Annotated in this window: 54 protein-coding genes, 1 rRNA gene, 1 pseudogene and 1 other annotated feature (1 of these 57 running past the window's edge); of the genes and pseudogenes, 6 read left to right on the plus strand and 50 right to left on the minus strand. The window is 39.7% G+C overall.

Features of this window, described 5'->3' with window-relative positions; translation table 11 throughout:
- The 33 genes and pseudogenes from J2Z32_RS07630 to J2Z32_RS07790 all read right to left on the minus strand — a co-directional run.
- A 16S ribosomal RNA gene (locus J2Z32_RS07630) occupies nt 1-311 on the minus strand; the annotation flags it as partial.
- Nucleotides 312-846: 535 nt separating this feature from the next.
- On the minus strand, nt 847-2,091 hold the full coding sequence (locus J2Z32_RS22520; RefSeq protein WP_342453934.1) for a LysM peptidoglycan-binding domain-containing protein: 1,245 nt from the start codon (nt 2,089-2,091) through the stop codon (nt 847-849).
- A 207-nt stretch (nt 2,092-2,298) separates the two neighbouring features.
- The gene (locus J2Z32_RS07640; protein ID WP_210088596.1) at nt 2,299-2,964 is read right to left on the minus strand and encodes a hypothetical protein; all 666 of its coding nucleotides are present in this window, start codon (nt 2,962-2,964) and stop codon (nt 2,299-2,301) included.
- A gap of 198 nt (nt 2,965-3,162) precedes the next feature.
- A complete protein-coding gene (gene ilvE, locus J2Z32_RS07645) occupies nt 3,163-4,041 on the minus strand; it encodes a branched-chain-amino-acid transaminase (RefSeq protein ID WP_210088597.1) in 879 nt (292 codons plus the stop codon).
- 27 nt (nt 4,042-4,068) lie between these two features.
- The gene (gene pheA / locus J2Z32_RS07650) at nt 4,069-4,965 is read right to left on the minus strand and encodes a prephenate dehydratase (protein WP_210088598.1); all 897 of its coding nucleotides are present in this window, start codon (nt 4,963-4,965) and stop codon (nt 4,069-4,071) included.
- Nucleotides 4,962-5,924 carry a homoserine kinase gene (gene thrB, locus J2Z32_RS07655; RefSeq protein ID WP_210088599.1) on the minus strand — a complete coding sequence of 321 codons (963 nt, stop codon included), beginning with the start codon at nt 5,922-5,924 and terminating at the stop codon, nt 4,962-4,964. Before thrB ends, pheA begins: the two co-directional genes overlap by 4 nt.
- A 94-nt stretch (nt 5,925-6,018) precedes the next feature.
- Nucleotides 6,019-7,305: a homoserine dehydrogenase gene (locus J2Z32_RS07660; protein ID WP_210088600.1), complete on the minus strand. Its 1,287-nt coding sequence runs from the start codon at nt 7,303-7,305 to the stop codon at nt 6,019-6,021.
- A 51-nt stretch (nt 7,306-7,356) separates the two neighbouring features.
- Complete coding sequence (locus J2Z32_RS07665; RefSeq protein ID WP_210088601.1) at nt 7,357-7,794, minus strand: ACT domain-containing protein; 438 nt, start codon at nt 7,792-7,794, stop codon at nt 7,357-7,359.
- A 258-nt stretch (nt 7,795-8,052) separates the two neighbouring features.
- Nucleotides 8,053-9,363, minus strand: coding sequence for a GTPase ObgE (obgE, locus tag J2Z32_RS07670; RefSeq protein ID WP_210088602.1), 1,311 nt, complete (start codon nt 9,361-9,363; stop codon nt 8,053-8,055).
- The gene (locus J2Z32_RS07675; protein ID WP_210088603.1) at nt 9,354-10,124 is read right to left on the minus strand and encodes a Spo0B domain-containing protein; all 771 of its coding nucleotides are present in this window, start codon (nt 10,122-10,124) and stop codon (nt 9,354-9,356) included. The genes obgE and J2Z32_RS07675 overlap by 10 nt, the downstream gene beginning before the upstream one ends.
- A 197-nt stretch (nt 10,125-10,321) precedes the next feature.
- The gene (gene rpmA / locus J2Z32_RS07680; protein WP_210088604.1) at nt 10,322-10,633 is read right to left on the minus strand and encodes a 50S ribosomal protein L27; all 312 of its coding nucleotides are present in this window, start codon (nt 10,631-10,633) and stop codon (nt 10,322-10,324) included.
- Between the two features lie 17 nt (nt 10,634-10,650).
- Entirely contained in the window at nt 10,651-10,983 is a 333-nt protein-coding gene (locus J2Z32_RS07685; protein ID WP_210088605.1) for a ribosomal-processing cysteine protease Prp, read from the minus strand.
- 14 nt (nt 10,984-10,997) lie between these two features.
- Complete coding sequence (rplU, locus tag J2Z32_RS07690) at nt 10,998-11,309, minus strand: 50S ribosomal protein L21 (RefSeq protein ID WP_210088606.1); 312 nt, start codon at nt 11,307-11,309, stop codon at nt 10,998-11,000.
- Between the two features lie 13 nt (nt 11,310-11,322).
- Nucleotides 11,323-11,407 (minus strand) — a sequence feature (ribosomal protein L21 leader region).
- Between the two features lie 74 nt (nt 11,408-11,481).
- A complete protein-coding gene (locus tag J2Z32_RS07695) occupies nt 11,482-12,663 on the minus strand; it encodes an Rne/Rng family ribonuclease (RefSeq protein ID WP_210088607.1) in 1,182 nt (393 codons plus the stop codon).
- Nucleotides 12,664-12,723: 60 nt separating this feature from the next.
- A complete protein-coding gene (locus J2Z32_RS07700; RefSeq protein WP_210088608.1) occupies nt 12,724-13,581 on the minus strand; it encodes a M50 family metallopeptidase in 858 nt (285 codons plus the stop codon).
- A complete protein-coding gene (locus tag J2Z32_RS22635) occupies nt 13,574-14,473 on the minus strand; it encodes a peptidoglycan DD-metalloendopeptidase family protein (RefSeq protein ID WP_210088609.1) in 900 nt (299 codons plus the stop codon). The genes J2Z32_RS07700 and J2Z32_RS22635 overlap by 8 nt, the downstream gene beginning before the upstream one ends.
- 462 nt (nt 14,474-14,935) lie before the next feature.
- Nucleotides 14,936-16,069, minus strand: coding sequence for an FtsW/RodA/SpoVE family cell cycle protein (locus J2Z32_RS07710; RefSeq protein ID WP_210088610.1), 1,134 nt, complete (start codon nt 16,067-16,069; stop codon nt 14,936-14,938).
- 6 nt (nt 16,070-16,075) lie between these two features.
- Complete coding sequence (minD, locus tag J2Z32_RS07715) at nt 16,076-16,870, minus strand: septum site-determining protein MinD (RefSeq protein WP_210088739.1); 795 nt, start codon at nt 16,868-16,870, stop codon at nt 16,076-16,078.
- Nucleotides 16,871-16,873: 3 nt separating this feature from the next.
- Nucleotides 16,874-17,533, minus strand: a complete 660-nt coding sequence (gene minC, locus J2Z32_RS07720; RefSeq protein WP_210088611.1) for a septum site-determining protein MinC — start codon at nt 17,531-17,533, stop codon at nt 16,874-16,876.
- Nucleotides 17,534-17,604: 71 nt separating this feature from the next.
- Complete coding sequence (gene mreD, locus J2Z32_RS07725) at nt 17,605-18,153, minus strand: rod shape-determining protein MreD (RefSeq protein ID WP_210088612.1); 549 nt, start codon at nt 18,151-18,153, stop codon at nt 17,605-17,607.
- Nucleotides 18,153-19,028 carry a rod shape-determining protein MreC gene (gene mreC / locus J2Z32_RS07730; RefSeq protein WP_210088613.1) on the minus strand — a complete coding sequence of 292 codons (876 nt, stop codon included), beginning with the start codon at nt 19,026-19,028 and terminating at the stop codon, nt 18,153-18,155. The genes mreD and mreC overlap by 1 nt, the downstream gene beginning before the upstream one ends.
- Before the next feature lie 149 nt (nt 19,029-19,177).
- Entirely contained in the window at nt 19,178-20,212 is a 1,035-nt protein-coding gene (locus tag J2Z32_RS07735) for a rod shape-determining protein (RefSeq protein ID WP_210088614.1), read from the minus strand.
- Between the two features lie 39 nt (nt 20,213-20,251).
- Nucleotides 20,252-20,941: a RadC family protein gene (gene radC, locus J2Z32_RS07740; protein WP_210088740.1), complete on the minus strand. Its 690-nt coding sequence runs from the start codon at nt 20,939-20,941 to the stop codon at nt 20,252-20,254.
- 83 nt (nt 20,942-21,024) lie between these two features.
- Nucleotides 21,025-21,165 (minus strand): annotated as a pseudogene (locus tag J2Z32_RS07745) (Maf family protein); the annotation flags it as partial.
- Nucleotides 21,135-22,958 carry a recombinase family protein gene (locus tag J2Z32_RS07750; RefSeq protein WP_210088615.1) on the minus strand — a complete coding sequence of 608 codons (1,824 nt, stop codon included), beginning with the start codon at nt 22,956-22,958 and terminating at the stop codon, nt 21,135-21,137. The pseudogene J2Z32_RS07745 and the gene J2Z32_RS07750, both read right to left, overlap by 31 nt.
- A gap of 39 nt (nt 22,959-22,997) precedes the next feature.
- Nucleotides 22,998-23,240 carry a hypothetical protein gene (locus J2Z32_RS07755; RefSeq protein ID WP_210088616.1) on the minus strand — a complete coding sequence of 81 codons (243 nt, stop codon included), beginning with the start codon at nt 23,238-23,240 and terminating at the stop codon, nt 22,998-23,000.
- A 343-nt stretch (nt 23,241-23,583) separates the two neighbouring features.
- Nucleotides 23,584-25,014: a DNA primase family protein gene (locus tag J2Z32_RS07760; protein ID WP_210088617.1), complete on the minus strand. Its 1,431-nt coding sequence runs from the start codon at nt 25,012-25,014 to the stop codon at nt 23,584-23,586.
- Between the two features lie 164 nt (nt 25,015-25,178).
- The gene (locus J2Z32_RS07765) at nt 25,179-25,892 is read right to left on the minus strand and encodes a hypothetical protein (protein ID WP_120463182.1); all 714 of its coding nucleotides are present in this window, start codon (nt 25,890-25,892) and stop codon (nt 25,179-25,181) included.
- A gap of 1 nt (nt 25,893) precedes the next feature.
- Nucleotides 25,894-27,225, minus strand: coding sequence for a hypothetical protein (locus tag J2Z32_RS07770; protein ID WP_210088618.1), 1,332 nt, complete (start codon nt 27,223-27,225; stop codon nt 25,894-25,896).
- A 130-nt stretch (nt 27,226-27,355) separates the two neighbouring features.
- Nucleotides 27,356-27,958, minus strand: coding sequence for a hypothetical protein (locus tag J2Z32_RS07775; RefSeq protein ID WP_210088619.1), 603 nt, complete (start codon nt 27,956-27,958; stop codon nt 27,356-27,358).
- A gap of 187 nt (nt 27,959-28,145) precedes the next feature.
- On the minus strand, nt 28,146-29,534 hold the full coding sequence (locus J2Z32_RS07780; protein WP_210088620.1) for a stalk domain-containing protein: 1,389 nt from the start codon (nt 29,532-29,534) through the stop codon (nt 28,146-28,148).
- A gap of 61 nt (nt 29,535-29,595) precedes the next feature.
- Nucleotides 29,596-30,126, minus strand: a complete 531-nt coding sequence (locus tag J2Z32_RS07785; protein WP_120463185.1) for a hypothetical protein — start codon at nt 30,124-30,126, stop codon at nt 29,596-29,598.
- Complete coding sequence (locus J2Z32_RS07790; RefSeq protein WP_120463186.1) at nt 30,123-30,977, minus strand: SHOCT domain-containing protein; 855 nt, start codon at nt 30,975-30,977, stop codon at nt 30,123-30,125. Before J2Z32_RS07790 ends, J2Z32_RS07785 begins: the two co-directional genes overlap by 4 nt.
- A 207-nt stretch (nt 30,978-31,184) precedes the next feature.
- On the opposite strand from J2Z32_RS07790, the gene J2Z32_RS07795 reads away from it, so the two are divergent.
- The 4 genes from J2Z32_RS07795 (at nt 31,185) to J2Z32_RS07810 (ending at nt 33,375) form a co-directional block, all read left to right on the plus strand.
- A complete protein-coding gene (locus J2Z32_RS07795) occupies nt 31,185-31,388 on the plus strand; it encodes a helix-turn-helix domain-containing protein (protein ID WP_120463187.1) in 204 nt (67 codons plus the stop codon).
- A gap of 167 nt (nt 31,389-31,555) precedes the next feature.
- On the plus strand, nt 31,556-32,239 hold the full coding sequence (locus J2Z32_RS07800) for a helix-turn-helix domain-containing protein (protein WP_237100270.1): 684 nt from the start codon (nt 31,556-31,558) through the stop codon (nt 32,237-32,239).
- A gap of 15 nt (nt 32,240-32,254) precedes the next feature.
- Complete coding sequence (locus tag J2Z32_RS07805; RefSeq protein ID WP_210088622.1) at nt 32,255-32,947, plus strand: helix-turn-helix domain-containing protein; 693 nt, start codon at nt 32,255-32,257, stop codon at nt 32,945-32,947.
- 77 nt (nt 32,948-33,024) lie between these two features.
- Nucleotides 33,025-33,375: a hypothetical protein gene (locus tag J2Z32_RS07810; protein WP_210088623.1), complete on the plus strand. Its 351-nt coding sequence runs from the start codon at nt 33,025-33,027 to the stop codon at nt 33,373-33,375.
- 32 nt (nt 33,376-33,407) lie between these two features.
- Here J2Z32_RS07810 and J2Z32_RS07815 read toward each other — a convergent pair whose 3' ends face one another.
- The 4 genes from J2Z32_RS07815 to J2Z32_RS07830 form a co-directional block, all read right to left on the minus strand.
- A complete protein-coding gene (locus tag J2Z32_RS07815) occupies nt 33,408-34,661 on the minus strand; it encodes a restriction endonuclease subunit S (protein WP_210088624.1) in 1,254 nt (417 codons plus the stop codon).
- Nucleotide 34,662: 1 nt separating this feature from the next.
- Nucleotides 34,663-36,228, minus strand: coding sequence for a type I restriction-modification system subunit M (locus tag J2Z32_RS07820; protein ID WP_210088741.1), 1,566 nt, complete (start codon nt 36,226-36,228; stop codon nt 34,663-34,665).
- Nucleotides 36,225-36,827: a restriction endonuclease subunit S domain-containing protein gene (locus tag J2Z32_RS07825; protein WP_210088625.1), complete on the minus strand. Its 603-nt coding sequence runs from the start codon at nt 36,825-36,827 to the stop codon at nt 36,225-36,227. Before J2Z32_RS07825 ends, J2Z32_RS07820 begins: the two co-directional genes overlap by 4 nt.
- Nucleotides 36,828-36,937: 110 nt before the next feature.
- Entirely contained in the window at nt 36,938-39,691 is a 2,754-nt protein-coding gene (locus J2Z32_RS07830) for a type I restriction endonuclease subunit R (RefSeq protein ID WP_210088626.1), read from the minus strand.
- Nucleotides 39,692-39,948: 257 nt separating this feature from the next.
- Between J2Z32_RS07830 and J2Z32_RS07835 the strand changes: the two genes are divergently transcribed.
- Nucleotides 39,949-42,114 (plus strand): hypothetical protein, encoded by a 2,166-nt coding sequence (locus tag J2Z32_RS07835; RefSeq protein WP_144878124.1) that lies wholly within the window; start codon nt 39,949-39,951, stop codon nt 42,112-42,114.
- A gap of 275 nt (nt 42,115-42,389) precedes the next feature.
- Here the strand turns inward: J2Z32_RS07835 and J2Z32_RS07840 are convergent, their stop codons facing one another.
- Nucleotides 42,390-43,199, minus strand: coding sequence for a virulence-related protein (locus J2Z32_RS07840; protein ID WP_144878125.1), 810 nt, complete (start codon nt 43,197-43,199; stop codon nt 42,390-42,392).
- Between the two features lie 234 nt (nt 43,200-43,433).
- Here J2Z32_RS07840 and J2Z32_RS07845 point away from each other — a divergent pair, with 234 nt between their 5' ends.
- Entirely contained in the window at nt 43,434-43,685 is a 252-nt protein-coding gene (locus J2Z32_RS07845) for a single-stranded DNA-binding protein (protein ID WP_205571027.1), read from the plus strand.
- Nucleotides 43,686-43,849: 164 nt separating this feature from the next.
- On the opposite strand, the gene J2Z32_RS07850 is transcribed toward J2Z32_RS07845, so the two are convergent.
- The 12 genes from J2Z32_RS07850 to J2Z32_RS07905 all read right to left on the minus strand — a co-directional run.
- Nucleotides 43,850-45,106, minus strand: coding sequence for a hypothetical protein (locus J2Z32_RS07850; RefSeq protein WP_144878126.1), 1,257 nt, complete (start codon nt 45,104-45,106; stop codon nt 43,850-43,852).
- A 70-nt stretch (nt 45,107-45,176) separates the two neighbouring features.
- Nucleotides 45,177-46,535: an AbiJ-related protein gene (locus J2Z32_RS07855; RefSeq protein WP_144878127.1), complete on the minus strand. Its 1,359-nt coding sequence runs from the start codon at nt 46,533-46,535 to the stop codon at nt 45,177-45,179.
- A 26-nt stretch (nt 46,536-46,561) separates the two neighbouring features.
- Nucleotides 46,562-47,239: a hypothetical protein gene (locus J2Z32_RS07860; protein ID WP_144878128.1), complete on the minus strand. Its 678-nt coding sequence runs from the start codon at nt 47,237-47,239 to the stop codon at nt 46,562-46,564.
- Between the two features lie 241 nt (nt 47,240-47,480).
- Nucleotides 47,481-47,885 (minus strand): recombinase family protein, encoded by a 405-nt coding sequence (locus tag J2Z32_RS07865; RefSeq protein ID WP_144878129.1) that lies wholly within the window; start codon nt 47,883-47,885, stop codon nt 47,481-47,483.
- 90 nt (nt 47,886-47,975) lie between these two features.
- Nucleotides 47,976-48,692, minus strand: a complete 717-nt coding sequence (locus tag J2Z32_RS07870; RefSeq protein ID WP_144878130.1) for a hypothetical protein — start codon at nt 48,690-48,692, stop codon at nt 47,976-47,978.
- Between the two features lie 259 nt (nt 48,693-48,951).
- Entirely contained in the window at nt 48,952-50,481 is a 1,530-nt protein-coding gene (locus J2Z32_RS07875; RefSeq protein WP_210088627.1) for a PIN domain-containing protein, read from the minus strand.
- Between the two features lie 114 nt (nt 50,482-50,595).
- A complete protein-coding gene (locus tag J2Z32_RS07880) occupies nt 50,596-53,148 on the minus strand; it encodes a UvrD-helicase domain-containing protein (protein ID WP_210088628.1) in 2,553 nt (850 codons plus the stop codon).
- Nucleotides 53,149-53,383: 235 nt separating this feature from the next.
- Entirely contained in the window at nt 53,384-54,196 is an 813-nt protein-coding gene (locus tag J2Z32_RS07885; protein WP_210088629.1) for a WG repeat-containing protein, read from the minus strand.
- 545 nt (nt 54,197-54,741) lie between these two features.
- Entirely contained in the window at nt 54,742-55,233 is a 492-nt protein-coding gene (locus J2Z32_RS07890; protein ID WP_120463206.1) for a hypothetical protein, read from the minus strand.
- Between the two features lie 16 nt (nt 55,234-55,249).
- Nucleotides 55,250-55,570, minus strand: coding sequence for a hypothetical protein (locus J2Z32_RS07895; RefSeq protein ID WP_120463207.1), 321 nt, complete (start codon nt 55,568-55,570; stop codon nt 55,250-55,252).
- 326 nt (nt 55,571-55,896) lie between these two features.
- Nucleotides 55,897-57,327, minus strand: coding sequence for a hypothetical protein (locus J2Z32_RS07900; RefSeq protein WP_210088630.1), 1,431 nt, complete (start codon nt 57,325-57,327; stop codon nt 55,897-55,899).
- 21 nt (nt 57,328-57,348) lie between these two features.
- On the minus strand, nt 57,349-57,671 hold the final stretch of the coding sequence (locus J2Z32_RS07905; protein ID WP_210088631.1) for a tyrosine-type recombinase/integrase. Its footprint extends 586 nt past the window's final position; the window shows 323 of its 909 coding nt (coding positions 587-909); its start codon lies beyond the right edge, outside the window; the stop codon is at nt 57,349-57,351.

A 57,671-nucleotide genomic window follows, 5' to 3' on the forward strand; every position in this document is an offset into this window, starting at 1 on the left:
CTCTCAGGTCGGCTACGCATCGTCGCCTTGGTGAGCCATTACCTCACCAACTAGCTAATGCGCCGCAGGCCCATCCGTAAGTGACAGATTGCTCCGTCTTTCTTGACTTTCTCATGCGAGAAAATCACCTATCCGGTATTAGCTACCGTTTCCGGTAGTTATCCCAGTCTTACAGGCAGGTTGCCTACGTGTTACTCACCCGTCCGCCGCTAACTCTCAGAGAAGCAAGCTTCTCATCAAGTCCGCTCGACTTGCATGTATTAGGCACGCCGCCAGCGTTCGTCCTGAGCCAGGATCAAACTCTCCAATAAAGTTATTGAAAAGAGCGATAAGCTCATTTTGAATCTGACGAGATTAATTCGTTGAAATTAATCTACTTATTTTTGAATTCCACTTTCGTAAAATTCACTCGTTGTTTAGTTTTCAAAGATCAACTTTGTTACTTTTTGTTGATTTGTTTTATGTTTCGGTGTGTTTCTCATCGTCGCATCTCTCAGCGGCGACTTAAATAATATAACACGTACAAACGCCTTTGACAAGTGTTTTTTCAAAAAAATTTTTAATAGTTTATAAAAGCTATTTTTTTAAGATTATACTCCCATGCTACAATGCAACTATCTGTGATCACCTTATTTGCTCATTCTATTTGTTTTTGACTATTTATTTTGTGTTATTTATTGTATTTAACCAACTTAATCTAAGTTTAAACTACACATTCTATGATTTCTATAATCCCTACACTTTTTATACTTCTTTTCATCAATATTATGTTTAAGGAGGATTATCATCTTGTTTTCATGACATACAAAAAGAAAGAGGGAACAACTAAGCTCCCTCTCCTTTCATTTAGTTAGACCAAGGATTTTGACGTCCTTTTGATTTGCTAGCTGTTTTCTTTTTTTGCACTGTATTGTTTCCTGTTGAAGATTTTCTCTTTGTACCTGTTCTTGTTTTTGTCTCTTGGTTAGAAATAGTTACTTCCTTATCCACCTCTGACTGGGATGTAACCTCTTGTGCGGGCTGGACTTCTTCATCACGAAGCATAGGTCCCCATGGTGTCATGCCAATTGTTGGCCCACTCATATTAGCTGGCATAAATACACACGGTTGAACAGGCATTACATATGCAAATGGATGACAATGACTAGAATGGGTATGATGCGGACTTGGACATTCATTCCCCCACATATTCGCAGGACCTTGCATATTATTGCAATGCTGTGCTGGACTCATTCCCCATTGGTTGTTTTCATGTTCAGGACCACAGTGAGGGTAGTGAGCATTTGGTGTCGTTTGAATTGGATAAGTTGGAATATTCGAGATGCCTGGATATTGTCCATGCCCTTGTTCTACTGAGTATGGTGAGATTGGTGGTAGATCATAATAGGATGAAACTTCTTTAACAGGTGTCTGGCACTGTTGATATGGATGAACTGCCTTTGGTTTTTCATTGCAGCCACAATCTGGCTTCTTGGGCGGTTGCTCAGGCTCACATTTCGCCTTTTCTACTTTTGTATAAGTATTTTCCTCAATAATTTGAATTTGTTGTATAAATTGTGGCGCTGGCGGTGGTGTGATTGGTTGAACGGGTTTCTTTTCCTCTGCTTTTGGCGGAAGGTTTTCAATTGGCTTTGGAGCTGTATTCTTTTTCCCTGTCTGACTTGGTGACGTAGACGGATTTGCTGGCAGTGGTGTTGGTGTTGGTTTTGGTTTTGGGTTTGGATTTGGATTTGGATTTGGCGCCGGAGCTGGAGTGGTGGATACTTTTGGGATATTAATAACCTCTCCAATTTTTAATACATTTGGATCGCTGAGCTGTGGGTTAGCATCAATTAAGGTTTGTAAAGGCACACCCCATGCTTTGGATAGCTTATACAACGTGTCTCCTTGCTTCACAACATGCTTATATAGCACGTCATCAGTTCCTTGCCCTGGCGTCGAAGTTGTAGGGATTTTGATTTTATCCCCAATGTTTAACTTATTCGGATCGCTGAGCTGTGGATTAGCGTCAATGATAGCTTGGAGGGGCACATTATACTTCTTGGATAATTCAAACAATGTATCCCCTTGCTTCACAATATGAATTTTCACCGATGAAAGACCTCCTAGACATCTTCTTAAAGGACCATGGTATTCGCCCGGGCCCAATTAATACATCCTATGCAGAAGTCTCCTTTTTGACATCTATATACAGATATTTTTTTATTGTAATCTGAAATTACGGCTCAAAACAAAAATTAGTGGTTGCTAACTTCAAGGAAAGCAGCAACGTTAACACTTCATATTCCCGAACTTCCATTACACATGCAGAACGGCATATTCCTCCGACACTACTATAAAATCGCCAATGACACCTTCCTCGAAGGCAGGCTTACGCGGCTCGCCATTTCCTTGTGGCGGAAGATCTGGGTGATACTTGTGGAATACAAATCGGCTTCGCAAGCTCTCCTGCGTCAATTCCAATTCAAGCTCATCATCAGTCAGACGGACAGCAGTCACTAGGCTTCCCATTATATTATTGGTCAACTCGTCCCACTGCTCTTCCTCAGACTCTCCTACCCAGTTCGATAACCATGGCCGATGACTCTGGTTATAACTCAGATGACATTCAATTACCCTACCGTCCAGCAGGATATACTGACCTGATGCCCAGACGGCATAGACAATATACTGTCTAATAGCTCCCTTCTCCAACAGCAATCCAAAAAAGCCAGGGCCGCCCATGCCATAGGTTCCCAGATGGGTGCTAAACCCAGCAACTCGGCTACCTAACAAATAATCTTCACCAATCTCCTTCACGGTCTGAGGGATCATGGTCATCATCGCTTCGCCTTCTTCCGCCTCATAATTGAAATCACGGAATGTATTCTCTTCAGCCCACCCTTTGGACTCCCACACTTCTCGTTCAGCGATCGGAATAATCATAGAGTATTTTTCAATTAACCCCTTCTTCATCTCACTCATTTTTAATTCCTCCTCCTCACCTACATATCCAGTCTTTTTTCCATCCTTCGACTAATATGCTATTTACAGTTATATACCCAAAAAAGAGCTTCGCTTCCCTCAAAACATATTAATTATTATCAAAAAAGCCTGATGCTCTCCAAAAGGAAAACACCAAGCTTATTTTAGTTCAAAATAAACACTCCGAACGTTCAGGGCCTATTCAAACACCTTTACGCCATCTTTATCAACAACGTTGCGGAATTCATCAAGAAGCTGTAACGTAATTGGACCTGCATGTCCTTCACCAATGATACGTCCATCAACTTCACGCACTGCAATTACTTCCGCTGCAGTTCCTGTTAAGAAAACCTCATCTGCTACATACACATCATGTAGTGTGAAAGGCTCTTCTTTTAAGACATAACCTTTCTTATCACAAATTTCCATGATTGCTCTGCGAGTAATTCCGTCTAGTGCCCCTAAGTAGCAAGGTGGAGTTGTGATCACACCATTTTTAATAATAAAAATGTTATCGCCTGATCCTTCAGTTACGTACCCTTGGGCATTCAGCATAATCGCTTCTCCTGCACCAGAAAGGTTGGATTGAATTTTCACCAAAATATTATTTAAATAGTTTAAGGATTTAATTTTAGGGTTAAGTGCATCTGGAATGTTCCGACGCGTAGACACAGAAACTGTTTTTAACCCTGTTTTGTATGCTTCTTCTGAATAAATCGCAAGCTGCTCAACGATAATGATCACAGAAGCCTGTGGACAGCGGTTAGGATCTAAACCTAAATTACCTGTACCACGTGAAACGATAAGACGAATATATCCATCTCTCATTTCATTAAGACGGATCGTCTCTACTAATGCATCTTCCATCTCTTGGTAGCTTAAAGGAATGTTTAACATGATAGATTTAGCTGAATCATATAAACGCTCTAAATGCTCTTTGCATTTAAAAATGTTTCCATTATAGATCCGAATCCCTTCAAAAATACCATCACCATATAAGAAACCATGATCGTATACAGAGACAACGGCATCTTCCTTATTTACAAACTGACCATTTAAATAAATTTTTTGTGTCATTTCAAACACCCCTCCACTAATTTATGCTTAATGATTGTAACCACAAGTAGGATAGCTGCCAAGTATACGTACTTGACAATTTAAGGCCTGAATTTCTTCAATGGCTGATTGTAGCAATACTGAGTCAATGGAGGCTAATACATCCATATAGAAATAGTAACTGCCCAGTCTTTTTTTGGTTGGACGCGACTCAATACGAGACAAGTTTAGCCTACGCCAAGCCAAAGCCGATAATACCTGATGAAGCGCACCCGCAAAGTCCTCTGGCAATGTTACCAGCATACTTGTTTTGGTTTGTATGTTAATTTTAGAGCTAACAAATGGCTTCGCTCCAATAAGAACAAACTTCGTATAATTGTTATTATGATCCGTAATTTCCTTAGCTAACACGTCTAGTCCATGAATTTTAGCTGCTAAAGCAGTACCAATGCCTGCCAGTCCCTCGCCGGGATGCCGTTTCACAATTTCAACAGATTCAGCTGTACTGCCAACATGCTCAATTTCAGCTTGCGGCATATGCGAACGAATAAACTGCATACATTGGGCAACCGCCACAGGATGGGATAATACTTTTTTCACAGTGTCATAGCTAATCGCTTCTGTTTGACCTTCAACAGATTTGTTAGTTTCAGACACCAGTTCTGACTTGCGCCCAATTAAATTTTGTATCGAAGGATACAACCATTCTACTTGCATAGGTACATCGACCTCATGGACAAGCCAATCCAAATGCAAGCTAACAGAACCTTCTATCGTATTCTCAATCGGGATAACACTATAATCCACCAGACCATTAGCTACCTGCAAAAACACATCAGAAATGTGCTTAAAATGATGTAATTCAACAGGCTCATCTTCTCCAATTAAATGGAGTAATGCTTCATGCGAAACTGAGCCTTGAGGTAAAAGAGCTATTTTTTTCATGACTGCACACCTCTAACGATCGCTTCAAAGAAGTCTTCTTTCTCTATAGTAAGCCTGTTCGCCCCTGTTGCGCAAGGTTTAAGCCATAAAGTGGTAGCTGTAATGCCCTCTGCTGAAAATGTATTTTGCATAAATTGCTCTAAGTCTTGCTTATCACTACTGTTTTTATCCACTAATGCAAGTACAGTTGGGCCCGCACCACTTAATGCTGCACCAAGCGCACCGTGTGTACATGCCTCCTCAAGCACATGTGTTAAACCAGGTACAAGTGAGGCACGATAAGGCTGATGAAGAACGTCCTGCATTGCAAATGAAATCAGATCAAGTCGTCCTGTCGCTAATGCTGCGGTTAACAAGGAAGTGCGACTTGTATTAAAGACGGCATCCTTTAGGCTAACCTCAGTTGGCAATACACCTCTAGCAGCGGAAGTCGATAATTGAAAATCAGGAATCGCAACCAAAACCTCTAAATTGTCAGGTGCGTCAAATTGAATATATTTCGTGTGAGTTCCATCCCATGCCGCAGTTACAATTCCCCCTAACAAGGAAGCCCCCACGTTGTCAGGATGTTTCTCAAGATTGGTTGCCATATCCATTAGTTTATTTTGAGAAAGAGGCGCCCCGATCAGTTCATTAGCAGCCACAAGTGCACCAACGATAGCAGAGGCACTGCTACCAAGCCCACGTGTCAAAGGAATTTCACTATACATTGAAATTTCAAGCTCAGGCAACTGAACGCCTGCTTCACGAAAAACAGCTTGAGCGACTTTATAGATTAGGTTGGTTTTATCTTGTGGAATTCCGCTAAGCTGGTCCCCATATAAGTGAAAGGTGGTCTGTTCCGCTGGTTTCATTTCAATCCAAGCATACAACGATAAAGCCATCCCTAATGTATCAAAGCCAGGACCTAAATTAGCGGTACTTGCCGGTATTTTAATGCGTACTGCCTCGTATCCCATAGTTACTCTCCCTTAATTACGAACCTGCCTTATACATGCTGATCCTTTTTTTCTATACGTTTAAACTTATTATGCTCATAAAATAATCTAAGCTTTAGCTTTCGACGCGATACACACTTTTTATGCGACGAACCGCACTCAATGTTTCAAAGTGACTTAACACTTGATTCATGCTCGCTTTACTAGCGTTATGAGTAATAATAATAATTTCGACATCCTTGGAATGCTTATCAGGCGTTTGAAGTACCGACTCTAAGCTGACCTGATATTCGGCAAAAATTTGTGTGATTTGTGCCAATACACCTGCTTTATCTTCAACCTGAAGCAATAGGAAATTTTTACAAAAGACATTTTCGTCTTGCTTTACTTTACTATCTGTATAGGATACTAGCTCCCTCAACCCGTTGATGCCTAATTTAATGTTTTTAATTACGGTAACTAAGTCCGCCACAATGGAGGTGGCTGTTGGCATTTCTCCAGCACCTGCACCATAAAACATCGTTTCTCCAACCGCTTCTCCATACACATAAACTGCATTATATACACCGTTAACAGATGCGATCGGATGATCTTCCTTAACCATCGTTGGTTCAACACTAATATTAAATTCATTATCCTGATATTCAGCTATACCAAGCAGCTTCATTTCATAACCTAGCCTTTTGGCATACATGATATCCTCCTTAGATACAGAGGAAATACCTCGCACTGAAACATCATCAAGACCAACATTGGTACGGAAGCCAATTGTACCAAGGATCGCCATTTTACGAGCTGCGTCGAGTCCCTCCACGTCAGCAGTAGGGTCACTTTCTGCATATCCTAAAGCTTGCGCTTCCTGCAAGACATCATCATACGAAGCGCCTTCCTGGCTCATTTTAGATAAAATATAATTAGTTGTGCCATTCACAATGCCCATAATTTTCATAATCCGATCGGAGGAGAACCCCTCGACTAGTGTACGGATAATTGGAATCCCACCAGCAACACTAGCTTCATAAAATACGTCACAACGTTTATATTTTGCTTTGGCTAAAATTTCTGAACCATAAAGTGCCATTAGATCTTTATTTGCCGTAACAATGTGCTTACCTCGTTCCAACGCTTCTAATATATATGTTTTAGTAGGCTCAATTCCACCCATAACCTCAACAATAACGTCGATCTCAGGATCATCTATTACATCCCAAGGATCTTCTGTCAGCTTAGACGATGCAATATCAATATTTCTTTGTTTATCTAGAGTTCGCACTGCAATGCGTTCAATCACAACTGGTGAACCAACTTGACTTATTAAATCCTCTTGGTGCCCTTCCACAATACGGACAACCCCTGTTCCCACTGTTCCTAGTCCAAGTAAACCTACTTTAATTGGCTTCATGCCGATTCCCCTCCATTTTGCGCAGCTATACTTATACACAGCATTTTTTTGTTATCCCTGACCAACGATGTGTATTCTTTTAACCCCAGTCAGCTTATGAAGAGTTTGCAGCAGTTCATCCAATTCCTCTATTAAATTAGATATTTCAACTGAAATTACAACATTAGCTCTTCCTTGCAGCGGGATACTTTGGTTGATCGTTAAAACATTGCCACCAAAGCTTGCGATTTTCGTCAGTACCTCAGATAATATCCCTGAGCGATGCTCCAAATCAAAAGAGATCGTTACGATACGCTCTCGTTCTAATTGATTTAATAAATGTATACCATCCTTATATTTATAAAACGCACTTCGACTTAATCCAATCTGCATCGTTGCATCGTATACCGTCTTCACTTCTCCACTTGCTAACAACTGCTTCACCTGTATTGTTTTTAATACGGCTTCTGGTAAAATATCTTCACGTACTAAATAATAACGTTCCTTCAAAACGTCCTCTCCTTAGAGACCTTTGTTTTCGTATAGTGGACATTATATCCTAAACCATCAAGTCCGGCAACCTAAATTGTTGACAAAACTTTGGCTAAAAAAAAGACGACCTCTGTAAACTACAGAAATCATCTCTTTTATATACCTATATATACATCAAATTATTAATATATTTAGGTTAATAATTAAATTAATGGTTGACAAACAACTCAAACCAAGCGGAGAAACAAGGGATTCTGGAGAAGTGGAACGTTCGTATTAGTAATAACTACTTCCCTCAACAAACTCAAATTCAAAATCAGCAATACGCACAATGGAGCCATCCTTTGCGCCACGCTCACGTAATGCATCATCAATTCCCATGTGACGTAACGTTCTTGCTAATTTTAAGATCGCATCATGTGTATTAAGCTGCATCCGTTTCATCATACGCTCAACCTTAGGACATTCCACAACGAAATCTTCGTTATCCCGTTTTATCGTAAAGCTGTTATCGTCTTTAGATTCAAGCTTATATACTTTACGTTCATTGATTTCAGTAACTTCTTCAATCGCCGGTGCTTGTGGAATTTGATCCAACAAATCAGCCGCACGATATAAAAGCTCCTGAACCCCTTTACGCGTTAATGAAGAAATCGGCATAATAATGAGGTCAGGGCGCACCTCTGATATTTGCTGTTTAAACAATTCTAAATTTTCCTCAGCATCAGGCATATCCATTTTGTTCGCAGCTACTATTTGAGGACGATCCTCTAGGTGGGCATTGTATTGCTTTAGTTCATTATTAATTTTTTGCCAGTCATCAAACGGATCACGACCTTCGGAGCCTGCCATATCAACGACATGGATAATAACACGAGTACGCTCGATATGACGAAGAAACTCATGACCTAAGCCTACACCTTCGCTTGCGCCTTCGATTAATCCTGGCAAGTCTGCCATAACAAAACTTCTACCTTCACTTACATCTACAACACCTAAATTAGGAGTAATCGTTGTAAAGTGATACGCTCCGATTTTAGGCTGTGCCGCAGAGACAACAGACAATAGAGTTGACTTGCCTACGCTTGGGAATCCAACCAAACCAACGTCTGCCATTACTTTAAGTTCTAACGTAACGTAACGTTCTTGCCCTTCTTCGCCATGCTCTGCAAGCTCTGGAGCAGGATTTTTAGGAGTCGCGAATCTTGTATTTCCTCTCCCTCCACGACCTCCACGGGCAACAACAATCTGTTGACCATGACGCGTAAGGTCTGCTAATACTTCACCAGAATCGTCATCAATAACGATCGTACCCGGTGGTATCCGCACAATCATATTTTCTGCATTTGCACCATGCTGACTTTTGTTACGCCCTTTAATACCACGATCAGCCTTAAAATGTCGTTGATACCTGAAGTCCATAAGTGTACGTAATCCTTCATCTACACGAAAGATAACATCTCCACCCTTACCTCCATCACCACCGGCTGGTCCACCATCAGGTACATATTTTTCACGTCGAAAAGCGACGATGCCGTCTCCGCCATCTCCACCTTTTACGTAAATCTTAGCTTTATCTACGAACATGCATTCACCTCATTTGATTTGCTGCAAGGTACAGACAGTAGAAGTTTTGAGTTCTCTGATTCTGATTCATTACAAGAAACTACCACTTCAGTTCCCGATAATAAATGCTCCAAGTGCAGCTTGATTGTATCTATGTTGTTAGTTGGACTTTCTTGATCAAAAGAAACATAAACATGACCCTGATCAAGGTAAAATGAGACTGTTAATTGTAACAACTCTCCCCAAGATTTCCGATCCTTAAATTGAAAAGCACGAATAGTTTCTACAATTGCAGATGTTAGGTGCTGATTCCCCTGCTCTGAGCATAATGAATCAAGCTGAAGATCACCTTCAATCAACACGGTAAGCTGAACATTGCTGTTTAGTTCACGAAATGACTGTAAATAAAAAGTTAAGGATGGGATGCCTAATCTAGATATTTTGCTCTCAATTAACAACCGTTCCTTTATTCTTTCCACACAGCCTGCAAGTTTATCATATTTGCGTAATTGAATATAACCGTACAAAATCTGCAAATCATTCATCCAATCATGACGATGATGACTAAGTGTTGCGGCTGCTGTCCTTTGTACTGACTCAAGTAAACTTCTGCGCTCGTTTGCTGCTTGCTTTTTGACATAAAATACATATCCCCAAAGAACAGCAAACATACACATACTCAGAATAAGGCTCATGATCGGTGAATGAAGAAAGTAAATGAGTACCATACAGAGTGCTGAAAATACCGCAATACCAACTGGTACTAAAATCGACTGCTTCATATGTTACTTTCCTCGTTCCTTTACCAAATTAATGAACTCCTTACCCTATTTCATTACATTAGTATATCACAATCCTTGTCCCATTAAAGCTATATCAAGGAATTGATTTTTTTCTAAATATTGAAATGTGCTATAAACATCAAGAAGCCCCAGACATTACTGATGTCTGAGGCTTCTAAAAACCTAATGCATTAAGCTTAAGCTTCAACAGCTGCTGCTACTGCAGCAACCTCTACAGGGTACACGCTCACTTTTTTGCGATCGCGGCCCCAACGTTCAAACTTAACAACGCCATCGATTTTAGCAAATAATGTATCATCTTTACCAATACCAACGTTATTGCCTGGGTGTACTTTCGTACCACGTTGACGATAAAGAATACTTCCGCCTGTTACAGTTTGTCCGTCTGCACGTTTTGCGCCAAGACGTTTGGAAATACTGTCACGACCGTTTTTTGTGGAACCTACACCCTTTTTAGATGCGAATAACTGGAGATCCAACTTCAACATAATGGTTTCCTCCTTCTTTAATTAATTATATCCCGAATCTTAATATATTTGTTGTAAGAATCCTCGATCCCTTGCAACATAACTATCATGGCTGAGAGTAAAAACTGTGACTTTTCTTTAGCTTCAGAGGATAGTCCAAGCGGAAGACGTGCATTTAGAAAACCATCTTGCATAACGGAATCCATATGAACTCCAATTAATGACTCGATCGAATTCACAGTACCTACGGTAATCGCAGAAACACCAGCACAGACAATATCTTGGCCCTTTTTCGCAAAATTAGCATGTCCCTTAATCTCAAAACCATAAACACCGTCAGATTCATCTCTTAATATAGAAACAATAATCATATTGTCACCGATAATTAAGCTTGAATCTTCTCGATAGTTACTTTAGTGTAAGGTTGACGATGACCTTGTTTTTTGTGGTAGTTCTTTTTAGGTTTGTATTTATAAACAACAACTTTTTTACCTTTGCCGTGTTTTTCAACTTTCGCTGTTACACTTGCACCGGATACCAATGGAGTTCCTGCTACCAAACCTTCACCGTTAGATACAGCCAATACACGATCAAATGTTACACTTGATCCGTCTTCTGCGTTCAATTTTTCAATGTAAAGAACATCGCCTTCTTGAACACGGTATTGTTTGCCACCTGTTTCGATAATTGCGTACATATGCTTGCACCTCCTCATGTCTCAGACTCGCCTAATTCAGGTGTTGCTTGAAAAATCAAACAAACTTCTTAACCCGATCGGAGCGGTTACAGCATGTGCACAAGTCATACTTATGTCACATACCTAAATATAATATCACCAGCACGTCAGAAAAGCAACTTCTATTTCAAATTTAGCCGATCATAATCTCTCTCATTCTTTTTCTCGTCATCTCCACTAAACCAAGCCTTGTCCAACCTAAAATATGGTGTTGTGTCCTGTCCTGGGCCATCGCATTGCCAAGAGTATCCAATACCGCATCACGATGCGCTTCACTGTCCATATCAATAAAATCAATAATAATAATGCCCCCAATGTCACGCAAGCGGATCAATCTGGCCATCTCCATAGCAGCTTCAAGATTGGTATGGTATACCGTGTGCTCTAAATCCTGCCCCCCCGTATACTTTCCAGTGTTCACATCAATTACCGTTAAAGCTTCGGTGTGGTCCCAGATTAAATACCCACCACCAGGCAACCAGGTTTTCCTTCCAAAATCACGTTCTACTTGGGGAGTAATAAGATATTCCTCTAATAAAGGTGTTGTCCCTTTATACACATTCACATGTGGTTTCTCATTAGGTAGCATGGAGGACACAAATACCGACACCTCCTCCGCTACCTTTGGACAGTCTACAATAATGTTGTCCGTTTCAGGACTGTATGCATCACGAATTAAGCGCTGAACCATACTGAGATCATGATGTAATGCAGATGGTGCTGCGACCTTTTGTGCCCTATTCAAAATACTGTTCCATTGCTCTTGTAAATATCTAAAATCCTGTTCAATTGAGATTAGACTTTGTTGTTCAGCTACAGTACGTAAAATTAAACCTTCTTCTTCTTGCCGGAGCTGTTCCCCTGCTGTTTTTAAACGCTCCCGCTCTTCCTCTTGCTTAATCTTTTTTGAAATTGCAACATACCCCGCATAGGGCATATATACTAGCCAACGTCCTGGCAAAGAGTAATGCGTTGTAATTCTTGCCCCTTTGTTTCCAAATGCATCCTTAGTCACCTGCACAACTAGTTCTTGTCCAGTTTTTACTAAATCTTGAATAGAAGGTTTTTCTTTAGGATACTGTTCTAGATTTTGTGGCAATATATCATCTATATATAAAAAGGCATTTTTCTTTTGACCGATATCTACAAAGGCCGCCTGCATACCTGGAACAACATTAACAACCTTCCCTTTAAAAAAGCTACCCACAACACCTTGGCGTTGTGCGTATTCTACTGTATATTCTACTAATTTATTATTTTCTATTAAAGCCATTGCTGTGAGATCAGATGCACAATGGACTAGCATTTGTTTCATTTGCTCACCCTTTATTCTGTAACAGTATTTAATGTTTCTACTTAATAAGTTTTTATTATCTCATGGATTAGGTAAACCACGCAAAAAAGCTGAAATGACCTTTTGTTCTGGTAAAACCGCAACAATATCACCTTGTTCGTTCATCACATAAATAAAATGATATTTCTCTCTTCTAAATAGACGCAATATATATTCTAAAGGTTTCTGTGGATGAGAAACAATAGGAACTGCTATACTTCCATATATCCAATGTTTGGTATATGTCTGCTCACGACGAATAAGGAAACGCATAAACCTGTAGGGGAGATTGCGATAATCTTGCCAATTGGAATATAACAAAAAACTTCCAATTAATAACAGATTAAGTTGAGGGGGCTTTTGACTTAGCAAAAATGGAATAATCGCATAACTAACCATACATAGACTACCTACAACACTGATTCGAAGTGACCATAATAAAGTTGCGTGATAGGGTGCAAATAAGCTAAATAATGACTGACTAACTTTCCCCCCGTCTAAAGGGAGGATTGGGAGCAGGTTAAACAAGGCAATGATCAGATTACATTCAATAAAATACGACAAAAAGTCCCCTTCTCCTAAGCCAATATATTGGTAAAAATAAGCACAAAAAATTAATAATACATTTTGCAAAGGACCTGCTAGGGCGATTATAATTTCCTTGCCTGCTGACAAATAAGCGCTATCCTCCATTACAGCTACTCCACCAAACGGTAGCATTTCAATCGACAAAACAGAAACACCAAATAAACGTGCTGCGGTGACATGACCTAATTCATGAATAAAGACAATTACAAATAAACTTAATAGTTCTAAAAAATGACCTGTTACAACAGACGCCATCATCATAAGCACAAAAAAAGGATGAAGCTTGATTGTAATTCCAGCTAGTTTAATCAATCATAATCACATCCGTTGGGTCGATGAATTTCTTATCTTTTTCTATAGAAAAATACAATGTAGCTTGAGGGTTACTTGTTGTCGCAGGTAGCGAACCAATCCATTCCCCCCCTTCAATCCAGTCATTTTTTTGAACAAACACTTGCTCCATCCGTCCGTAACTGCTAATATATCCCCCTGTATGTTGAATAACGACTGTTTTACCTGTAACTGCATCTTGATTTATAGCAATTACTCTACCTGTCGATATGCTCTGTACATTTATACTGCTAGCGGACTTGTCATTAGGAAGAATTTCGATTCCTTTCATGCTTACTGCAAATGAGCTTACAATTTTCCCCTGCAATGGAGTTACAAATCCTGCTTTTCCCTCAACCTTTACTCCCTGTGGGTCATTATGTTTAAAAATAGGGATAAAGGAAGGTGATCCCCCAAAGGTGTCCTCATACCACACTTCTACTTTACTAAAATCCATTTCATGAGTGAGCGATTGTACAATGACCGATTGAACCGGAAACGACCAAGAGGTTTGTACATTTTGGATTCCATAAATACCAGCAAAAATAATGACACTGACCAAAAGACGTATACCTTGTCCTCTCCAAAAATAGCTTTTTTTACGTGTAGGCTTATCTGGAACGTCATTTTCAAATTTATTTTTCCAAGGATTGTTATGCTTCCATGCTAGTTCTGGATCAGCTTCCATTGAAGAAAAGCTCGTAGAGGATGAATGCTTCGTTGTTGAAGGTGTTGTTGCTGATGCTCTTGAATCTGCTGGATGTGACATAGGTGATATAGGTGAAATTGGCAATTCTCGAACAATATCACCTGCGGTTAGTTGTCTAATACGTTCGTCTCTACGTTTTTTAACATTAGACTTTATATCTTCCACTGGATCCACCCCTCCTAACAAACTATAGAGATTTATATCAGCTCTCACTCATTACAAACTAAAGAGCGTTAACTCACTGTGCTTGTCTCTATTTCATACCTTATATTTATGAAGGGCTTGGCTAAATTATGAAAATACGCACACAAATAAAAAAAGCCAGTGCGCGATGCACCAGCTTTTACACTGATTTTATTTTGCTTTAAATTTTTTTCCAATTTTCAAATTCAAGATAAAATTAAGAGCTAATATTTTAAATTAGTGGTTGGCAAACACCACACACAGCGTAGAGACAGAGCGATTCTGAAGAAGTGGAACGTTCGTATTTAAAACCGGATTATAACAACTAAGTTAATATCAAAATGAGAATCTGGTTTTAACAACGATCGGAAGAACGCTCTGGATCGTAGCATCCATCTCCATCATTGCCAGCCACTAATTTGATTTAGTGTGTAATTTTACAATCTAATATTTTTCCTGATGGAGCTTAATACTAAAAACAATTCCAATACATAACATATTAATTAATAACGAGGTGCCCCCATAACTAATAAATGGTAGTGTAATCCCTGTGATTGGCATCAATCCAATCATCATCCCTACATTTTCAAATATTTGAAATAGAAACATGGCAACAATTCCAACAATAATATATGCCCCTCTTTTATCAATACAGCCTAAAGCAATTAATATCATCCTATAAATAAGTAAAAAGTATGTTAATAGCAATACGGAGGCACCAATGAAACCAAACTCTTCCCCTACTACAACAAATATAGAATCAGAATAGGGATAAGGAATAAACTTTTTATTCTTAAGCTGACCAGACATGTAGCCATCGCCCATTAAGCCACCGGAACCTATCGCAATTTTTGCATAGTTAGATTGATGTCTATCATCACTGCTTGCATTGTCAGGATCCACAAACGTATTAATTCGTTGATACCAATGTAGCTTATTATGCTGGGTTAAATAATCACGAATTTCTTGATTATATGCATTAAATACAGTAACAAATGCAATAAGCAAAACTGTCACTCCAGCAAGACCAATTACAACATGACTATATTTTGAATTTCCTATCCACAACATTGCAACAAGAATCACAAGATAAATGATCGCATTTCCTAGATCTGGCTGAATCAACACAAGTAAAAACGGGAGCATTACTACACCCGTAATCGGAATAATATCTTGTCCTATTTTTAGAGGTTGCCCATTTCGTTTACCAAGTAAATAAGCTACAGACATAATTAAAATCACTTTAACTAGCTCAGCGGGTTGAAACTGCAAGCTCCCAATCGAAAACCAACTCCGAGCCCCATTAATTGCAGGTGTAAAGAAAACAAATACTAACAATAAGCAGCCAAATCCATACACATACCAGCTATAGGTGAGTATTGTACGATAATCAACTAGCGATACACCAAAAACTACACCAAAGCCTAAAATGTAAAATATAATTGTTCGCATTTCATAACCATTAAACTGATTTTCATAAGGAGCAATTGCGCTATTCACTAATATTGTACTCATCACCATAAGCACAATTAATGTAGCTACAATAACCCAGTCAAGCTTTTTAAGTTTAAACAGCAACCGCAATCAACCCATTCCGAAAAACTTTTTGAAACGTTTAAAGACGCTGGATTTTTGATCCAACACCATGAGAGGAACCGTATCGCCAAGTATACGCCGGGCAATATTGCGATAAGCAATCGCTGCTTGCGAGGAAGGATTCATTACGGTGGGTTCTCCAGTATTTGCAGCCTTAATTACCATTTCATCGTCAGGTACAATTCCAATTAAATCGATATTTAGTACTTGCAAAATACCTTCAATATCTAACATATCCCCTGACTTCATCATGCTAGATTTAACCCGGTTCACAACAAGCTTAGGCGAACCAATATGTGAATTTTCCAACAAACCAATAATGCGATCAGCATCACGCACCGCAGCATTTTCTGGCGTAGTAACTACGATCGCCTGATCTGCACCAGAGATAGCATTTTTAAAGCCTTGTTCAATCCCGGCAGGGCAGTCAATAATAACATATTCATATTCTTTTTTTAATTCTAAAATGATATCCTTGACTTGCTCTGGTGAAATCGCAGTTTTATCCTTTGTTTGTGCAGCTGGTAACATATATAACTCATCAAAACGTTTATCTTTTACTAAAGCCTGATTAAGACGGCAACGTCCTTCTGCAACGTCGATTAAATCATATATAATACGATTTTCAAGTCCCATAACAACATCTAGGTTACGCAAACCAATATCGGTATCTACTAGACAAACTTTTTTTCCAAGCAATGCTAGTGCTGTGCCAATATTCGCTGATGTTGTTGTTTTGCCTACGCCACCTTTACCAGAAGTAATTACGATAGCCTCTCCCATCATTCACACCCCTTTAAACACATTTAAATCCTTCCGGAAACGACTAATGTTGCTTATTTTATCAATTTGCATCACACCATCTCGCAGGCTAGCAAATTCCATACTAGTTTCTTTATTTTCCCATTCATCTGGAGGTCTACTAATGATATCCGCAATTCGCAATTGAGTAGGGGACAAATAAGAAGCAGCAATGATTGCATTCTCATTTCCATTTACCCCCGCGTGTGCCATACCACGTAGCGAGCCGAGTACATATACATCTCCTGTACATGTCAAACTGCCACCAGGATTTACATCTCCTAAAAACAGAAGGTTCCCTTCATGATGAAGGACTTGTCCTGATCTCACAATTCCTCCCATTGTCGTGATCGTTGCACTATCTTCTTCCTTCTTAACAGATGGTGAATCGATAGAACGAATTAATAAATTGCCCTTTTTCGATAATATATCTAAAATCATCACTTTTTGCTCTTCGCTTATTTCACGAGCACCTAATTTAACATCAACATGAATAATCGGACCCGTCAAAATATTTTGATGACTATATTCTAATTTATATCGTAGCTCCTCTAGAAGACTAGGAAATTCACATTTGTCATCTAAAAGGAAAACCAGGCCGTCCTTGATGCCCTTAATCGTAACATGATTGGATTTAACGTTCATAGCCTGTACCTCCCTTTTAGATCAATTCGCTTCGGAGACATAAGTTTCCTGCCTCCTAACAAGAAAAGTACTTAGGTGCGTGTCTTATTCTCATCCAAGGATCGGCGTTTTGCAATGATTTCTAGCTGACGTCGTAGAGGAACATAAATCATCAACGCAAATGCAAAGTGAAAAAACATCGTAGGGATAATATGGTTAGATAACGCCCATGAAAACGGAAGATGTGTAATTTCAAACACCAAATATACCCCGTATACAATGGAATCAAACAATAAGCTTCCAAGCAAAGTCACAATCAACATAAGTGGCATAGGTGCACGATGAGATCTAAATATAAGACCAAGTATGTAGCAAGAGCAACCCATTGCTAAGGAATACGTACCTATCAATGCACCATAATAAACAATATCATGGAGCATACCAAAAGAGAATCCTAAAATAAGTGCAGTATGGCGATCATAATACACGGTTACAAATAAAATCACAATATAAACGAGATGTGGAGCAATTCTATTTTGTAAAAAACCTGGGATCAACCAAGGAATAATTGTACCTTCAATAATAAACAACAAAAACAGCAGCAGCAAAAGAATGTATTTACGGCGTTGGACTCTACTCACTACTTTTCTACCTCTGGTGTAAACACCACAAATAATTCCTTCCAATCCATAAAGCTAGCTGCTGGAGTAACCGTTGCGGTATAGGTTAATCCGTAGGAATCAACCTGAACCTCATCTACAGTCCCTATAATTACACCTCGTGGAAAAACTCCGCCAATACCTGAGGAAACAATGGTATCCCCTTTGACTAATGTTTTAGAATCTTCAATTTTAGTCATTAAAAATTTACCCGTTGTTTTATCATACGTTTCAATCATCCCAAATACTTGGTTTTCTTTTCCTTGGGCTGTTGCTGCAATAGCGTTAGAATTAGGATCTTTTGCGTCCATGCTAGTTGCTAATTTAACGGTAGAGGTAAAGTTGCTCACATGACTAATGACACCAACCAAGCCCTGTACAGAGGATACAGCCATCCCTTCCTTCACACCTTCACGACTGCCGATATTTAAGACAATCGTTTTATTGATTGGATCTTCATTTACACTTACGACTTGTGCAATCACCCAATCATAGTTATTAAGCTTTTTTTGCGCATCTGTAAATTTAAGCAAGGTTTGAAGTCGCTCGTTCTCCTGATCAATCCAGTTGTATTTTGCTTTATCTCTTGTGTAATGGGACAAAGCAATTTTGAGCTGTTCATTTTCTTCCTCTAGTGATTTCAAGTTTCCTATATCCTCAAAGAAGCCCGCTACATAGCTAGCAGGCTTGTAAAAGATCGATTGTACAAAACTCACCGTATCCTTTACAAATTTCTCAGGCCAGGACAATTCCTTCCTAGAGCCTAATGTAAAGCCCATCAGGGCAATAAAAATAATAAGTACCGTCAATAAAACAAATAGTCTCTTGTTGCCCAGCATCTTAAACAGTTTGAGCACCCTCCAACCTTACAAATTGCAAAATCATTAAATGAACCAAAAAAATATAGGAAATACTTTGAAAAAAAACGGCAAGGCCGTCCAGGGGACGGCGCCGCTTTTCCAGTTTATAAAAGCATTCAACCAGTATAAGGGTGACTTCTTGATGATTATCGTTTCGAACGTAAAGTGGAAGAACTTTTAGATTTAAATAGATGAATGTTGTCTAACGCACGTCCAGTTCCAATCGCAACACAATCCAGTGGATTTTCTGCAACGATGACAGGCATGCCGGTTTCACTTGCCAATAATTTATCAAGGTTGCGAAGCAAAGCACCACCACCTGTTAATACAATACCACGATCCATAATATCCGCTGCAAGCTCTGGCGGACATTTTTCAAGTGTAACCTTCACTGCATCGACCATTGCATTTACAGTATCACTTAACGCTTCTGAAATTTCATCTGAAGTAATCGTTAATGTTTTTGGAAGTCCTGTAACAAGATCACGTCCACGAATTTCAATCGTTTCTACTTTTTCAAGTGGCATTGCAGAGCCAATTTCCATTTTCAATTGCTCTGAGGTTCTTTCCCCAATCATAAGATTATATTGGCGCTTAATGTACTGAATGATAGAATCATCCATTTCATCACCTGCCACACGAACAGATTTACTCGTTACAATCCCTCCAAGGGAAATGACTGCAACTTCTGTAGTACCGCCACCGATATCAACAACCATACTACCAGTTGGCTCCCACACAGGTAGGTCAGCACCAATTGCTGCTGCAAAAGGTTCTTCGATTGTATAAGCTTCACGCGCTCCTGCCTGCTTCGTAGCATCCTCAACGGCACGTTGCTCTACTGCTGTAATCCCAGATGGAACACAAACCATAACGTTAGGATGGCGTTGAAATAATGAACGTTGTTTTTGTGCTTGATTAATAAAATATTTAATCATCGTTGCTGTAGTATCAAAATCAGCAATTACGCCATCTTTCATAGGGCGAATAGCACGAATATTGCCAGGTGTTCTACCAATCATCTTTTTGGCTGATTCCCCTACTGCAACAATATTTTTAGTGTCAGTATGAATAGCTACTACCGAGGGTTCTCTTACAATAATACCTTTACCACGTGTATAGACAAGCGTATTCGCTGTCCCCAAGTCAATTCCTAAATCTTTCGTAAAGCTTCCAAACATGATGTATTCTCCTTTTCCTCGTGTATCTTAGCTATTATATTACATCAAGCCCTGCTCCTTCAAACTTACAAACAATCCATCTCCAATAATGATATGATCAAGCACATCAATTCCAAGTAGTTTGCCAGCTTCACATAAGCGATTGGTAATCGATATGTCCTCAGAGCTTGGAGTTGGATCACCGCTAGGATGATTATGGACACACACAATGGAAGCACTGCTGCATTTAATCGCGGCACGAAATACTTCGCGCGGATGAACAATCGATGCATTCAGACTTCCAATTGATAATGTTTCTTGGGCAATGATATGGTTTTTTATGTTCAAAAATAGACAAATAAAATGCTCTTTTTGTAAATAACGCAACTGCTCCATGACATAATTAGCGATATCCTCTGGCCGACGAATCACTGTAGGATCAGGAAGCTTACTTTGCGAAATTCGATGCCCTAGCTCTATTCCTGCCTTAATTTGAATCGCTTTAGCTGGGCCAATTCCTTTTATACCTAAAAGCTCATCTAAACTAAAATCCATAAGTCCGCGAACACCTTCAGTTTCGAGCAATACACTATGTGCCAATTGAAGGGCGGATTGTTGCCTACTCCCTGTTCGAAGTAAGATTGCCAGCAGTTCTGAATGACTTAAAGCCTTAACGCCATACTGAAGCATACGTTCACGTGGACGTTCATGCTCTGGCATATCTTTGAGTAAATGAGAAGGATAAACCATAATTAACATCTCCATTTCCGAATGTAAAATAAGACATACATTTCGGAAGGATATGCTTTACCACTTCCATTTTTTTGTGGTGACTATGCTAAAACATGTATATTATATTTTTTTAGCATATCGCTAAGTAATGATAAGGGCAAACCAACGACATTAAAATAACAGCCCTCAATCCCTGTAACGATAGAGGCGCCTAAGCCTTGAATTCCATAACCTCCGGCTTTGTAGTGAACGATGGTACTTTTAAGCCGACAGTATCATTGACGAGTTCCCCTCCATAAAAGTTTGACGCTAGAGTAGAAACTAATGTTTTGATTACCGCCCCCGCTTTATAAGTAACGGTGGCTTTAAAGCCGCCACCGTTACCATCAGGGTCATGATCCCCACCTTCGTACTGTAGCAATTTCTCAATATTGGCTTTCAAGTAAATTGTAGGTTCTCCGTTTTCGTTGACAATTATTTTATCAACCAACAAACCAAGATCCTTACGATCAAACATCTCTTTTCCGATAAGTTCATCAAGAACGCTCAAAGCAGTAACTGAACCTTCATGAAACCTCGAAGATTGCTTTTTGATTTCAGTTAAATCATCAATCTGCCTTTGAATATCTTTGATTAGCAAACGCTTCTCAGCTTCAATTTCTGCATATGTTTCTAAGATAATTTCCTCATCTTCGGGGCGTCGAGCAACTTCATTTATCCTCTGCTTCATTGTTACTTTCAGTTCATCAGAAAGTTGCTTTAGACTTGAATTTAGCCTCTGGAGGGATTTATCTAGATTGTCAGTTCTCTTCACCTGATCTTTCAATTTACCATCAAAACCACTAATTGCATCGCTTAGTTTTTCTCTGAGGACAACAAGGTGGGCTTTTATTGCAAGCAGCAATGTTCGATCTAAGATGTAATGTGTTGTACAAGCTATTTTACCTACTCTTCTGTACGTCCCGCATATGTAGGACTTATGTTTACCTTCCTTATTAAGTGCAACAAAACCGCGTCCGCAATCGGCACAAACAAGAAAGCCAGTGAATAGGTTTACATGCTTATGTCCCGAACCTCTATAATGCATGGTGAGACGTTTTTCAGCAATCTCCTGTGCAAGTTCGAAATCCTCTACACTTACCAGAGGTTCGTGATTATTTGCAAACACATAGTGCTGAGATGGATCGACCCTCAGAATTTTCCCGTTGATCTCAGCAAGCTTATATTTACCTTGTCGAAGTACTCCAATGTAAAAGTCATTTCTTACGATTCTTTGAACCATTCGCTGAACCCAAACATGTGTAACATCTTTTTTGTAAACTTTACCTTCAGCTTCCTTGTTTCTTTGGATAACCATTGATGGAGTAGGTACTTCGTTTTCAGTCAGGTAAATACAAATTTTTCTGTAGCCGTCACCTTGTAAATACATTTCGAAGATCTTCTTAACTACCCAAGCAGTCTCTTCATCAATAATTACTTTCTCTCGGTCAAGCGAATCTCTCTTGTAGCCGTAAGGGACTGCTGACAAATACTTGCCATCAATCATTTTTGTCTTGTTGTTATCTTTTATTTTGGTGCTTATATCTTTGACATACCTCTCATTATACCACGTTTTAATTCCAAGTATCGAGTCATCATCAACAAATGAGTCGTAGCTATCACTTATTAGAATTACTCGAACACCTAGCCTTTTCATATCTTCGAGAAACAGCAATGTATAAGCATTATGCCGCCCGATTCGTGATATGTCCTTTACCAAAAGTACTACTTGATACCCATTTTCAATTGCAAAATTAATATCTTCTAACATCCGATTAAAATCAGGTCTGTTGAATGAATATCCGCTGTAATTATCATCTTCGTACAAATACTTTTCAGAAATTTCTTTTCCAAAAACCTCTTTTGCATGATTTGCAATTATCTTCTTTTGGGCAATAATTGTAGCATAATTCTTTCTATCTTCATCGCGGCTAATACGTGTATAACCAATCAACAAACACTTATCTCCAGAATTTACAACCTTAAAATTAGTCATATTTGATACCCCATTTCTTATATTTTCATTGGATTTGGGTCATTGTACCTTGGTATCGAAAACTGGTTCAACATTGTTTTTGAGTGCATTTTGAAGCACTAATTTTTCAAGATCAACAAGGACATCATCAGTCCCAGAAACGAATGTGATTAGTTTATAGGACTTGAATTTTCTGGTCTTGAGATCTTCCTTGAGTTCCAAAAATTCCGCCGAATCCTTATCCTGCTCAGTCATCCAGACATACACCAACTTATTTGCATTATCCATCTTCACTTTAATCAAGATAATGCACCTCCAATGACCCGCAACACTGACATGTTGGAATACCAGACCTTGGAGAGGAAGGACTTTCTTGACTCGATTGACTTACTAATGACTACAGACATGTTTAACACTCCGTTTGCACGATATTTGGAGCGGTAACTCCATGCCTGCTTGTTAAGGACTCTTGAAAAATATCCGTAACACGAAATCAACTCAATTACAGGTAAAGATTAATTAGACTCAAATAAAAAAAGCACTCACTTCCTGACAAGAAACAGTCAGAGAAATAAGTGCTTCATAATTGAAATTCTACAAAATAGAGCTTTCCTCCTTAAGCTCGCAAGCGAGCTACTTCAAAAACTCACTCCGGATAATAAAAGTAAATCCCGAGCCCTTCGACATAATAATCACCGTTGATTTTCTTCTCGCGAACTTTAATGCCTTTCTCGATGAGAACTCTGCTGAACATCTCCCAAAACTTTGTTGAGCCTATGGACTTCACATTGTCCAAACCGTTATTTTCAGCCCATCTAGAAAAATCACGCTTGAAATCTGATCTTAAGGTCACTTCACCTTCATCCCAATATACCCGCGCATTGAAATACTCGGGAATTGGGTTTTGACTGACCTTATAATCCTCTAATGCTTTTTCACACACTTTACTCTCGGTCAAATTAAAGTTGTTTTCGATTAAACGAGCCAAACCTTTCATTGCAAAATTCAGTATGCCTGGTAATTCTGTCAGCAACTTATCGAGCAAAGACTTGTCCATGTAGCTTACCCCCTCAATAGGAGCTTCCCCTGCTCGCAACTCCCGATAAATTTTGTTGAACGGAATGATTTGAAGCCTGCGGAAATACCCATTCGTTAAGTCATTGGAATCCATCATACTGTTCAGCAACACAATCGTCTTTGCAAATAATCGTGTATTGAAAGAAGCCTTAAACTTCTGCTCGACGTTTACCGCATCTCCACCAGTTAAGATTTTAAAGTTCTGAGTATTGAACTTCCGATCAAATTCATTTTCGGTCGAAACGTTCACCAATTTTCCCGGAAGGTTCTGCATTCCAAAACGACCGCCTAAATCTTTCAACGAAACATTTGACACATTTCCGATTCCGATTAGGTGACGGATGACTTCTGATAATACACTCTTACCATTTGATCCTGAACCAATGAAGAAGAATGCCTTTTGAATCTTAATGTCCGGTATGAAGCAGTAACCCATTATTTCCTGAACAAGCATGATACGCTCCCTATCACCTTCAAAGATGTCGAATAGGAATTCTTCAAACTTCGGACACGATGCTGATCCGTCATATTCAATCGGAGTTTGAATGGTGGATAAGTAGCTTGGGTCATGATTAATAATTTCCATCGAATAAAGATTTAACATACCATTCGTTAAGTTTATAAGCCCCTTTTCGGGATTCATTTCTTCAACAAATGGTATCTCTCTCCTTAAAGCCTCGAAGTACTCACCCTCCCATTTCCGACACCAGATATCCGTTTTTGCTTCATGAATAATGCCGCGGCAGATTGCCTTTAACATCCTATCGTTCATTTCGATGTAATACCCCTTATTACAGTAAGCATAGATCTGTGCATTACCAAGCTGAACTAAATGCATTCGACCTAATGTATATCTGGCAAAGGTATTTGCGTTCATTTCTAAATCTTTCTTCCCATAAGATATTCCCCGTTCCTTAAGAGCCAGTCGCTCATCGAGCTGTTCTACAATTGGTGAAACACAGGATTTCATGACTTCAAGAGTTTGATATGATGCTGCCATTTTAAGCACACCTTTCTCGGGTTTGTATATCACTCTCCGAGACTCTTGAGCACTTTCCCAATTTTCGTCTCAACTCCTGCATAAAAAAAAAATGACCCTAATTTATTTTGGATGAATAAAAACAGTGTAGACCACCAAAGGTATTCTACACTGTAGTCAGGTTTTTATTTGGATGTTAAATGCAGTTCCCTCATGCTTTGTGCTTTCCGCTTCTTGCCTTCTTCTCTCTTTTTCAGTAGATGCTCCAGTAATGGACCATACTTATCTGCGTACTTCGGTATTACCTTCCATTCACCTTGAACTTTCTTGTCGATTGGGATGATCTGTTCAGTAATTGGAACAACATCTTCTCTATAACCTGATTTGTTCTTGGGCTTATTTCTCTTAAATTGAATCGATGGTGTGGGTAACTTGGCGTCTCCTTTTTCAAATGCTTTCAAATATAAGGAAACATAGCCACCTCTAGGATCATCATTAGCTTCAAAAAAACCAGCGTACTCATCCCTTAACATCAGGAACATAAACTCGTAATAGGTAAGATCAAACTTTTCATTTGCTTTTACTTTACGTTTTCCGATCTGATCTTTACTTATTCCCGTATACTTATCCAAACGAACATCAATGACAGGAACATCGTCAATATCTACATCAGAGATCAAGGTGATACCTACCTTTGTAGGACATGGTTCAGATTTCCTCACACCATCTGCGACATTACGCTTTGACTTAAATGATTGAAATCCGAGTAAAGTAACAAAATGTAGAGTATGAGACAATGAACATAAATTCTCTTTTCGACTCTTTGGCATATCCGCTATTATCTGATGACCGATTTCTAGAAATCTTGAATTATATTTTGTTTTCTTACCAGCACCCATTTTACCCCTCCTTCGGATCTAATAATTTAATCGAGTATCCTGGCTTTCTGTTTTTTGAATAATAATACTTCTCTAGGAACCTATCTTTTTTATACTCAACATTGTAATCTTCGAACACATGATAGACCGTATCAATTGTTGAGAAGAAGGCTAGTTTGTCTCCTTCATTTGTGGGAATGAACTGATAGCTTCCATCTGTTTCAAATAATTGTTGAAGAAAATTATTTTCATTGTATGTATACCGCTCTACACCAAAATCATTTAGATTGAACTTTACTGTCTTTCCAAAAAAGTAAGTCTCTTGATCGTATCTCATAATTTTATCTTCTCGATGACTTATAAGAGTTCGATTCCCTTTTTCCCTTACATACGTAGGTATCTTTTGGGCTACACGCAATTCTTCGGGAATTGAATTTATGGCTTCAATTTCAATTTCCTCTGTCAATCGCGTCTTGACTCTTGGATAGTATGTTAATGAGATAGAGTCTTCATCAAACCCTTCAATTACTGCAGGGTAGCACTCAGAAAGTTTACCCGGATTGGACTCCGTTGCACCTATACGTTCATACAGCAGTACGACATCACCTATCTCGAATTCGCTTGTAAGATATTGAAACTTTTCTGCTTTATTGTAGAATCGGTTCATCCATCCCCGCTGTCTGAATTGCATAACGAAAGCTATCCAATCAAATTGATGCTCTTTAATTTCGGATGGACCATCTGCGGCTTCATTATAGAATTTATCAAGTTGTATTTTATCTGTGCTCGATTCTTCAAGATACCTTATCTCGACTAATCCATCGAGCAAACTATTTCCGAATCGCATAAGGATGTAAAGATCCACATATTCGAAACCATCAGGATAAACTGCCCCATGATCAATTATTAATTTCGGAATAGGTTTGTTGACCTTAGCACTTCTTACCATGATATAAGCAATTAAGCTGATGTATCCTGCAGATTTTTTACTTGAAGCATTCAAGACTTGATTAGCCATAATATCTGATTGCAGTTCAAACACTACTTCATCATCGGTATCTTTCTTAAAGTAGACTCCCTCAACCGATTTTGTAAAGAAGTTCCTATCGGAGTAAGGTTTCAATGTCCCGATTGGTTTGAACCCCACATCAAGCCCGTTTGTTACCACGAAACTGAAGTGTTCACCGATGAGCAATTCCTCTGAAATTGTTACATCGGACAAAACCAATTTCTTCTTAAGCAAGGTTTGGGCATACTTGTCGAGTTCATAGGCAAGCAGAAGCTCCGAACCTGTATAAATAGTGGTTACTTTCTTGTCTAAAGGTAATAATTCGTTTAATCTTATGACATCCATTTTCAATTCTCCTTTCACATGAAGCAATCATTGGTAGTATTCTCTATATTTTAACCCATCGATAGTTTTGGCTCAATTATAGAAAAACCACCTTCCAATCGGATAAGTGGTTACGACCTGTTTCCAATCTTTACTTAATGAATACGACATACACCTTATCTGTCGTTAGCAGGTTACTATCTTCATAAATTTCGACCTTCTCCTTAAGATCAGCCTGCAAATTCTTTATTAAGTGCTGCGCGGCGGATAAAGTATGATCGCCAAAATCATAGATCACCAAAAATTTAAACGCTGCCGCGGGATTCGATTTTACTTTTGATTTCCCTTCAAGTAGCCCCAGAATATCTTTTACGATTCCGTTTCTTTGGGCTGAACCAAATTTGTAACCATTATTGATCGGCTTGTTACATTTGATCTCGGCAATAATATTGACCTCTCCAGTAACGATGAGATCGTATCCATTATCATTCGGTCTGGTTTTTAGTACTTGTTCCAAGTAAACTTGATAATTCTCCTTCACATAAGGGAAGCGTTCACTTACCCAGTCAATGAAACGGATGGTCGTTTTGTATGTAATAATGTTGTGTATATCCTTCAACGTAGTCTTTATGTCTTCGAAGTCTTCAACTGACATCCGAGAATAGTAATCTTCATTGGAGCCGGTTATTTTATTAGCTATGAACTGATTGAATCGTTCTTTCAACTCGGCTTCTCTATCGTAAGGTAGGCTCATCGTTTACCCCCTGCTAGGAAAATTGTATGTTTATCCACTAATTGTATCTCGGATGGCTCCTATGGCTCAACAAAAGAAATAATGCGACTGAAATCCGCTTCCCTCGATGCCCCCTAATACAACAAGGACAAAATAAAAGATGGTGTCTGTAACAGGCACCATCTAAAATAGAACCCTCTATGGTCAATTACTCTTCGTCTTTATAATCAATCTTCGTGTCGATTCCAACTGTATTTGTTTTGCTATCCCATGTTACGCCAATATTGAACGCTTTTGCGATGTCACGAAGCTTAAAGTAGTTATTACCATCAATTGTGTAGGCGACCAAGCTTACTTCCTTTCCGTCAATATATAAGGTGGAGGAAGTTGGCTTGGCTTCTTTTGTTGCAGGCTTAGCAGATAACTTAAGCTCTCCTCCAGCAGGAGTGTAAGCCTGACCAGAAAGAAGGCTGATTGCATTCTTTGCTCCATCCCACTTCACTTCAAATTGTTTCTCAGTGCCATTTACAACTGAAGCAATGTCGCGAAGTTTAAAGAAGTTGTTGTTATTGATGTTGTAGGCTTCAAAGGATACTTCTCTGCCGTTGACAATTACCTTGGATGCTGTTGGCTTGGCAGACACAGGCTTGCTCGACTGATTTGTATCTGCATCAACCACTTTGTAATGATTGAAACCATCATACATGAAGTAAATATTCTTAAACGAGTCGATCACATTACGATCTTTATCATAAACCTCAATCGACGCAACCAAAACATCGTCTGTAACAACAGATTCAAATGTAACACTAGGCATATATACGGAAACCTTACCGTCTTTAAATTCCTCGTCTACATATTTCATTTGACCACCAAAATAGCTGTCGACACTCACATAAACTGAATGAGCCTTTGGGTTTGTAGTTACTAGATCGAACAAGAATACATTAGAGTCCTTCTCAAATTTCGGGGTCTTTAAGGTGATCGCAGAGACTTCAAAACCACCGATCTCATCGTCATTTCCCTTAACTTTCTGTAGCTTTAAAGAACTGCTCGGGAATTTAATCTTATACCCCGAATTTTCATTAAGAACATTTACTGTCGACATACCTTGTTCGGCTTCACTGTTACCGGATTCGGAGTTAGTCTTAGGATCATTACTTGCAGTTCCTTCGCCTACAATCTGCACCACGAATTCGGCAACAGTATCAGGTGAAAACTCGCTGCCGAAGCGCACGTTCACCCCATAATAGCCCTTCTTGCTGAGACTTACGGTACTGCCTTTTACAGCGATATCTTCGGAAGCTTCTCCCATAATGAAGGACTCACCACCAAGCTTCGCGTCAGGGAGGAAACTGATACTCGGATGCGGGTCTTTTCCGGTAATAGTAAGCGTTACTGGCTTGTCGGATACAAAAACCGTATCTCCAACACCTGATCCTTCATCAATAAACTGCTTTTTATCAGTTACGTTTGAGATTGAAACATAACCTCCTTGCTTCGTCTCAACTTTCGCTCCACTCTCAGCCATAACCGTTAGTGAAGTAAACAGGGAAATAACCAAAGACAAGACCAACATCATAGATATCTTCTTCATTTTCCATCACTCCATTTTCATTGTTGTATGCTTATCATGAGCAATTGCTCTAAAAGCCAAGTTATTGAACTGTTCTCTTCGCCTGATACATCGATTGGATAAATAACTGGATATCTGATTTTTCAAAGTGGTGTTCGCTAATACAAATCCTTTTCCCTACAAAGGCGACTTCGAACAGCTTGTACCTCTTAAATAGATAAAGAACCAAGGCGATAACAAAGACTCCTGCCAATATCGAGCTATAAAGCTTAATTTGGCTAAAATGCGCACCATATTTCTTCATTCCTCTAGAGATCTGCATCAGGATCGTGATTAATACCCCGACCGTTACAAGGTAGTAGAGATTACGTCTCGATCTTTTACGTATGTAGCCAGCACCAATGAAATCTTGAAGCGGTATCGATTCGGGTTCGAATATTTTTCTGGAAGTGTCGCCATTATCATACCGATAATGTTCACCGAAAAAGTGGATGTACTTATTGGTAAGAACTACTACAGGCTTTTGACCCTTGTTCCCGATGTTACCTTTACCTAATACCGCTCTGATCTCCTCACCATTGCTCAAGGTTAATCCTTTAACGACAGTACTCATTTGTTACCATTGGACAGGAGATTCTTTTTTGCTTCGTCAAACTCTTCTTGGGTGATAAGCTTCTGCTGTAGTAGTTCGGAGTATTTCTTTATCTCGTCAGCAATTCCAAGTTTGGAGTTAGTTTCAGTGGGCGTTTGTGGCGCGGCTGCCGCTGCAACCTGAGTAGGCGCTGATTCTACAACATGGTCTTTAGCCCTTCTAAGTTGCTTCTGAAAATCGTCGATCTCTGCTTTATCATACAAATTGATGTTGAAGGCAATCATACCCCCTGCGAAGGAGATCTCGAACAAATTTTTGCGTTTCAATATGTATGCAGTTAGCGTGATTGAAAAGCTCAATATTGAAGCGATCAATACAAATGTCAAAATGTTCATAACTGTTGCCTGATCACTACTTCCCAAGCTACTTAGAACACCGAAAAGAATGATTGATAAAACTAGTGAAGATAAGGAAGTAATCAACAGTGATATCGGATTAACCCTGGTGTAACCTGTTCCGGTCACATCCTTCAGATCAACCATCCGCTCTTCAAAAGACTTTTTCAACTTACCAGCTTCTTTGTAGTAACACTTTCCTTTGAAGTAAACCCGCTTGTTACTAATGACGGAAAATCCACTGGCAAGCGAACCCCCTGATAGGAAGTTGATGATATAACCATTACCAATTGAAGCAATATATCTCTCCGTTGGTTCTGCGAATACTTCCCTGAACTTTTTCAATACTTCTTCCGATAAAATTGCACCTCGACCTAACTTTCCCTCAGCTGAGACTTTAAAGAATGCAATTAGCGGTGGAACAATAATCACGAGTAAAAAGAATGTGATGATTAATTGTGGTGCTGAACTCGACAAGTGCATCTTCTCCTTTGGTTAGACTTTATTTAACACTGTCCCACTGCCCCTTCTAGACAAATCCTCATTATTCCTTACCAGAGTAGGCATTTCGACATATATTGATAAGTATAATATAGGAACTATACTTCGCCAACTATAATTAGTTATCAAAAATTCGCGTATTCCCTAACATAAAGGAAACGAATGCAAGGGGCTGTATCCTTTATGAAATTGAAAGAAGCTAGGGAAAAGAAGAATCTTAGCCAAGAGAGCGTCAGCCGCGCTGTTAATATATCTTTGAAGCATTATCAAAACATTGAACACGGTCTGACAACTCCAACTGTCAATATTGCATTGCATATCTGTGAAGTGTTGAAGGTTGACCCCCGAAAAATTGATGAGTGGAAAGACAGACGACCGCCTGTTTAATCAGATAACCCTTAGTCCATGATATTTAGAACCTACTCCTTAGTCAGTTGACTTTAAGTCACATCGAAAACACCACCTCGACTAAATTATCCATCATATCTATAACTTTTGACCTACTATCCCGATATACTTATTAAGAAGAATATGGGAAGGAGGTCTTTTTGTTTGTGGACATACGGAATGAATTTGGGCAAAGAGTCCGTGAATTGAGGGCGAGAAGTGGCATGTCTCAGGAATCGCTTGCATATCGCGCGGGGCTTGATCGTACATATTTAAGTGGTGTCGAACGGGGAGAACGCAATGTCAGCCTGGTTAATATCGAAAAGATCGCCGCGGCGCTTTCTGTATCGGTTGAGTACATGTTCTCGAGCGAACGCTTCTCGTCAACCCCTGCATATCAACCAAATGATTTTTCGATACCGTTTACAGAGAGGTTTAAGTATCAACTTGATGCTGACAGAAGGGTACTCGCCTTTCAGGTTCATGGGTTATTAACAGGAGATAATGTTGATTTTATGTCCAAGACCCTCATGGGAATTTGTAGTTCATTCGGGAAAGGTGAACTGAGATTATTTGTTGATCACCGTGATATGAAAGCTTCTGATGGCGAACCGGTAGTTTACTCGCCAATAGTTGCCGATAGAGCTATAGCTTTTCAACGGAACTTGCTTTTATATAGCAGTAAAGCCGTAGTTCTCTGTAATTCGGAATTTCAAGTGCACCAATTAAAAAGAATTACCCAAGAAAGTGGCATTCCTACGGTTCCTCTTTTCGGTCGTGATAAAGATATGGTCGGACAAGCATACGAGTTGCTTGACATTAACGGAAATGACTTAATTAAAGTGCATTAGTTTGAGGTGGATTTTGTGAATATAAGAATTGAGTTTGGGAATAGAATACGTGAACTTCGTGCAAGAAGTGGGATGTCTCAAGAAGTCTTGGCTCACCGAGCAGGAATGGATCGGAGCTATCTCAGTGGTGTAGAACGAGGACTTCGAAATATCAGCTTGGATAATATCGAACGACTTGCTAAAGCATTGAATGTATCAATTTCGTATATGTTTGCTGTCGAAAGGCTTTCAGATACCCTCGCTTACCAACCGCATGACTTTACCGTTCCAATCTCTGAACGGTTCAAGTATCATTTGGACAGTGATAAACGGATTCTGTCCTTTCAAGTTAGTGGCTTGCTGAACGGACAACATGTAGATCATATGTCTAAAACCCTGTTGGGGATATGCAACGCATTTCAAAAAGAAGAACTTAGCGTCTTTGTTGATCATCGAGATATGAAGGCAACTGACGGAAAACCAGCCGTATACTCAATAGAGGTGGCAGAAAAAGCAGTATTATTTCAGCAAGAGCTTACTACATATAGCAATAAAGTAGTTGTACTCTGCAATTCTGAATTTATGGTACAACAAATGAATTTTGTCACTGCGACGAGTGGTATTCATGATAAGTCGATTCACTTGTTCGACCGCGACAAAGACATGATAGGGAAAGCATACGAGTTGCTCGACATAAACGGGAATGACTTGATACAAGCTAAAGCTTAAAGCCGCCAGTTATTGGCGGCTTTAGAAGTTCGCAGGATGCATGTGTATAATGGTCATAAAAACAGGGAGATGTTGAATTGGCTCAAATTTATGATTTTCTTTCTCGTCAACCACTCAGTAGACTCAAGCATCACGATTATGAGCAAAACGATAGGATTATCGAACAACACGGCAAATACATTGGAGTGCTTACTAAACAAAGAACTGAGTCGCTACGGGAAATAATCGATGTGATTGAACTTAAGAAAAAACAGATTGAACAGTTGATGTCTGAGTTTGAGGAATTGCGCTCTGGATATGATGAGATGGTTCTTGAAGCAGTGAGCTTTCTTGGAGCAAGGAAAAATTGGGTCGATTTCGATCCGGAAACATGGGATTTCTATGTGGATGTTAAGGGGCATTGTTGGGTGGTAAATAACAACAAATAGAAATAAAAAGCAAGGGAGTCATTCCCCTTGCTTTAGACGAACATTTGATTCATAAAACCCTTTTTCATAACTTCTAGCTCGGTATTTTTCTTTTTAAGCAATTCAATCTTCTGAGATAACTTGTAGAGAAAACCAGATATCTTTCTTTGCTCTTTAATATCAGGAAGTGGAACTTCTAGACTTGATAACGCTGGCTTTGACAGTCCAAAAACTGATACCCCATTTGCATTTACATTAATAAACTTCCTGTACTCAGTAGTCTGTGTAAAGTAATGCAAAAACAACGAGTCTAACCGGCTATATGGTCTAAAACAATGGGTATGTAACCCACCAATTATTTTTCTATTGTTACCTTCAAGAAGAACAACGCTTTTACCTAGATCAGAAGTGTCTTCGGATGCATCAGCAAATACAACGTCTCCGTCTTTAAGAAGTGTGTATGTTGTTTCTGTATCGATACTTAATGACGGAAGCTCCGTCTGTGAGGTAATCACTCCCGATAATTTAGAATGAATATCACCGTAATGAACATGTTGATATTCCCCTTCTCCCTCGACACTGCGTGAAAAGCTGTAGTTTCTAGTAAACGAACCTAATTCCTCTAAGACCGATGAATCCCACTCAGGAAATTCCTGCCCATTCTCGTCTTTGAATCGAATCTCCTGTGAGAAAATCTTTTGGAGCAAACCTTTCTTGAACAACTCTAGTTCTTCGATCTTCTCTTTCTGTCTCTCCACTTTTTGATTTAATAGTGAGAGGAAAGATGCAATTTTACGCTGTTCTGTTTCAGATGTTATGCTAACCCTTATATTTCTTATCTGCTCAAAATTTAAACCCTCTCTATTTCCCCCTGCTTGAAAGCTATCAATTTGCTTTTGAACCTTATATGAGATAATTTGATTCATTATGAAGGAAGGATCATAGCCTTTATTTACTCGAATAATACAGACATGTTGATTTACATTGGCTCTTGGAAAACCAAGTGGAACTATACAACTCCTACCAATAGATGCTCCAGTGATATTCAATAGTATGTCGTTTTCATATACTTGAGTAGATAACATATTGTTATTTTCTTCCTCCGAAATATACGCAACGTCATCCAAGAACAGTTGTCCATTCAAAACATTCTGGCTTCTGATAAATACTACGCCCTCATCAGTATATACGGAACTACCACCTCTAGGAGTCTTTCCACTTCCCACCTTTATTGTTAAGTCACCAAGCTTTTTATGCTTCCACTCATTCGTAAATTCTGAAAATCTTAGCTTCGGCAATATCTTCATATTAGTTACCTTCCCGTATTCCAAGTTCTCTGAAAAACGTTTCTAATTCTTTATCAATTTGTAGTATCTCTGAATCAATCTCTTTAATTCTTGCTTGTACATTGTTCAAATCGACTAGTTCTTCCTCCTCAAAAGTATCAACATAACGTGGAATATTCAAGTTATAGTCATTCTCTTTGACTTCATCAATACTAGCGGCATATGAATACTTCTCGATAGTTTGCCGAGTCGTATATGTTTCAACGATCTTCTCCACATTTTCATCACGAAGACGATTTTGGTTCTTACCTTTCTCAAAATCATTGGAAGCATCAATAAACAGAATGTTATCATTCGCTTCTCGACACTTTTTGAACACAAGAATGCACGTTGGAATCGTTGTCCCAAAGAAAATGTTTGCTGGTAAGCCGATCACCGCATCCAAGTAGTTTTTTTCTTCGATCAGGTATTTACGAATTACTCCTTCTGCCGCACCGCGGAACAATACCCCATGAGGAAGGACAACTGCCATTGTTCCGTTATCATCAAGATGATGAATCATATGTTGAACAAAAGCGAAATCGGCTTTGGATGAGGGAGCTAGTTTTCCGTAGGCACTAAACCGCTCATCTTGCAGGAACTTTTCATCAGAACTCCATTTTGCTGAGTATGGAGGATTTGCTACTACGGCTTCAAAACGCATATCTAGATGCCGCGGCTCATCCAAACTATCGGCATTTTGAATATCGAAGTTATGATAAGACACATCATGCAGGAGCATGTTCATACGAGCCAAGTTATAAGTAGTTGAGGTTTTCTCTTGCCCGTAAAACTTTCTGACTCTCGCTTCCTTGGCGACCCTCAAGAGCAACGATCCTGAACCGCAAGTCGGGTCATAGACATTTCTTAAGTCATTCTTACCCAGCGTAACTATCTTAGCAATGATTTTGGAAACTTGTGGTGGAGTATAGAACTCACCAGCTTTTTTCCCCGCATTGGCAGCAAACTGTCCGATCAAATACTCATAAGCGTCGCCCAGAACGTCAATGTCCACATCATCATGTAAGAAGGGGATATCATTAATATTGACCATGACCTTTGCGATTAGCTTGGAGCGAGACTTTACATCACGCCCTAGTTTGGAGGAATTCAAATCCATGTCATCAAATAAATTTTGGAAGTCATCCTGACTCGTCGCTCCAAGGGTTGATTCTGTTACTGCGGTGACCGCTTTATGTAGCATTTCAATATCGAATTTGCCTTGCTCTCCTTTACCAATCTCCTCAATCATGCTCGAAAAAAGGTAGTCTGGTTCAATGACGTAGCCAATTTCCTGAATGAGCTGATCTTTTAAAGCATCCCGATAAGCTTGATCCTTCCAAGCATCTCTGTAAGAAATATTGTCTTCCTTAAGAAGACTATTAACCCGATCCTCTGTTTTGTCAGACAAATAACGGTAAAAGATTAAACCAAGTATATAGTTTTTAAACTCGTAAGCTTCGAGTTGACCGCGTAGGTCATTTGCCATGTCCCAAAGCTTCTTATGTAACTCGGCTTGTTGATGACGTTGTAACTCGGTCGTTGTCATCTGTTTACCTCCCCCTTTAGATACCCCATCAATAACTGTTTGATATATTGCTGTTCCCATACGATTCTCTCCTGAAGTAGTCGATTTTTTCGATGTAATAATCTATGGACGCTACCAATCTTCACTTGATCGTCCATAGGTGGCAAAAAAATTTCCAAAGTCCTAAGCATTTGAATCGACAAAGCTGCTATACTGGAACCTTGCGTTGCGATCTTCAATTGTTTGCGACAATCTGGATGTTCATTGATATACCACTCCAGATAGTCAGGATGCAATTCACCTGTAGGCTCAATGATGGCAAAGTTAGAAGGGATCAACTTTCCAGCATGCTCCTGCTGCAATGCTACTGCTCGTTGTCCAGTCAAGCTTATTAGGACTAAACCCTCTTTGGCGAGTGGTAAAGATACCAAACGCCCTTGATCTACATGAACATCAGAAGCATCTTGCTGATTCTCTACCGATGTGGGATCAGGACTTAACCACTCGTTCATTTCTTTCATCGTGTAGACCGGAAGCTTTACTGCCTCCAATGAAGGTGACGTCTGTATACGGGATAAAAATGCCCCTTGCACCACCGATGCACATTGTTCTAAATTCAAACCAACCCTCCCCTTTTGCTATTTATTAAAATAGCATTAAACCAACAACTTCAATATAATAAAAAACAGCAGAAAAGGCAAGTCCTTTTCTGCTATTTTTATAAATAGCACTATGAAAAACGTTTGGTGTGCTCTGAGATGAACTCGATAATCCGTTGAATCATTGCTCGTTTTTTGAGGAATGGCAACTTAACAGCATCACTGATCTCTTGCTGGTTGACCAGTCCGCCGTACTCATATTCCTGTACAAAGCCTTGTATTACTTCAGCCGATAACCCCACTTCACTGGCGAATGCTTCAATTTCCTTCATACGTTCTTCTTGTTCGAAGGCATTGTAGTTATCGTCTACCGAATCTGCATTGGTTAACGTTGGTACTACTTTTCGCAAGAAGTCCTTCAGCAAATTCGCTTTGAGTCGTAGCTGCTCGTTATCAGCCCGATTGATCTCATCTTCAATATCTTTTACCGACTTGTCCCGCTGCTCTTCATTATCGAAATCGATGTTCCGGATCAGATTCATGATATAGCTTACATTAATCCGATCGGTATGCATCAGCTCGATTAGGAAGTCAACGTTCGCCAAGATCGATTCTTTACCCCCGCCGCGCTTAACTTCGTCATAAATACGGAGATACTTGCTCTTGTAATCCTGGTACTCCTGTTCAGAAATACCCAATCGAGCCGAGTCGAATTCAAACTCGGTAAAAGTTTGGAGACGAGTCAGATATTTGGTAAGCTCACGGAAGCTAATGACAAACTCTTGTTTTTCTTCCTCCCGCTCCAAAGCATCTACTTCCGCTGGCGTAGCGGCGAGAGCTTTGACTTTTACCAGAGCTGCCCTGAACATTTGAAGGTATTCTTCGTAACTCTTCATCAGGACATCATCGACGCTATCTGTCTTTGAGAACAACTTGATTGCCTCGTCCGTATCTTCCTTGAGATTGCGGAAGCATACAATATTCCCGTAAGGTTTGGTCGCTTTCTCCGTCCGATTGGTGCGAGAGAAGGCTTGAATCAAATTATGATATTTTAAGAAGCGATCCATGTAGAGGATATTCAAAGTTTTGCTGTCGAATCCTGTCAAAAAGATGTTGACTACCAGTAAGATATCGATCTGAGCAGTCTTGACTTTACGAGAAACATCGGCAAAATATCCTTGGTACTTATCTGTTGAGAAGTTGGTTCCAAACATAGCATTGTAGTCCTTGATGATACGTTCAAGGCTATCCCGAGAATGCTCGTCTTGTCCATCGCCTTCACTGTCCTCATTCTGTCCATAGGTGAAAATGCCGGCAATCTTCAAGTTATGTGACATGGACTTGAAGGTGTCGTAGTACTTAACCAGCATCGGGATGCTATCCACAGTGAATAGTCCTGTATACCCCTTACTGCGTGACTTCCGATCATGATGGTTTATGATGTTCTCAGCGATCAAACGGATTCGATCATCATGCATCCAGACTTCATCAGTCAGAATTCCTTTTACGCGGGTCTGATCCTTTTCGTTAATTGAAACATCAACCGTTTGGATGTAATCCACCGAAAACCCCAAGACATTGCCATCATGGATCGCATCTTTAATCAGATACGTATGTAGACATTTCTCAAAAATATCGGCGGTTACCCGACCGTCTTGGCTTTTGTTTTCTTCGAACAAAGGTGTTCCAGTAAAACCAAAGTACTGCGCCTCTTTAAAATGATTGTCAACGAGTTTTTTCATCTTACCAAACTGACTGCGATGACACTCATCAATAATGAAGACAACCCGCTCCTGTTGATACGGCTTCATAATCTCCTCATATCGAGGATTTTTTATAGCGTTCGCCATCTTTTGAATTGTAGTAACGATCAACGGCTTTGTTAAGTCCGAAATTTGTGCCACCAATTTTTCAGTATCGTCTGTCATGTCTACTGAATCCGGTTCAAATTTGTTAAACTCCGCCAAGGTCTGACTATCTAGGTCCTTTCGGTCAACGAGGAAGAAGACCTTCTTTATATGCGGTTCGTTCGCAAGGATTTGGCTCGCCTTGAATGAAGTTAATGTCTTCCCGCTACCAGTAGTGTGCCAGATATAACCGTTGTTCTTAGTTTCCAAGGCACGCTTAATAAGTGCTTCAACTGCATAGACCTGATACGGTCGCATGACCATTAATAGCTTCTCGGTCTCATTCAACACCATGTACCGGGCTATCATCTTAGCCATGTGGCACTTTTCTAGGAAGTTGGACGTGAAATCGCTTAGATTGGTGATACGATTATTTTCTGCATCCGACCAGAAGAAGGTGTGCGAAAACAAGATGTCACCATCAGAGTTTGCAAAATATTTCGTATCAACCCCATTGCTGACAACAAACAGCTGCAGATAGCGATATAACCCCCTGAAGGAGTGTTTTCGATACCGTTGGATTTGATTGAACGCTTCTTTAAAATCTAAGCCGCGGCGCTTTAACTCGATCTGCACTACAGGGAAGCCGTTAATGAAAATTGTTACATCATAACGATTTTTATACGTCCCTTCGACTGTTGTCTGATTGGTGACCTGAAAAATGTTCTTACACCAATCACGGGTATTCATCAACTCAAGATAGACCTCTGTTCCGTCATCACGCTGGAACACCTGTTTATCCCTAAGAATCTTTGCGGAGTCAAAAATGCTTTTCCCATCAATCTGAGTTAGGAATCGGCTGAACTCCGAATCCGTCAGTGGCTGACCATTTAATTTCTTCTCATTGAATTTATTCAGTTGCTGTTTAAAGTTTCCTAAAAGCGAATCATAATCATTTATTGTTACTCGCTCGTAGCCCTGACGAACAAGTTGCTCGATCAGATTTTTCTCAAGCTGGGCTTCCGACTGATAAGACAAATGTAAAACCTCCTCAGGTGTTCTTTACCCCACTCATACACAGGAGTCTTACAATATTCTACATTTCCCAGCCGATATCCTTCTAGAGCCCCAAATCCCGGAGATTTCTTTAAAAATCCTCTGTCTGACTTACAGCCCTAAACTAGTCGAAATCAATAAACCGGGTCTAATTCTTCCTTTTGCGACATCCTTCATCACAGTTCTGGAAATGTGATACAATAGTCTTAATATTCAATGTTTCTTAGAGGGGGGTTATTATGTCGGAAAAACACGCAGATAAATTACTTCATGTCCAGAATGGAGTTATACGTCACCTGTTATATTCAAAGGTAGACGAGCAGGATTTAATCAACCGTTATCGTGTAGTTGTCAAACGTGAAGTTAAACGAGATTTAAAAGTGGCTTTGGAGCGACTTGACAAGCAAAAACTAGTTGAGATTGTGGCTATCTCACCAGAGATAACTGAATCTGATATCGAAACCTGTTTTGAAGATAATCGATACAGCCGCAGACCCAATTTTCGGCTGTTTATGCTGCGTCCGCATAACCCTCAACTGAGTTCATCCTCATTCATTGCAGATCACAAGAATAATACTGGTGTGTCCAAAATGAATGAGTTGCTCAAGCCAATCACTTACCCCAATGACAACATATTTGGACTACTTGCTATTGACCAAACAGTTGTCAATCACGAAACGGTAGAAATCTCATTACAATATCAAGAAAGATATAATTACATCAATCCTGAAACCGAACAGTCCGATTTTATTTACGAATTGAAGTTCGGCTTCTTATGGATCAACTTTGATCAACGCTTTGTGAGCATTAGTATACCTACTGAGTCACTGGTTGGAACAATATCCAAAACTCTTGAAAGAGCCTTTGATTGCTTTGTTTCACCTGTAAACATCACCAAAAAGATTGTCGACAGTGTGTTTAGCAAAGAGTCAATGAAAAGAACCACTTTGAGCAATCCTGACCCCGAATCAGGTAAGCCAAGCAAAGTTACTTTGGCTGACAGTGATCTTGGTAATAAGGTTGGTCAACTTACTGAATTCGATGGGTACGACTCGCCAAGTTCAGTTTATCAAGAAGCAATCGACGAGGACGGAGACTTCTTCTCAACTCTTGGGGTCAACAATGACAAAGGCAAGATTTATCTTACCCGTCAGCTTAAAGCCTCTGAAATGAGACGTTGGGGGATTTGGCGAATCGGACAGATCATGAATTACATTAACTCCATTCAGGAAAATGGTGAAATCGACGATAAGTTCGAATCATTTGGACTTGATGAAGATCCCGATCTTGTTGCCTTCACAACTACAAATGACGAGAAAAAAGTTATTTTGGAAGTCACTAAGGCAGTTGTCACCTGTAAGGTAAAAAAGATTGATAGCTTCAAGCTCCACGACTTAAATGTTGATAAAATTGTAGGTTCACTGAAGAAGCATACCATTACCCACTTCTATCCTTACTGCGATAGTTGCGACCATTATGCAGATATCACCTGTAATAACTGCGGAAACACCGACTTGTTAACGGTTTCCGTAAAAAGAGGACAGGTTCCAAAGGTCGTATGTTCATTCTGTTACACCGAACTTCAACAGGATAACGTTCGCTGCTTAATGGATCATAAGGTCAGAATAGACTCCTGGTATGATGGAGTCGTAATTAATCCTAAATCAACTTTAGTCGAACTTACCGAAAAAATCATAAACAAGTATTTCCCGGATGAAGGATTTTCACATGAGGAAGAATCCTTCTATCTTCAAAACAATGTCGTTCACTATTCATCTAGAGTTTCTTCGAAAGTCATGTTCAAAGTGAGGGAACTTCAACAATTTAAGCCCGTTTGGGATCGGAGAATTACCCCTAAACGCCGCGAAGAACTTGCCGAAGTGTTGAGCTTACTTACAGAAAAATGTTCTAAACATAGTGTCGATGCCTGCCAAGCCTGTCAGCATGAAAAAAGCGTCCGCTGCATAATGAAACCTTTTGTAACGTTTACTGATCATAAATTACATCCGCATCATGGACAAGAATACGGTGATATCAGCTTTACCATCCAGATGCTTGGTATGGACGATGCCGTATTTGTAGGGATAGCCAAGAGTTATGAGAAGAAACCGATAAAACCAACAGACACAAAAGCTTATGAGATGCTTCAACAGTTTGTTTATAAATGTAAGGACACTACTGTCAATGTTTTAGGAATTGTGGTAGCAGGGGAACTTGAACAGGGTTTTGTAGCCGTGTTGCAGGATCTTGCCGGAAGGTACAAAAAGAAAGTCGTAATGTGGACTTACGAGGAATTGATGTTGGTGGTCGATTTTGCCATCAAGAAATATGATTTATCAATCGCTGAGGTTGTTGAAGAACTAAAGGCAGATAAAGTCAAAAGAAAACGGAAGCCTGCCAGTTAATATTTCGCAAAAATCAACCCTGTCATTCGACTTTGACAGGGTTGATTCATTTGCTATCAGACAGTGGGCAACCTAAACTATGTAGCACATCAACTTAAGGTTCATTTTTTACTTTCTTTTTTAATTCGTACAACAGAAAACCATCAAATAATAATACCCCACCTGACGAATTCCTTGATAAAAATTCGACAGTTGGAGCATTTATCCCTTCCTGATACTTGAAGTCATGTCTGTAGCTTTCAGCTTCGCTACAATTAAGCCTCTAATGTATCAACCTAAACCCTCTCTGGTTTTTTGCCACCCCTGAATGCAGAGTGACCATCTAGATTCGCCAACAATATTTTTCGGGTCGTTTTGTACTTATCTCCCACCATACCGAGCCGGATCAGGAAAAGTCTGAAAGTAAACTTATCATTGTCGGTGTCCTTGCCTTTGGGTGACGTATACTTTAGCTTCATCGCGGTCTGGTTCAGCAATCCGACAAGGTGCGTATAGGCATGCATCTCTTCGGGACTACGTTCAGCTTGGAAAAACTTAAAGATGACCATACTGCTGTCGAAACTGAAGGCTATGCCTGGGCAATATTGTTCACCGATTTCAGATATCGCTGTCTTGAAACTTTCCAATGTATCGACATTAGCATCGTTGATGGCTTTAGCAAAATTATCTTCGATAATATTCGTTTCAATACTAAGTGATCTTTTTACAAGTACTTGTTTGCTGTAAAGCAAATTAACCAAATTTCTTAGGGATACCCCTGTATGACCTTCCAGCGGTACAGCTACTTCAAGTGGGGAGTTTGAGCTTGCCGTGAGCTCGACCGGATCGCCTGATTCAACTTGAATGACTGGTTCAACTTGGTCATTGGGTTCGCGTGGTTCATCTTGTATGGCAGCAACCTGTCCAGTTAATACGCTGTCGAGATCAACCTCCATGCCATTCGAATTCGTGATCTTGCCCGCTCTGTCAATCGAGTAAATCTCCGTGTCAGTCTCAATCTGATAAATAAAGCTCGGAACCCCCATGTACTTAGGCTTTACTCCAAAATGATCGCCTAACGTCTTTATGATTTCTTTTCTGTCCATAACAACCTCCAAATAGAATTTACATTTTCAATGAGGTATGCGGTAACCGCGCCTTTCATTGAGGTTGTTGTAGTTCTAACTTGGACAGAGAATTAATGCAAGTAATTGTTGCGCATACCCCAAATAAATACGACTTGACGGATATAGAAAGCAGATGTACTATGTAACTACAAGCTACTAGCTACTCGCTATTAGCTACTATGAGAAAATCTCGAACAGAAAGGAGAATGTAAAATGCGAATCGATAAAAACACTTCTCTGGAGGACTTGATGAACATTGCCAAAGCAACTGTTCCAAGTCTGGATCAAGGTGAGGAGTTCCTTGTCAAAGACCTGTTTCGGGGCTTTGAATGGAACCGGATCGCTAAGGGCAATCGTACTAAGCTTGGCTCCATGTTCTTAAACTACGCCGAGAACCATGCAAGTAACTCCCTTGAAATATTAGGGAAAACGCCTCAGAATCAGCAGATGTACAGAAAGCTGTAGTTAACTCTTCTCCTGAAAAGAACAGAAGTGATGTGTCCTTTCCACATCACTTCTGTTATTTCTTCCTTGCAGTATAAACTTTGAAATTTCACTGCTTCTTTTGAACGGCAATATAATTTACTTATACATATATGATATGCTGCTGAATTTTAAGGAATCTCGTATTACAACAATCTATCTGCAGTAAGAGCTTCGAATTCTCTGCATGCGTCGATATACTGCTCTCTGATTTCAGGTTTTGAAGTAAATAAAACACGGATGGCTTCCCTTAAATGCCAAGGGTGATGCTCTGGCGAAAAAGCTGAATAAAGAGCTGTCACTACATCCTTATCAAATCCGTACTTCTCTAAATACCAAATGACTGTTCTCTTTTTATGATGATTTGCCCAATCAAATAACGATATTGAGCCTTCCCGAAACGCATAAATCCTAAATAACTCTACGAAGTTATTTTCCAACAAATATTTCAGTTCCTCCTCCTCGGATAGTTCTGCGGGATCGAGAATCGCTTGACACTGGATAAGTCTCTTAACACATTCCTCAACTTGAGCCACAGGAACTAATTGTTGTCGAAGTAGAGCAGTTACTACACGCGGATTAGTATCCTCACCTGGTGCATACCATAAGGATCGGATTAATTCAGGGTCATTCCTGCAAAACCGAACTATACTTGGTTCATATCTCAACACTGCTCTAAACAACTTCATGTTGGCTTTCATGAATTGAAGTAGTTGAACGACAAAGTTCTCTTGCAATCTGAACATCCGATGCCAGAACACTAGTTTCTGCTCATCATCAAAAATTTCAATAGGATAACCACCGTATAAGGCTTCCTTCACATCATCAAGAAATGACCTGTACTCCCGCTCCGGCATTGCTAACGGAATTTCTTGAAGAATCGGATCAGGATCGGCTTCAACTGGTGTTAAGCTTCTAGTGAAATGTACTTTTATTTTTGCTAGAACCGAGCTTTTACCCCCTTTGACCTTGAATTTTGGCAAGTTAGATTGGATGAAATACCAAAACGACTCTACATGTGGAGCCTTGATTAAGTTAGACTTTGCATGTGCGCAATCATTCCTGCGATTTCTCCAAAAAGCTAATTGTTGTCTTAAATCCTCAGTCAAAGGGAACAGTACAGGTCCTTCTGCTTTCTTGGTTATCTCAAATACTGTAGTATCCCATATTTCATCTTCATCAAGTTCTTTGAGGTTTTTCCTCCAAAGTGAATCTGGATAATCATCTGGCTTAGATGAGTTCAGAACGCGATCCTTTAGAATTGTCTGAAAAGATAAATACGACAACAACAGACTGGCTCTATACGCAGATGCCTTATAACAAACAATTGCCTCCTCGAGTAGATCCCGAGCATCAATTGATACATTTTGACTTACTAACCAATCTTCAACCGGAAGACGCAATTTACCGCAACCCCTTCAATTTATTAATCATTCGCGACTAGGTATCTGGATTATTATTCTCTATCGAAAATTATGAAGGCTTAACCCCATGCTTTTTGAACAATCCTTCGAAGAACTCTTTAACGATCTTTGCTCCAGCTTCCTCGTCCATCAATTCATACCCGCCGAATCGATAGACCTCATACCCGTTGAGTTTTAATTCCCTGTCGGCTTGCACCATCTCGGCGTACTTTTTGGGACTTGATGTATCTTCATCAGAATAATGTTGCTTTCCATCTACTTCAAGTACAATACGCTGCTTGTTTGAAAACAGTAGGAGAAAGTCCATACGCTGTCTTGGTAAATACGCTTTTCCTGCTCGCTGTTTTATCGTGTAGGGATCATAGTGTAAATAGACTTGTGGTATTAGTGCAGGAAAGTTCTTATCGAACAAATCCTTAAAACATTTAAAGTAACTCTTAAATAGCAGCTTCTCTGGTGGAGAAGCTAATGTTTGAAATAAACGCACATAGAGCTGTTTTTCGGTCTCTAAATTTGGCTCTGATACCCCATTCCTATCAGCCCACCACGATACTAGGTCAGCCCAATACAGACCTGTATTCGGAATAGTACGGTCGTAAACTAAACAGTTCTCTTCATGCTTTACAATTCTAATGTCGTTATTAATCGAGTCACTAATTACAATTTCAGGCTTCTGACCCACCGCGGCGAAGATCAGATTTTTCACATTGCCTTTTACCCCATCAAGCACTTTATCGATACGGTAGACTGGAAACCCTGAAATATTGTCCGCCAAATTAAACTTATATCCGTCATTTCCTAAATGCTTATTGATGAATTCAATATATTCGTCCTGCTCGTCCTGCTGTCGAACCAATGGATGTACGACCTGTTCCAAGAATTTTATAAACACATCATCTGGCGCTATCATTAGTTCTAAATACTTCTCATATAAGTAGACTTCATCCCAGTCTGAATTGTTGATCATATGTTGCCATATATCACCTGAAGCGGTCTTAAAGCGGGAATCAGTTGAAGGCATGCTGTCCAAATCCCATACCCGATTCAAGAAGTCGACCAATTCGTATTTACCTGGGATATTATTTCTGGCATGGAGTTCATCCATGATATTTCGCCTGGTGATCTCACTGATTGTATAAAGCCCCGTTGGATTAAGTCGAAGAACCAACTTTGATAATGAGTTTGCCTTTGAGCCGTAGTCATTTATAATTCGCTTAGCTAAGTCCAAAAGGAATAATTGATCCTTACCTTTGAGCCTTTTTTGGACGTAAACCCTTCTACTGCTAAATGCCTCAGACTCATCTCCGCTTTCCAATCCATACTTATTGCAAACAGTCGGTATGTCGTATGCCTTTTCCTCAAGTAGTACCTGAACTATGGCATCAATGAGTTCGTTAATACTCGCCATCGAATACCCCCTTTTAAATAAAACGATCAAGGATTCCTATAGATACCCCATAAGAGCATTTCCCACTCGATATCGAGCGCCTCACCAATGTTGTATTCCAATGCAAAGAAACTATGATCTCGTTCATCGCAAAATCTCTTGACATTAGAGTTACACAATTCCTTAATCCTCGCCGCGCTACCGAATTTATTAAAAGATTCGTTAATACGCTTGATCTCCTTGCAATCCTTACTGAAAACACTGTACTTATTAGGAATTCTGCTCAAAGGATTTACACCAATCAAAATATTGTAACAGGGGATCTTCTCTGAATATATAGCCTGTTTATTGATATCCTGTAGTACACCATTTCTTACTCCTGAGTCCCCATAAAACACCTTTTCATAACCACTTTCACCATTCTTTTTCCCTCGTTCAGTACTAGCAATGAACCATGCATGTCGCGCCTTGAATTCAAATAATGCTACAGGATTTGTCTGTTTGTTACGGTATCGAATTATTGCCAAATCACGCCGCTTCTCCCACTCACGCTGGATAAAGTAATCGTTATCGTCTTTAAGGACATTTGCGAAAAGCAGATTGAACTTGTCTCTGATGTTCATTTCGGTTCGGGAGTTGCTGTAAAGGATAGCCAATTCATTTTGGAACCATGTTTGGTTTAAACTTCTTAGCAAATTTTCAATATAGTCAGGTGTAAATAACATTATTGAGCAGCACTCCTAATCCACAATCTCTTGATAATCTATTCAGCATGACCTATTCTCACGATCTTTCTCTACGGCTGTCCCATGATGCCGGTTCTTTTACCCCATTCGCTGTAATATTTCGACAAATTATCTGATAAACCCTTCCCTTTATGGACGTGTTAAGATGGATCATCAAGAGCTAGGGGCATCAAAGACGTAAAGAAGCCGCCAACTAATGTGGCGGCTTGTCAGTCTTATATCATTTTGAGATCCCCTTACCTCGACTTCCCTTTCGCTTTAACCACTCTTGCCACCAGAAGCTATAATATAATTCGAACACTTTAGAATCTTCATCTATTGAAAAGTCCAAGTGATCTAAAAATACGAAGTTGTACCGCATCGCTCCTATAAGTAGATGAAGTGTAAAAATGTCACGAGACAATTTATACACTGTAGAAACAATTACTGTATCTCCTTTCTTGGCGGTGTTTAGGAGCTTATTGAAGCCCGGTCGATTTTTGCTTAAGCCGCTGAAACCGTCATCGATGAATACTTCATCAATGAGAAGCCCTTTTTCATTGGCATACTTCATGCACTCTTTGACCTGGGCATTGATTGCTTTGGGAGACTGCTTTGCACTTCTAGCATAGATGTAGTTATTCATGTTAATTCCTCCATTTGTTTAGGTTTGTATGATCGAATGTTTTTGGGCTGTTCTTTAGGGGCATCGTAAGAGGATACCCCTGAGATGGGATTAGGACTTGTTGTTGTATACCATGCTTCCGACAAGGCTTGCAAATGTCGATTCGATAGGGTGACCGAACAGTAAGCCCGAAAAGATTAGGTCATAATCACTCTTTGGATTAGTGAAATCATACCCCGCAAGGTAGTCTGAGAGCTTTTGGTTACTTAAGGCTCGGATTTTACTTTTAACATACTGATTCATGAAGTAACCTCTCACTTCACCGTAGCGAGCCTCTTCCAGCAGCTCATACGATTTGATGAGGGCTTCTAAATCCAAGTGCTGGCTAATGGTGCCGCTTAGGGCGAAGCCAACTGTTTTCTGATCAGCAATTTGTGTTTCCTTGGACACTAAATCCGATTGTCGAGCCAGCTCATGGTAATCATTCTTGTCATGGTTGGCTACGGTAACAAATCCAATTGGCTTGAGTCCAGCCAATACTGCTCTAATGAAGTAATCTCCTCTGTTTTGCCCTTCTTTGTAATGCCATTCCCCACAGAAACCCATGTTAAGCCAGCGGTGCATTTTGGACTTGAATGGGAGATCTACTTTCGGAAATTTGTAGGTCGCCACGATGAAGCCATTGTTAAAGACTCTAACCACAATTGAGTTCTCCTGTTTCCGTGTGACGAAGGCTGATCGTCCTACACCTGGTTTGTCCATAACCTTTCCGGTCAAATTTGGGTTCGAGCTGCTCCATCCATCAATCGCGAGAAATTGGTTCATCATACTGTCTTGCCTCCTAGTTTTTATTTGCGTACACTATCTTGCCTGTGACTCTTGAGCAATGTGTAGAAATTAAATAAGATGATGTCGGGGAGACATCATCTTTAGATTATTTTTTTTACAGAATGCGCATTACCGTGAAGATGCCCCACGCCGAGCTATCTGAACCTTCTTTCTGAACAATGCTACACGCTCTTTAGCTTAGTGACATATGCCCAATAAAAAAAGATGGTGCCTTGGGAGACACCACCACTTGATATTTTTATATTGCAAGAAGACCCCTCATAGTCTTAATATCATCTCTCATCTTGTTAACAGAATCTCTGTTTTTCTGAACAACTTCTGATAGATCACGAATGACTTTTTCAAGTCGATATGTTTTTGACTCTTCTGAACCATCAGCGGCTCCACCGTCTTCATCGAAGTTTATATACCCATAATACACTTCGATTTCACCTTCTGAAATTTTTTCTGCATTCTTATGGAGCACAACCCATAAAGAATCCGAATCGTCATCCCTCGGATCGAGTTGACCTTCCACAAATAGCTTGACTGTATTACCTTCAAGATCAATAAAGCTTAACAACTCATCAACTGCAAAGTAATCCTTGTATTTTATACTGTCTCGAGTGATTTCTAGATCTTCTAATGAAAACAAGTGTTCATTCACGAATTCCATAACTGCATCTCTTACTTCTTCTTCCGTGAAACTAATATCATGATTGATTTGTAAGAACGGCGAGTTTACGTTATAAATCTGAATCTTTGCAACTAAGTCCGCAATGGGCTTAGCATTGCTATCAGTTTCAAACTGATAGTACTCATCAATGGCATCTTCAATCTCGGCACCTAAAGAAGAAAGCAAAGACTCAATCGTATTAGTTAGCTCTTCTACCTCAGTGCTCTCACTAATACCTTCTATGTATGCATCATCAGAGGATAATGACGACAGCCCAACTGATTCTCTTTCCATTTTATTCAAATCTCGACGAGAATCCTCGACCATCTGCCTTCTTTCCTCTTCCTCCTCTTCTATCAATTGTTGATAAATATTAGCTTCTTGGGTCTCTTCAGAAAAATCCTTAATTAAAGTTTTACTGTAATGTAACCTGTAGTTGAATAACTGAAGTAAGTTATTTTGTCTTAGTGCCTCTTCGATATGTGGGTGAATCTGTTCTTTCTCCGTCTTATCGGTTCCTTTTGAGAAGTCTTTGTGATTTCGTGTGATAAAATAAATCCGATCTTCATCATTAATAGTCACAAAATCGCGGATATTTATTAAAGTCTCAATAATCGTAGCATCTGCCCAAGATTCCTTACCCTCGATATGAAACGGACATTGCTTATATAGTTTTCTTCTCTGAACTTTTAGTAATAAATCTCTGTTCTCCTCAAGTCTTATCACATTTCTGTATTGCAATAATCCCGTTATCTTTTGAGTAGCATCATTTATATATCGCTCTTCATTTCTTCCAAACTCATCAACCATATTTCCAAGAGCTTGCTTTAACGGGCTAATCTTTTCATTATACTTCCTGATCTCCTCTACGTGATTTATCCAATAAACTTTATCAATTGATTTCCCAGCTTCCTCCACCAATTTACCTACATTCTTGACCTCGCCAGCAACATGTCTCTTTACTTCAGTTTCAATAATAGTAGGTAACAAAATCTTCACTTGATCATGATCCAGCAACATTTTCAACGTCTCGTAGGAATCTGCCGTATGTGATTTATTCCTAGATACGATCATGTCGATATAGATGTTGGTGTCAAGCAGTAAATACTTCATTGTGATATCCCCTTTATCTTTCCAGCTTGACTTCAACAGCGGAAAGTACGAGTATTGAAACTATTCGGACAAATAATCATAACAGCCTATGCATTGTTAGTGTCGAGCTGCCCATTAAGGGGCAGCTATTACGTGAACTGGACTGACCTTATCAGAATCGATAATCGGTAAGTTCAGTTCTTTTAAGAATCTCGATCGCCCACATGGCTTCTCTTGAATTGTCTTTGGAAAAGTCACATACAGTTTCTGCTTAGCTCTTGTAACTGCGACATACATTAGTCTTCGTTCTTCTTCCATCGTTGTCGGTGGTTCAGCCTTCTCTTTGCACGATTGAACATCCACATCTTTAAGCTCTTCGGCATATTTTGAAGGCAGACCCCCATCATTGCAACCAATGACAAATACATTTTCAAAAGCTAACCCCTTGCTTCCGTGAATCGTTAAGAAATACAGGGCATTGTACTTTTTGTCATGGTACTTCTCCAGATTTTCCTTCATTTCATCCTTACGCCGCTTCATCCTCTCATGGAAACCGAGTAAGTCATTCCAAGTGCTGTATTTTTCGAGTTCCTTAAGAATCCATTCCTTTTCCTCATCAGTCACATTATCCTTAACTCTAGGAAAAGCTAAGAATTGGTCCGCGACTTCCTTCATGTTAACCGGCTTATCTTGTTTCAGATTAATAAGAAGAGTCAGGTACTGTTTTAGTGGGAGCGTGTCCTTGGTTTTAGACTTTTCAATGACTAGCGCACAAGCCTCGCGAATAACGTCGGATAAAGTAGCGATGTCCAAGTTTTGATACCACTGTTCAATAGCGTGCTTACTGACGAAATGGTGTCCTAGTGCGTTAGTCAAAATGGACCTCCACAATTGAAGCTTGTTCCCCCTTGAAGCCATCAACTCCTGCCACATACCAAACGCATTATTAAAATCCTGAATAGAAAAGATACCCATAACATCGTCCATTTTCTCGATGACATACGGAACCCCTTTAACATCTAAGGCTTGGAACATACTTTGAAGCTGTCTTCTTGATCTATATAAGACTGTCGATTTTGTATAGTTGATGGGATCGACTTTGCCCTCCAATACAAAGGGTTCTAGCTTACCGATCTCCTGAGATCTCGACAGAATCCAGTGAGCTTCTTCTTTGGTATCTGGACAGCCTACGATGATCGCTTCGCCATCATCTTTATGGAATGCATCCATCGACTTGGGTATGCGATCATGCTTATTTTCAGAGATAACCCAGTTACCAGCATCTACAATCTTCCGCTTTGAGCGATAGTTCCTCATCAATCTTATCTCATGAGTGGTGTAGACTTTTGGAAAATCCTTAATATAGCTAGGATCTGACCCCCTAAAAGCATAGATCGACTGGTCATCGTCCCCCACTATGATTAATTTCGAAGCACTTGTTGGGGGACAAATTAGTTTGACCGTTTCCATCTGTAACGGATTAATATCTTGGAACTCATCAATGAAGATATAATCGTATCTGTTCTGGACGAACTCTCTTGCTTCTGGATACTGAAGCAATGCATCGTATAAGTTAATTAGGAAGTCATCATATACAACAATCTCGTTGTCCTTCCTTACCTGATTCAACTCATTAATCATCATGTTGAAGCGGACGCTAACAGGAATATCTTCCTTATCATCGATTACACTGTCGAAATGCTTCTCGATATAATCGGTCATTTGGTCAACTGAGAACCCCATATTAATCCAGAAGCTTATACGATCAAAAATCGTCTTTTCGTTTTCCTTGTCAAACTTAAACAGTCTGTATTTGTTAATCAGCTTACGCAGCTCTCTCTTGTACTCAAACTCGCCTTCATCAGCATTTCCGTTTTGAATCCCTATTGAGGAATAAGCAGGATTCTGCCTCTTTAACTGATTGAACAAGCTCATGAAAGTGCCATGAAAAGTACTGACATTGACCTTTGAATTTTCCACCCCAAGGAAGAGGTTTACTCGTCCTTCCATCTCTTCTTTAGCCTTACGAGTAAAAGTCATCATACAGATCCGATTGGGGTTAACATTCTTCATCTGAATAAGGTAAGCAACCTTCGCACAGATCGTTTCAGTTTTACCACTACCAGCACCTGCAATAATTTGAAGATGCTTTTCCATACCGTATCGGATAGCTTCAACCTGATTTTCATTGAATGGGTTACCTTTTATCTTTTCAGCAATTTCAAAGAAGCTGCTGTCCCAATCTGTCTTCGCTACAGGATTATCTGATTGGGGAATCTGGATTTCTAAGATTTCACCGAATCTCGACTTATAATAAGAATGTTCACTTTCGATCTTAAGGTGCTTTTGCTGCAGGGCTTTATAATTATTCTTAGTCGCGGTTAGTTGATTCGAGAGTTCTCCATGACTGTCCGATAGATCAGAGTACTCTTTCTGCAGCTTCTTAAAATCAGAATCCCTCCTATAGAATTCTTGCTCAAGTGATTTATACTTTGTCACCATTTCAGAATTTATTTGCTGCATTTTCTCGATGGTTTTCCTTGCCGCGGCGAAATCATCACTAACTTTATTAAGCTTGGACGCTATAATAGCATTCTCATAATTGGCTTTGTCCAGCCTACTACGGAGATGAGTAACCTCTTCCAACAGTTTGTCTTTGCCTGTCAGCTTATCAACCAAGTTCTTCAATACCTTTAAGTCCTCCAATACTTTTCTGGTTGGTTATCACATGTGAGCGCGGCTCACGAAATAGTACTATTGTCTTGTAAATATTCACCATCGAGAGCCTTTTTTCCTGCTTTCTGTAAACAACAATCGACAAATCCCGCGCGTAAAGTCTTACGCATTTTCAAGAAAATAAAAAAGCGGCACCCCCTATTAGGTGACCGCTTGCATTGATTTATTGTCTTCATAAATCGAACCCTTAATTGATACTATACTTCAAACTATTCCATAATCTCCGCATATCCTTCATCACAACCGCTACATGGATATACCGCGAGAGTACTTCATCGTATTCAAGTGGATTTACAGGGATATTCTCTTTCGTAATTGTTCTCCACTTGCCATCCTTCTTTACGACTATCGCCCCTTCAATAAAACCTTCGAATCCGGGATGGAATGTGTTCATCATATCATCGTACTCGAAAGGAATCACTACTTCTCCAGCGGTATCAATGCAACCCCATTTGCCATTCGAATCTTTGACTGCGGCTAACCCCTTGTAGAAGCATTTGGCATCTTGATACTGTAATGGGATTAGTTCGTTACCGAACTGGTCGATGAAACCGAAATATTTGGGGCACTCTTTAATACAGAATAAAGGGGAACGTTCAGTGCCGTTCACTGGGTCATCGAGTAGATCATATTGATCGAAATCATCATCTTCAAATATGGCATCGATAAAGTCATCCAACTGCTCGGTGTATTTGCCCACGATTGCTAACCCATCAATGAAAGATCCTGCAAAATTGTAACCCCTCGAGAAGGGAACTACTTCTTTCCCTCGATGATCCAAATATGCGTAGATACCGCTCTGATTCTCAACCCTAATCAAACCGTAATCAACCATCTGCAAGTTAAGATACTCGCATGGGATTATTAATTCGTCTTCCTCATTCACTAAGCCATACAGACCATACCAAGCCAGCCCTTCTTCATTGTCCTTGTTTACGACGATTCCCAATCCACCGATGCGATCAACTACTTCTCCGAACTTGGACTCTCGTTTTTCCATGCCATTCTTCCTCCTTGATATTTGTCATTAAAATTTGTTTCTACTCTTATGTCTACGACTCTTGAGCCAACTCCGTAAGTTGTTTTCAGCTCACCCGATCAAAGAAGAAGTTCGCATGAAAAGATCGTGAAACCCCTATTGAAGTAGTACAACGCAAAAAAAAATCACACCTCGGTGAAGTGTGATTACCGTTGAGTCCGACTATCTAGTCGAGGATGGCGGGATGGAGGGAAATCGGAGAAGTCGTATAGATATCCTCAGGAGCTTACCTGTTCTGGATTGTTGTTCTTTCTCTGCTCGATCTTTGTTTGATTCTTTACAGTCGTTGTCTTGTTTATATGTTTTGTTTCTGCCATCATGTGCTGAAATTCATTTGAACTGTAGATTTATTAAAAATTCTTCAATGACCAACTATCTACCCGTCTTTTTTCTTAGGCAGATATTATGAAAAACTGGCTAAGAGCTTTAATCGATCAAGTAAAATAATCATCCGGCAAACGATAGATGAGGATTTTATCGACACCTTCAATTACCGGATAATTAGATTAAATGACCCCCATTCCAACAACCACTCTTCTCAATTGCATCCCGAACTCCATCGGTGCAGGGATGTTCAAATCCGACAAACTTATCAAATCGAATTCTTCCTTCCGTTTCCTTAGGTAATGTCTAATTTTTATAGCATCCTGTTTAATTGAAGGGCTAGTTGAAATTATGGGTAGTCCAGATGATGACATCGCAGTATAATTCTTGAGAACGTGATCCAAGGCATCAAAGATTGTTATCCAGTTTATCCTTACGTTCTCATTTGTTAATTCAATTACTTCCTTGAAATCCTTTTGGGTACGTATACAATTATGAAGCATGATACATAGATATCTGCTGTCCTCATAGTATTTTTGGAACCTCTCTTGATTGTTCAATAGATTTACATCGGGGCGGAACTCACTGTAGTTACCAACTAACGTTCCAGAATGACATCTCTGGTGCTTATCGATAAAAAGAGCTATCAGTAAATTATCGGGTCTTCCTTTCATTTCTGCTAACCCCTTTCTATAGATACTTCTTCTCGAACGAGAAAATCGGGCAACCATTACAAATAAAGATTTGCATTATCGTGTTCGGCTCAACTACATGTTTACAACACACTTTGCCGCATAATCGAATGAGATTCTGTAACCTTATAAAGTCCCATCCATCCATAAACCTTTTTATGTCATTATCCGTTCTGATTGATAAGACTCTTTCCTTTAATGCAGAAATATCGTACGGCTTGATTTCATCATTACTAATTCCAATTTCAAGTAATGACTCCAGCTTAGCTATTACGTTCAGGCACTCATCTTTGAACTCCTTTACACCACTTTCAGCCATAGTAACCTTCTCCCTTATTACGGTTTCATTTTGCTTCGTACTGCAGAACATTGATTTCAACGACCCCAAATTCATAAAAACTATCCGAATCAATATCCCCGCAATGAAGAATTACTCGGTACCGACCAGTCCTTGCATCCTCGAGTAGCCGGTTCCTTTCAGTCTCGCTTCCATCTCTTTCAATGTAAGAATCGATTAGGACGATGTTGTGCTGATCAGCGAAAGAATGTATCTGGTGGAGCTGCGCGGCGATAACTCGTTCAGCTTCCTCTCGATCCATGTTTACCACTGATATATAGACCGCCGCGGCGATTACTTCATTGTTTTTATGGAGTTGTCCCAACAAATTCATCCTTGATCACATCCCCTGCCACTGATAAGCCATTTAACATCTTGGTAGCTTCAATATATTTAGCGCGAACGTCTAACTGCTCGACCAACACTTCATTTGCTCCAATGGCATCCATCGCTTTCTTACCTATTCCAGCTACAAGTTGGTCTTTCCAGTACTCGATCATAGGGCGAGTGTATGTCAAATCTGAAATCTGCCCATTCAATCTACCGAATTGGAATTGAGCATGGTCGACTGAATTTTGGGTCAGGTATTTGATAAAAGAAAGGTAGATGATACTAACAACCTGTCCGAATGTAATACCTACTAATTTTTGTAGGATCAACAGGCTATGAGCGATGCTCTCTTTATTTATCTCCAGCTCATAATCATCCTCTGCTTTCAAAATGTGATTGATCACCGCATCGCGAAACCTTTGTACAACTTTGACGTCACCTTCATCAGCACCGTAGCCCCTCATGGCTTTAACGATACGCTCGAAATCAATCCGCATAACCACTTTGATAAATTCAGGACTCTTGAAAAGCTCATAACGGACACCCCGGCATACATTCTCAAATGACAGATACTGCGCCCATTCTGTCTGACAGCCTACTGAAGCCTCATTAAATATTTGTTGCCCTTTGTCGATTAAGTCGAACCCCCACTTGATAACCAAATTGATAGTAGAGCTATACTTTTCAATTGCTTCGAAATCATTCTTATTAATGATCTTCTCTAACCGCTCAGTGAGCTTTGCAACTACTATTTCATTCTTCAACTTATCGAAATACTCCTGAAGGATACTTGAGTCCATACTGTAGAAATGAGGGCGAAGCGAAGTTCCAGACCACCAATCCTCAACATGAGGTTCGATGAAATGGTGAATCTGAATGCCTTCTTCCTTAATTGCATCCAGGCATAAATCAGTTGGCTTTCTTGTCCTTTTAAGAAGATTCCAAAGGTTTTCCACTCTACATGAACAGTAAGAAATATGCCGAAGTCTAGGAAAACGAGTATTGTAATTCGTATCTCCATCAACCAGATCTTTGAGAAAAGTGTCACTGGAAAGCATCCTCATGGGATACTCTTCAGTACAAAACACGATCTCCTCAAGAGAAGAAAGAATACGCCTCGAGATGATCGAAGAAAGGATCGACTTATATTTTTGTGGATCTGAAGCTAATAATTCCATGTCCTTCTTACATACTGTTCTTAAATCAACACGTTCAATTAGAGTATGCGAACGCTGGCTTGTTACAAAATGCTGAATAACTGCCCAGTCAAACCCAATGATGAGCCGACGAAAATTGTTCGGTGACCACCCATGAATGATAGGCTTCGGTTCATTGTAGGAGAGCCTTTTCCTCTCGATAGTCGCTACGCCTTTATTGATGAATTTTTCAAGTTCTCTAAATCGATACATTGCCTTCCCCCCTTAATCTAGCTATCCTTCCTCAATCTCTTCAACAACGCTTCGTAATTCTTGTATTGAAGGTTCTACATATCTTCTTGTCGTCTTGATGTCGGTATGTCCCATCAAAGATGCCGCATACTCAATCCCTCTTATTTCTGTAATTCGTTTACCAAAAGTATGTCGAAGCTGATGAACCGTAAATTCAATCTGTGTTAACTCGGATAACTTTTCGATCATGTGCTGGATAGCTCGAGTCGACATATGAGCGCTCCGTTGAGAATAAAACAAATACCCCGATCTGCCGTCATGGAACGATAGCCAGTGCTTAATGTTTTCACTTGTCTTATGATGAA

Source organism: Paenibacillus turicensis (assembly GCF_017873435.1).
Classification (GTDB): Bacteria; Bacillota; Bacilli; order Paenibacillales; family Paenibacillaceae; genus Fontibacillus; species Fontibacillus turicensis.

Coding starts and splice junctions, on each gene's coding strand:
- J2Z32_RS07640 (WP_210088596.1), bottom strand. CDS start 2,964: ATGAGTGAGATGAAGAAGGGGTTAATTGAAAAATACTCTATGATTATT.
- ilvE (WP_210088597.1), bottom strand. CDS start 4,041: ATGACACAAAAAATTTATTTAAATGGTCAGTTTGTAAATAAGGAAGAT.
- pheA (WP_210088598.1), bottom strand. CDS start 4,965: ATGAAAAAAATAGCTCTTTTACCTCAAGGCTCAGTTTCGCATGAAGCA.
- thrB (WP_210088599.1), bottom strand. CDS start 5,924: ATGGGATACGAGGCAGTACGCATTAAAATACCGGCAAGTACCGCTAAT.
- J2Z32_RS07660 (WP_210088600.1), bottom strand. CDS start 7,305: ATGAAGCCAATTAAAGTAGGTTTACTTGGACTAGGAACAGTGGGAACA.
- obgE (WP_210088602.1), bottom strand. CDS start 9,363: ATGTTCGTAGATAAAGCTAAGATTTACGTAAAAGGTGGAGATGGCGGA.
- J2Z32_RS07675 (WP_210088603.1), bottom strand. CDS start 10,124: ATGAAGCAGTCGATTTTAGTACCAGTTGGTATTGCGGTATTTTCAGCA.
- rpmA (WP_210088604.1), bottom strand. CDS start 10,633: ATGTTGAAGTTGGATCTCCAGTTATTCGCATCTAAAAAGGGTGTAGGT.
- J2Z32_RS07685 (WP_210088605.1), bottom strand. CDS start 10,983: ATGATTATTGTTTCTATATTAAGAGATGAATCTGACGGTGTTTATGGT.
- rplU (WP_210088606.1), bottom strand. CDS start 11,309: ATGTACGCAATTATCGAAACAGGTGGCAAACAATACCGTGTTCAAGAA.
- J2Z32_RS07695 (WP_210088607.1), bottom strand. CDS start 12,663: ATGAAACAAATGCTAGTCCATTGTGCATCTGATCTCACAGCAATGGCT.
- minD (WP_210088739.1), bottom strand. CDS start 16,870: ATGGGAGAGGCTATCGTAATTACTTCTGGTAAAGGTGGCGTAGGCAAA.
- minC (WP_210088611.1), bottom strand. CDS start 17,533: ATGAACGTTAAATCCAATCATGTTACGATTAAGGGCATCAAGGACGGC.
- J2Z32_RS07735 (WP_210088614.1), bottom strand. CDS start 20,212: ATGTTTGGAAGCTTTACGAAAGATTTAGGAATTGACTTGGGGACAGCG.
- radC (WP_210088740.1), bottom strand. CDS start 20,941: ATGGTTTATCCTTCTCATTTACTCAAAGATATGCCAGAGCATGAACGT.
- J2Z32_RS07750 (WP_210088615.1), bottom strand. CDS start 22,958: ATGACTAATTTTAAGGTTGTAAATTCTGGAGATAAGTGTTTGTTGATT.
- J2Z32_RS07760 (WP_210088617.1), bottom strand. CDS start 25,014: ATGGCAGCATCATATCAAACTCTTGAAGTCATGAAATCCTGTGTTTCA.
- J2Z32_RS07765 (WP_120463182.1), bottom strand. CDS start 25,892: ATGGGTGCTGGTAAGAAAACAAAATATAATTCAAGATTTCTAGAAATC.
- J2Z32_RS07770 (WP_210088618.1), bottom strand. CDS start 27,225: ATGGATGTCATAAGATTAAACGAATTATTACCTTTAGACAAGAAAGTA.
- J2Z32_RS07775 (WP_210088619.1), bottom strand. CDS start 27,958: ATGAGCCTACCTTACGATAGAGAAGCCGAGTTGAAAGAACGATTCAAT.
- J2Z32_RS07780 (WP_210088620.1), bottom strand. CDS start 29,534: ATGAAGAAGATATCTATGATGTTGGTCTTGTCTTTGGTTATTTCCCTG.
- J2Z32_RS07785 (WP_120463185.1), bottom strand. CDS start 30,126: ATGAGTACTGTCGTTAAAGGATTAACCTTGAGCAATGGTGAGGAGATC.
- J2Z32_RS07795 (WP_120463187.1), top strand. CDS start 31,185: ATGAAATTGAAAGAAGCTAGGGAAAAGAAGAATCTTAGCCAAGAGAGC.
- J2Z32_RS07815 (WP_210088624.1), bottom strand. CDS start 34,661: ATGAAGATATTGCCGAAGCTAAGATTTTCAGAATTTACGAATGAGTGG.
- J2Z32_RS07820 (WP_210088741.1), bottom strand. CDS start 36,228: ATGACAACGACCGAGTTACAACGTCATCAACAAGCCGAGTTACATAAG.
- J2Z32_RS07835 (WP_144878124.1), top strand. CDS start 39,949: ATGTCGGAAAAACACGCAGATAAATTACTTCATGTCCAGAATGGAGTT.
- J2Z32_RS07840 (WP_144878125.1), bottom strand. CDS start 43,199: ATGGACAGAAAAGAAATCATAAAGACGTTAGGCGATCATTTTGGAGTA.
- J2Z32_RS07845 (WP_205571027.1), top strand. CDS start 43,434: ATGCGAATCGATAAAAACACTTCTCTGGAGGACTTGATGAACATTGCC.
- J2Z32_RS07855 (WP_144878127.1), bottom strand. CDS start 46,535: ATGGCGAGTATTAACGAACTCATTGATGCCATAGTTCAGGTACTACTT.
- J2Z32_RS07860 (WP_144878128.1), bottom strand. CDS start 47,239: ATGTTATTTACACCTGACTATATTGAAAATTTGCTAAGAAGTTTAAAC.
- J2Z32_RS07865 (WP_144878129.1), bottom strand. CDS start 47,885: ATGAATAACTACATCTATGCTAGAAGTGCAAAGCAGTCTCCCAAAGCA.
- J2Z32_RS07870 (WP_144878130.1), bottom strand. CDS start 48,692: ATGATGAACCAATTTCTCGCGATTGATGGATGGAGCAGCTCGAACCCA.
- J2Z32_RS07875 (WP_210088627.1), bottom strand. CDS start 50,481: ATGAAGTATTTACTGCTTGACACCAACATCTATATCGACATGATCGTA.
- J2Z32_RS07885 (WP_210088629.1), bottom strand. CDS start 54,196: ATGGAAAAACGAGAGTCCAAGTTCGGAGAAGTAGTTGATCGCATCGGT.
- J2Z32_RS07890 (WP_120463206.1), bottom strand. CDS start 55,233: ATGAAAGGAAGACCCGATAATTTACTGATAGCTCTTTTTATCGATAAG.
- J2Z32_RS07895 (WP_120463207.1), bottom strand. CDS start 55,570: ATGGCTGAAAGTGGTGTAAAGGAGTTCAAAGATGAGTGCCTGAACGTA.
- J2Z32_RS07900 (WP_210088630.1), bottom strand. CDS start 57,327: ATGTATCGATTTAGAGAACTTGAAAAATTCATCAATAAAGGCGTAGCG.